The following is a 56,753-nucleotide window of genomic DNA, read 5'->3' as shown; positions in this document are numbered from 1 at the left end:
ATGTTTCAACAAATTGGTTTGATGGTTTAAAAGTTTCTGATTTTTATATTAGCATTGATGAAAATGATAATTTTGATACTCAAATTATTTTGCATGATTATCTCCAAAATGATTATGGTTTTCGGTTAAAAATTGAAAATTTTATTGTTAAACAAATAGAATATGATCCGATTTTATAAAAAAAATATAGATAATGGATAAGTGCGTAAAAGGGAAACACATACTGGCGCGAGCATCTCGCTCGTGTATAACCGTGAAAAATGGATAAACTATCATTATAAATTATATTTTGATTTGACTTTTCAAACCATTAAAATAAATACATTCAAAAATTTATGTCTCAAGATATATCGCTATTAATCTTTAAAGAAAATAATTTAGAAATTCCAGAAGCAATTCCACATTTTGTTAAAGAAGGAGTTATATATCTACCAATCTACAACCCGACAGGATATCTGTTTGGGGAATTAATAACAATGGCTCTTGATAAAAAGAAATATGAAGTACTGGATTATAAAGATGAGTTTAGTTTTGTGAAATTGGCTTACGAGCTTGGTATTGAAAACTATATCGCTTTTCATAGCTCAGATTTCGGAATGATGCCAATTAATCACTATGAGTTTGCTATTGTTGAGAATGTCTTTATAAAGGATTCGGTTTGGAGTACAGATGGTATAATAACTCCTGAAAACATTGATGATTTTGAAGATAATTATGAGAAAAATAGAGGAGATATTTTATTGGATATAAAAATAGATCATAATTACAGAGATTATTTAAGGAGTTATGATGGCTGTAAATCGGTTTATGAAAAATGGGGAAACCGAGTTGATTTTTATGAAGTTCAAAGAAGTTACTATCAGAAAAAAAATGACGATATAAATTCAGGATTTGATGATTCGGGAAACAAATTTTTTACTGGCGAAATTTTCAAGGACGAAATTACAGAAGTTTATTATTCAAAAGAAGAAACAGGCATAATGAAAACATTGTGGAAACTTATAAAACAAAAATTAGGATTTTAAAATACCGATACAAATAAAATTAACTCAAAAATAAGCATAAAAAAAACACGAGTGAGACGCTCGCACCAGCAGGAGTATTTTATTAATGCAAATTCTAATAAACTGGAAATGGTTAAAGAGAATAGAAATCGTTCTATTTCTTGCGGTTTTTGATTCATTTAATAAACATCCGATAGAAAAAAGAAGTTATAAAAACTCCTGTAAGAGTTGGTTTTTTCTATGTTAGCTTAACCAAATACTGATTAATTAGTCCTAATAACACTGAGATAAAATGAAAATTGAGAAAAATAAAAAAATATCAATGAAATTATATATTGAAGATTTTATTGTCTCAAAAGATATTGATAATGGTTACGGTATTAAAATTTCTGAAAAAATTAAAAAAATTATTCTCTTTGATAAAAATTTTCCCAATGAAGATGTATGGGGTAATGATGAAGCCTTTTTTATTTTTTCAGAAAAAGAGCCAGATAAATATTTATTAGAAAAAGTAATAGAATATATTTTATGGCTAGGAGAAGTAAAAGAAGAATTACTTAATTTTTACAATAAGGAAAATTTTAGGCATAAGCTTCCAAATGCTGGAGAAGATTGGTTTGATGGATTAAGTATTTTTGATTTTTCTATATGTATTGATAAAAATGATGATTTTAATACTGAAATCCTTTTGCATGATCATATTCAAAATGATTTTGGTTTTCGATTAGAAATTGAAAATAAACATTTCAAACAAATTAAATACGATCCTAATTTATAGTAATACTGTTTTAATAATTCCAATAAGTTTCCGGCGAAGAAGCTGTTGTCTTCATTTCTCCATTAACTAACAATCTTAAAAGTTTAAATGAATGCTGATACCTATCTTTAACTTTTGATAATTCAAGTGATAATTCCCATCCTGAGCTATTAACTGCTTTTTCAAATTCTTTTGAATCATTAAAGTCCAATTTTCCACTTTCGCAAATTATATTTATAGCTCTTTTTCTCATTTCATATAAATTAGAACCTGTTATATATTTGTCGGTTGATACAATTTTTTCAATTATTATATCAATCAATTCAATTATTTGAGCTTTTCTTTCATCAGTAGTAATGAACTCTTCAAGTTCCATTGACATTCCTCCAAATATAATAGGTAATGATTGTATGGCCAATTCAGTTTTGAATTCATTAATCCATTCTATTGAGTCGAGTTTTTGGGTTTCAATTTCATTTATTAAGCATAATTGCATAGCTTCAATAAATGCATCTTTTGCCCAAAAACCAATTTCTTTAATGTTAACGAAACTGCTTGCCATATTTTATGTATTGCTAATTTGTGTATTTATACGAAGATAGAAAACTATTATTTAAGAACAATTCAAATGATTTTTAATAAATCGATATAAAAGATGTGAAAAAATAAAGACATAAAAAAAACTCCTTAATTTCTTAAGGAGTTTCTTGGTGGGCTGTCAGGGATTACAATCGAACACTTACTGCCAATTTTAATGTTTTTTGAAACTTTAAAATAATATTTCATGACAGTTATATATTTGAATGTAGCAGCTATAAAAGGAATGAAAAATTTTATATACAACAAGAAAGATCGATAATCAAGCTAATAATTATTTGAATAAATTAATTAAATTTTAATTGGTACATTAAAATATATAGATACCATTTTTTTTAATTACGCAATGATTTTTTACTACTTGCAGAATTAATTATTCCAAAAGCAATTTTTGGGAAAAATCTGCTAACAATGTAAAGTATCTTTGTGTCTCCCACACGTATTGTGAATATATCTTTTTTAAGACCTGAAATAAGAGCGTTGACTAACTTTTCAGGAGTCATTTTTTTATCCTCTCTGCTTGCCGTCATTTCTGTTGCCACTACTGGCGGTAATAGTTCAAATACTTTTACGTTGCTATTTAGAACTTGTAGATGTACTCTTAATGTTTCTGTATAAAACCTCAAAGCTACTTTTGATGCCGAATAAGTTGCTTCTAATATTGATGGAACATAACTTAAAATTGAAGTCGTGTTAATGATTGCACCTTCTTTTCTTGATTTCAACATATCTAAAAAAAGATTATTAAGACGAATTACTCCCAAGTAGTTTACATTGATTTCATTTTCTGCGTTCTGAATGTGCTTGTCATTAGTCAACCCAAGGTTAATAGGGGCACTTAAAACCCCTGCATTATTGTATAAAATGTCAATTCCGCCCAACTCTTTCACTTGTTTATAAAGTTGAATCGCATCGTCAGCATTTGATACATCACTTTTAATAGTGGTAATGTTTGGGTATTTCTTTTTTACTTCATCAAGTCTTTCTTGATTTCTACCTGTAATTATTACCTTGGCACCATTAGCCAAGAATTGCTTAACAGATTCTAATCCAATTCCAGCTGTTCCACCAGTAATTAATATTGTTTTTCCTTTTAATTCCATTTTTATTTCTTTTTAATTTATTATTTAACTTTTTCCCAAATAGCTGTTCTTCCTAGTAAAGATATACCTATGTAACCTCTAATATTAAGCTTTCCCTTTTCTAACTTCATTGTACAACTATACGTTTTACCACTGTAAGCATCATAAATTTCGCCGCCATCCCAAACACCATCATTGTACTCAAAATCTTTGAGCATTATCAAGTCTTTTAGATTACGTGATCGAAGTTTTTCATTTTTGTTTTTCACATCTTTTTTAGAGGTTTTCCCATCAGCTTCATACATTGTTTTGCCCCAAATTAATTTTCCGAAATATTTATTCCCAGACTTGTAAATTTCAATTTTTACATCTTTTTCTTCACTTAACCAAACACCTTCTATTTTATCCGAAGGAGTATTTTGAGCAACAACATTTGAAATTGTTAGAATTAATAGGATTAATGCTAAATACATTTTTTTCATAACTTATTTTTTAGTGATTAATATTATTAGTTGGCCTATAATTATAAGAGTAGTTGCCACTTTGAGCTTTTGTTGTCATCATAATTTCATAATTTAAGCGATACTTTACTGTTTAAGTATTGTTTTTTCTAAGAAGCCATAAGCAAAGTGTTGTAGTGTAATTAGCACAGGCAAACCCTTTCTGTGTAGATCATTTGCGATTAGAAGCCCAAACCCCGATGAAGCTCCAGTTACTAAAATATTTTGTTTCATTTTTAGTTGTTTTTAAATTAAGTAATTATCTTTGCTTGCTTTTTGCAAGTGCAAATATATGTAAAACAACTTTCAAAAAGCAAGTTAATTTTTAAATATTTTTAGTTTATTTTATGGAAACAAGTAAAAAAAGGTCTGACTGCCCATTGAGTTGTTCATTGGATGTGTTTGGCGATAAATGGTCTTTGCTTATTATTAGGGATTTGATATTTCACAAAAAACACACCTACAATGACTTTTTAAAATCGGAAGAAGGCATTGCTACCAATATTTTAGCATCGAGACTAAAGGCATTGGAAGAAAACGGCATTATTGAGAAATCAGCACACCCTGACAGCAAGGCAAAAATTTTGTACAGACTGACTGAAAAAGGAATTGATTTATTTCCTATAATTATGGAAGTTTACATTTGGTCGGACAAATATTTAACTGTTCCTGCTGACATAAAAGCGACAATTAAGGAAGCCAAAAAAGACAAAGACAAATTTGTAAAACAGTTAACAAAAGAATTGAAATCAAAATGACGGGAAGAAAGTATTAGCAAACTTACTCTGGTTTTAATGGCTTTTTTTATTTGATATTATGACCGAAGTGATAGTTGAAAAACAGAATTACAACAATTTTTATTTTTTCAATGCTAGTTATTGCTGAAAAATTGAGCGTAAAGTTCAAATTGTTAAAGAGAAGCGAAAAAAATTGAGTTAGAATTTAAAAAAAATGATACTTTATCTAAAGTAATTTAGTGGTCGGATGTATTTTTATTACATCGTTGGAAATTATAAGTACAAATACAATTTTAAAAGCAATTTACAACTGAAGAATAATTCAGTAATGATTAAAAAAAAAACGCCACTGTCTTCCAATGGCGTTATTTGTCTTTAAGTGGGCGATGAGGGGTTCGAACCCCCGACCACTTCCGATGAAAAATCGGAATGCTCTGAACCAGCTGAGCTAATCTTTATTATCAATTAATTTCTGAATTTTAATTCTGCTTTTCCAAGATTTAATTTGTAATTCTCTTTTATGTGCAAGTTCTTTTGTTTCGTAATTTTCAGTATAAACAACTCTCCAATCATTTACATTTCCAGTAAAACCTTTGCTTTTTTGATTATGACGAATAAGCCTTTCTTCTAAATTAGAAGTAAATCCAATATAAAATTTATTCTTGCTTTCGCTAAATAAGATATAAACAATAAAATTCATGAAATGTATATAAAGCAAAAAACTCCAAAATCAAATGACTTTGGAGTTTTTGGAATTTCTGTGGGCGATGAGGGGTTCGAACCCCCGACCCCCTCGGTGTAAACGAGGTGCTCTGAACCAGCTGAGCTAATCGCCCTATTTTACTAGGTTGCTATCGTTTGTGATTGCGAGTGCAAATATACGCTAGTTTTTGAGTTCTGCAAAGAAAATCGAATAAAAAATAAAACTTTTTTAAAAATAAACTATATCTCGCTGTTTATGAATTTGTTATTAAATCGGTTTTTTTAGACTTTTTTCTAAGATTTAAGTTTTGATTGTTATAAAGGTAATTCGGCAACGACAAAAGTGCTTCCGCCAACGTAAATAAAATCATTTTTTGAAGCATTTTGTTTGGCTTTCGCGAAAGCGCTTTCAACAGAATCGTATTTTTCTCCCATTAAATTAAATTTTTCTGCCGCATTTTGCAATGTTTCGGTCGGTAAACCTCTTGCCGAATTTGGACTGCAGAAATAATATTGCGCTTCTTTCGGGAAAAGTGGTAAAATAGAATCCAAATCTTTATCATTTACAACACCCAAAACAATATGCAGTTTTTCGTATTTTTCATTTTGAAGCTGATTCATTACAACAGCTAATCCGTGTTTGTTGTGCGCCGTGTCGCAGATAATTTTTGGGTTTTCGCCAAGCTGTTGCCATCTTCCTTGTAAACCCGTATTTTTTACAACATTCAATAAACCTTCTTTTAATTGTTCTGTTGAAACTTTAAAATCGGTTTGATTGTTCAGAATTGAAATCGTCTGCTGAACCGTCTTTTTATTATGAAACTGATAACCTCCAATTAAATCAGACAAATAAATTTGATCGATCAAATCTGAAGCAAAAGAAATCGGTGCGTTATTTTCTTCGGCTTTAGCCAAAAATACAGGCTGCGTTTCCGGAGTATATTCGCCAATAACAACCGGAACATTTGGTTTAATAATTCCCGCTTTTTCGCCAGCAATGGCTTCAAGCGTATTTCCTAAAAATTGCGTGTGATCTAAACCTATATTTGTTATTACCGAAACCAAAGGTGTAATAATATTCGTTGCGTCAAGTCTTCCGCCCAAACCAACTTCAATAATTGCGATATCTGTTTTTTCAAAAACAAAATAATCAAAAGCCAAACCAACCGACATTTCGAAGAAACTCATATCATTGGCTTCAAAAAAATCTTTGTGTTTGGAGATGAACTCGCAGACAAAATCTTCGGAGATTTCCAGACCGTTTACTTTGATCCTTTCCCTGAAATCTTTTAAGTGCGGCGACGTATATAAACCTACTTTATAACCCGCTTCCTGCAAAACCGAAGCCAGCATATGCGAAGTTGATCCTTTTCCGTTTGTTCCCGCAACGTGAATTGTTTGTAATTTCTTTTCGGGATTACCAAGATGTTCTGCCAGTAACTTGATGTTTGTCAGGTCTTCTTTGTATGCCGAAGCACCCTGAAGCTGATACATTGGTAATTGATTAAACATCCAGTTTGTTGTTTCCTGATAGTTCATTTTGTTTGGATAAAATAGTTGCTGATTGAAATAATTTCCAGTTTTTTTAGTTTAATATAACAATGAAAATTATCTTTATTGCAAAATTGAAATATTTTTTAGAATTAATTATTAAAAACCAGAATTAAAATATGTTTAGCTCCATTCAATTACAAGCTGATACTCTCGCAAACGCCTCAAACGTAGTGATCGAAAAAATTGCTCACCCCGAAACCGAAATTTCTGTTTTAGGATTTATCTTAAAAGGAGGTTTCTTCCTAATACCAATCGCACTTTTATTGTTTTACACGATTTACGTAATTTTTGAACGCTACTTGTATATCCAAAAAGCTTCAAGAATTGATGCCAGATTAATGCAGGATGTTGCCGATAAATTACACGCCGGAAACATTGAATTAGCCAGAACAATTGTAGAAAGAAACGACACAGCTGTTGGAAATATTTTAAAAGAAGGCGTTTTAGTAATTGGAAGACCAATTGCAGAAATCGAATCTAACATGGACCGCGCCGCCGATATCGAAATTGGCGAAATGGAAAGACGTTTAGGTCATTTAGGTCTTATCGCTGGTATCGCGCCAACTCTTGGTTTCATCGGAACTATTTCTGGAGTTATTAAAATTTTCTATAGCATTTCGGTTACAGAAAATATCAGTATCGGAAATATTTCCGGAGGTTTATACGAGAAAATGATCAGTTCTGGTTCTGGGCTTATCGTGGGAATTATTGCCTATAGTGCTTACCACTTATTGAACGGAAAAATTGATGATTTTGCTTTAAAAATTCAGAAACAGATATTAGAATTTGTAAACATAATTCAAAGATCATAAGGTATGTCGATTAAGAGAAAAAGAAGATTTCACGCTGAGGTTGCGACTTCATCTTTAAGTGACATTATGTTTTTCCTGTTGTTGTTTTTCCTAATTATCTCAACACTGGCGAATCCGAATGTTATTAAGATGACGCTTCCAAAAGCGAAATCAAATGAAAAAACGAATAAACAATTAATCAGTTTATCGGTTACAGAAGACAAACAGTTTTATATCGACAAACAGCCTGTTGCTTTTGAGGAACTGGAAACCACTTTAATGAATAAAATGGGCGCCGATAAAACACAGACTGTCGTAGTTCGAATTCCGTTTAATTTGCAGGTTCAGGATTTAGTTGATGTTTTGCAGATAGGAGTGAAGAATAACTTGAAGTTTGTAATTGCTACAAGTCCGAAATAAAAAATGAACACAATCAAAGTCCTTGTGAGGAACGAAGCAATCTCATTTCTATAAGTAAGTGCAAAGATATACTTAGTGAGATTGCTTCGTTCCTCGCAAGGACATACGAGATAAATAAATACAAAAGGCCTTCTGAGAATCAGAAGGCCTTTTGTATAAGAACAGATTTCGTGAAAATCCGTGAAATTCGTGTTTTAATTCAAATTAAAATTATAAATAATCTTTCCAACTTGTTTTGCGGCTGCATTTTCATCGGCTGACCATTTTGTATTTAATGCGGCTATTTTTGCTTGTTCTAATAAACAACTTGCTTTATTTGTAGTTCCTTTTATTCCGGCAGTTGCACTCACGGTTTTTCCATTTTGATCGACCGTAACTTCAACTACAACTGTTCCTTCTTCATTACAAGTATATTTAGGAGCTGGTTTAGATAATGCTTTTCGACCATTTAAAGAATATCCTGATCCACCGCCAGAACCTCCGCCACTTCCAGGTCCGTAACCGCTTCCTGTACCAATTCCATTTCCGGTTCCGTTACCGCCTCCGGTTCCTCCGCCAGAGCCTCCAGATCCGTAATAACCTTTAGAGTTTAAGTCTCCCCCGGGTTTTCCTTTGTTTCCAGACGCTTTATCATCGCCGTCACCGCCTTTTTTCGAACCTTTTAAAATGCTGGATAAAGCATCGTTTGTAGAGTTTGAAACTTTTGGTTTTTCGGGAACAGGTTTTTGGATTGGTTTTTCAACCGGAACAGGTTTTTTAGGTTTTTCTTTTACAGGAATAACAACGTCAGTTTCATCGGCTTTTGTATTTTCCTGAGAAATAATAGCTTCTTCTTCAACTGCTTTTGCCGGAGCTTGTTTTACTTCATTTTTCACCTCCAAAACTTCGCTTTTATAATTGGCTCCCGAACCTAAATCACTGTCGCCAAAATTTACCGTTACGCCGCCACCGCCACCGCCGCCATCTGCAAGAGCAACGTTATTTTCCGGATTGTATGGAGGCCAAAAACGTATAAAAAACAGCAATACAATGATTGCCGCATATATAGCAGTTGTGAGTAGTAATGATTTCTTTTTATCTGAAGAAATAGTGAAACTCATTGTAATTCTGAATTTTGAAATTGTATTAAATAAAAACGTTTAAAAGTACTAAAAATTGTTTAGAACGAAAGTTACTGGGCGAAATTTACCGCAAAGTTCGCTAAGGTTTTACGCAAAGAACGCAAAGTTTTATCTGTTTAGATTTGTGTAAATCTGTGGGCTCAATAGGAGGCAAAGTTCTCAAAGCTGGGTTTTGTTTTTAACCGCAAAGTTCGCTAAGGTTTTACGCAAAGGAACGCAAAGTTTTTTCTGTTTAGATTGTGTAACTCTTTGTTGTGAATTGAAGGCAAAGTTCTCAAAGCTGGATTTTGTTTTAACTGCAAAAGAAACAAAGGTTATCTGTTTAGATTTGTGTAAATCTGTGAGCTAAAAATTCACAAAGTAAGTAATCCAAATAATCCTTTTAATCTGTGGCAAAAAAAAAACGAGCCAGATTCGGCTCGTTTATGTATAAAGTATAAAATAGATTACACTAATTGTTTCAATGCAATTTCGAAAGCTGTTGCGCTGATATTTGTTTTTGATGAATTTAAAGCGTGCGCTTTTACAATTGCATTTTTTATAATTTCAGATGTATCATTAAAAATAGCTTCATCTGTCATTTGAACTTTTTTCTCCATGAAATAAGCAAAAACTCTCGCCATTCCGCAGTTTGAAATAAAATCCGGTATTAAACTCACTTTATGATCTACTTCTTCCATAATCGATCCGAAGAAAATTTCTTTGTCAGCAAAAGGAACATTCGCGCCACAAGAAATAACTTCTAATCCGTTTGCAATTAAGCTGTCGATTTGGTTTTGCGTAACCAGTCTTGAAGCCGCACAAGGTGTGAAAATTTCAGCGCCAATTGTCCAGATTTTAGAATTAATTTCTTCAAACGGAATCATATTATTGGCAACCAATTTATTTCCGTCTTTATTTAAAAACAACGTTCTGATCTCTTCAAAAGAAAAACCATCTTCTTTAATTAATCCGCCATCGCGATCAATAATTCCGATCACTTTTGCGCCCATTTCTGCTAAATAAAAAGCAGCAGCAGAACCAACATTTCCAAAACCTTGTACAATTGCTTTTTTACCTTTTATGTCTCCGCCGTAGGTTGCATAAAAATGACGAACTGCTTCTGCAACCCCATAACCGGTAATCATATCAGCAACAGTATATTTTCTTGTAACGTCTGGTGAGAATTTGGGGTTTTCGATAACCTTAATTACACCCTGACGTAATTGGCCAATTCTATTAATTTTATCAGCTTCTGTAGGTTTAAAATGTCCGTTGAAAACACCTTCCTGCGGATGCCAGACACCACATTCCTCTGTCATTGGGATTACTTCGTGAATTTCATCAACATTTAAATCTCCTCCGGTTCCGTAGTAACTTTTTAATAATGGAGAAACCGCTTTGTACCAACGTTGTAAAACTCCTTTTTTGCGAGGATCATTCGGATCAAAATTTATTCCAGATTTAGCGCCGCCAATAGCCGGGCCTGAAACAGAAAATTTAACTTCCATTGTTTTGGCAAGCGACAAAACTTCGTTCATGTCTAAGCCTTTTCTCATTCTTGTTCCTCCGCCGGCAGCTCCTCCGCGCAGCGAATTAATTACAGTCCATCCTTCAGCTTCTGTTTCAGAATCTTTCCAGTTAAAAACAATTTCAGGTGCTTTATTTTCAAATTGTTGTAATAAATCTTTCATTTTGTTGTGATATGTTTATTTTGTGTAAATGTATAAAATAGAATAATGCGAATAATGTATTTTGTATCAAATTTATTAAACAAAAAAGAAAAGCCGAAAACTATTCCGTTTTCGGCTTTCTGAATATGTAAAATTTTAAGGATTATATTCCTAATAAGTGTTTTTTCAAAGTTTCATCAACTGGTTTATCAGAAAGCCAGATTCCGAATAATGCTTTTTTGAAATCAAATCCCTGAACTTTTCCTTTCAAAACTTCATTTTTAAAAACATTAATAGTTTGATCCAACGGATTGTAAGCTAAAACGAATACATCTTTTTCTGTAATAGCATCGCTTAAGTATGTTTTGAATAGTTCGATTCTTGGTCGTAATTGTTCCAGATTACTTCCTGCAGATTTTTCAAAGCCAACATTCATTGCTTTGGTTAATTTATTTGAAGAAACCATAGACGAAGTAATTTCAATTCGGATCGCCATTTCGGTATCGCTGTCAATAATAAACTTTGGGTCCTGGCTTAATTGCGATAAATACAAGGCTTGCACATAAACTTCTAACCACATTTTAGATCTGCCGCCAGCGCCGTTAAGCTGCAAAGTTTTGTTTTGATATTCTATTTTTCTAGGAACAGTAACGCCGTTTACTTCTAAATGAGTCTGGGCAGAAACTGCTGAAAATTGTAAAGTTAAAAGGAGTGTAAGTACTAGTAAAATCTTTTTCATGCTCTGTCAATTATTTAATTTTAAGGCAAAAATAATGTTAATTTATCAATATAATCATCTTTTTTTAGAAGTTTTTTTTCTGCGTTTTTTGATTTTTTTCAACTCTATCGCTTTAGTAATCAAATTAGTAAGACTAACTTTACGTAGATTTACGCCCTTTAGGAATTGTTTAATCTTTTCTGCGAAGGAAATGTCTTAAATTTTACTTTTTTGAAGTTTTTAAATCGCATTTTTTAATCTTACATTTTAGAAAAAACGCTGCAAAATTATAGCCTGTTTGAAGCAAATGATAAATTATTACGAAAACGTTATCGTTATTCTTGCCGATCCATTAAAATTATATGCATGCATTGTAAAATCCGCATTTAAAAATTATCTTTGGAAGCCTTTTGACCATAAATTGGCTTTTCAAAAAAAACAAATAAAAACCACAAAACTGAATTCTAAATTTGGTTTAGAAAAACAATAAAATAAAAACTATGGATTTTAATCTTACCGAAGAACATTTAATGATTCAGCAAGCTGCAAGAGATTTTGCTCAAAATGAATTATTACCCGGAGTTATTGAACGCGACGAGAAACAAATTTTTCCAACCGAACAGGTTAAAAAAATGGGTGAACTTGGGTTCATGGGAATGATGGTTGATCCAAAATACGGCGGAAGCGGACTTGATGCAATCTCTTATGTTATTGCAATGGAAGAAATTTCTAAAGTTGATGCTTCGGCTTCTGTAGTAATGTCTGTAAATAATTCTTTGGTTTGCTGGGGATTACAAGAGTTTGGAACAGAAGAACAAAAACAAAAATATTTACCGGGATTGGCTTCAGGTCAAATTCACGGCGCTTTTTGTTTAAGTGAGCCAGAAGCAGGAAGTGATGCAACTTCGCAAAAAACGACTGCGATTGATATGGGCGACCATTATCTAGTAAATGGAACAAAAAACTGGATTACAAACGGAAACACAGCTTCTGTATATTTGGTAATTGCTCAAACGCATCCTGAATTAAAACATAAAGGAATCAATGCTTTGATCATGACGAAAGATATGCCAGGTTTTTCTGTTGGTCCAAAAGAACAAAAAATGGGAATTCGCGGTTCTGATACACACTCTTTAATGTTTAGTGATGTAAAAGTTCCGAAAGAAAACAGAATTGGTGAAGACGGTTTCGGATTTAAATTTGCTATGAAAACGCTTGCCGGAGGTAGAATTGGTATCGCATCTCAGGCATTAGGAATTGCTTCTGGAGCTTATGAACTGGCTTTAAAATATTCTAAAGAGCGCAAAGCTTTTGGAACAGAAATCTGCAACCATCAGGCAATTGCTTTTAAACTGGCAGATATGGCTGTAAATATTGAAGCGGCTCGTCATTTATGTATGAAAGCGGCTTGGGATAAAGACCAGCATAAAAATTATGACGTGAGCGGTGCAATGGCAAAACTATTTGCTTCGCAAGTTGCAATGGATACAGCGGTTGAAGCGGTACAGATTCACGGAGGAAATGGTTATGTAAAAGAATACCATGTTGAACGTTTTATGCGTGATGCAAAAATCACTCAGATTTACGAAGGAACTTCGGAGATTCAAAAAATCGTTATTTCAAGATCTGTTATCGCTGGATAATCTTCTATAAAATAATTCATAAAAACCTTTTGAAGTTTAGGCTTTAAAAGGTTTTTTTTGTCCTGCTAACTATAATTTGAACGCTGATGAGGCGGATTCGTTGTCGCGAAAACGCTGATAAAACGGATTTCTATTATTTTTGAAAATAAAAAATCCGCCTCAATCTATGTCTTCGCGGCAGCGAATCTGTATAATCCGCGTGCTTAAAACTTATCAGAAAGATAAATGTAGAACGTTTTATGCGTGATGCAAAAATCACTCAGATTTACAAAGGAACTTCTGAGATTCAAAAAATCGTTATTTCAAGATCTGTTATCGCTGGATAATCTTCTATAAAATAATTCATAAAAACCTTTTGAAGTTTAGGCTTTAAAAGGTTTTTTTTGTCCTGCTAACTATAATTTGAACGCTGATAAAACGGATTTCTATTATTTTTGAAAATAAAAAATCCGCCTCAATCTGTGTCTTCGCTGCAGCGAATCTGTATAATCCGCGTGCTTAAAACTTATCAGAAAGATAACCACACAGAACTGTTAAATGAATTACATTTACACCAAAAGATTTAATTTTTATATACGAAGAGTTAAAATATTGGTACTTGCGGGATCATAAATTGTTTAGAACGCTGAGTTATTCACAAATCAAACAATTGTGTATTATTACCGGTTTTAAAAAGCATCAAAAGGAGAAATCATTTATTTTTCTTCTTTAGATGTGCCTCGTATTTTTTTACTTAAAAAAGGGAATATAAAAATTGTTGCCATTGATGATTATGGCAATGAAACGATAAAGGACATTATTCAAAAAGGAGATTTATTTATTTTACGCTGCTTTTTGCTAAACAACTCATGAACAATAAAAAATTAATGAAGATAATTGATTTTTTTATTGTCTTAATTTTTTACAGCTGCCTTTTTGGGCGAGCTGGAATTTATATTTGCTTAACGGAAAGTACATTACCATCGAAAGAAAGTTAAAATATTATTATATTGCAGGAACTTTGATTGGTGTTTTTTTTGGGATGTTTAGTTTGATTGTAATTTTGCAGACTTTTTTTCAAAAAACAAATCATTTTTCAAAGTACATAATGCCGGTTTTTATTCCAGTATTTTTTATAATTCTGGGAAGTATTCAGGTATTTAAAGTGTATAAAAAATATTTTAAATCAGCAGCTTTAGAAATTTAATCTAAAGAGCATCAAATTTTCGTTTATGAAAAAACTATACTTTCTTCTTCCATTTGTTTTTATTGCCTGTAAAACTAGCACATCCACAGTTAGTCAAAAAGAATCTAAACCAGAATCAACTGAGATCACTTATAAAGTGGAAGAATCTGAAGTTTCAGATTTTTTAAAATACCTTTCTTCGGATGAACTAGAAGGACGTGAAACGGGAACAAAAGGAATAGAAAAAGCGGCAGTTTTTTTAGAAGATTTCTTTAAAAAGAATAATGTAAAACCGTATTTCGCTTCTTATCGAGATACGTTAACTAATTTTAAATCTCCGGCTTTTAATATTGTTGGGGTTTTAGAAGGAACAGATCCGGTTCTTAAAAACGAATATGTTGTTTTAAGTGCACACTACGATCATATCGGAATTGAAAAAAAGAAACAAGCTGACCAAATTTTTAATGGTGCCAATGATGATGCTTCGGGCGTAACCGCTGTGGCGCAATTGGCAAAATATTTCAGTAAAACCCATTCTAATAAAAGAAGTATTCTTTTTGTGTTTTTTGCCGGAGAAGAAAAAGGTCTTTTGGGATCAAAAAGCATGGCTCCGAAACTGAAAGCAAAGAACTTCAATTTATATACTCAATTAAATATCGAAATGATTGGCGTTCCTATGAAACGTGATTATTTGGCATACATAACAGGTTTTGATAAATCGAACATGGCCGAAAAAATAAATGAATATACCGGAAAAAAGACAATTGGGTTTTTACCAAAAGAAGCGGAATATAAATTGTTTTACAGATCTGATAATTATTCGTTTTTTGAAGCTTTCGGGAAACCGTGCCAATCGATAAGTACTTTTGATTTTGAAAATTTTGATTTTTATCACCATGTTTCGGATGAATTTAAAGTAATGGATATTCCGCACATGACGGCTTTTATTCAGGAGTTTTTACCAGCAGTAACTAAAATTGCAACAACTCCAACAGAAGAAATTACAATGAATAAATAACAGTTCATTATTTTGGTTTTGCTTATTTTTGCTGCATGAAAAATATTATTGTTACCGGAACGAGTAGAGGAATTGGATATGAATTAGCATTACAGTTTGCCAATGCCGGAAATCAGGTTTTAGCGATTTCGAGAAAAATTCCAAAAACACTTTTAGAACATCAAAACGTAACCTGCTTGTCAATTGATTTAGCCAATGAAACAGCTTTGCAGGAAGTAGAAAATTTTCTTTCTTCGACATGGAAAAAAGTCGATGCAGTAGTTCATAACGCTGGGGCTTTGTTATTAAAACCTTTTGCAGAAACCACACAAGCTGATTTTGAAAGTATTTATAAAGTAAATGTTTTTGCTGTAGCCAATCTTACCAGAGTTTGTCTGCCCTATTTACAAAAAGGAAGTCACGTTGTAACCATAAGTTCAATAGGCGGAGTAAGAGGAAGTTTAAAATTTGCCGGATTAGCGGCTTACAGCTCAAGTAAAGGTGCCGTAATTACTTTAACCGAATTATTAGCAGAAGAATATAAAGAACGAGGTATTTCTTTTAATGTTTTAGCTTTGGGTTCGGTTCAAACCGAAATGCTGAATGAAGCTTTCCCAGGTTATCAAGCCCCAATTTCTGCTGAAGGAATGGCGACTTACATTTATGATTTTACATTAAATGGAAATAAATATTTTAATGGGAAAGTACTCGAAGTTTCATCTACAAATCCGTAATTAGTTTTGAGTTATGAATTATGAGTGATAATAATATTAAATATAGAACATACAAAACAAGTATAAATATTCTCATTTTTTCTTTTTACACTAATTCAAAAGTATATGAAATACCAAATGGAAGAAGTACAATTTTGCCTGGAATTAAATATTCTATTTTAACTATTTTATTTGGATGGTGGGGATTTGGATGGCCTTGGGAAAAATTCAGGGAAATTAAAAATTCGATAATCGCCTTACATATTAATTTTGATGGAGGAGAAGATTACACAAAAGTGTTTTCTGAAATGGATTATGATGAAAAAACGGTTTGGGTTTTTAATAATCTAAGACGAGAAATTTTTGAAAAAGTAGATATTCAAATCATTGATATAATGATAGATTTGCAAACGGAATTTATCAAATCAGAATCAGCAGGATTACTTGAAAAGAATATAATGTTTATGAATGAAAATTTAAAAAAGCTAAATATTATAAATCTAAGGAATTCAGATTTGGAAGAAATAATAAATAAAATGGAAGCATTTGAATTTAAAAGTAACTAAGAAATTTATAATTCATAACTAATAACTAATAATTAATAATTGACTTGAGCGATACATTAGCAAAATATATTCCGGAACATGCTGTAAAGCCTGTTTTTGATTTGATTGTAGCCAATCAAGTTCATCTTAAAATCGTAAATGAGCGTCAGACGCGTCATGGCGATTATAGGAGAGGACCGAGTGGTAAACATGAAATTACGGTTAATGCGAGTTTAAATAAGTACCGTTTTTTAATTACGCTCATTCATGAAATTTCCCATCTAGTTGCTTTCGAAAAATTTGGAAGAAATATAAAACCGCACGGAAATGAGTGGAAATATTCTTTTCAACGTTTAATGGTTCCATTTATACGACCAGAAATATTTCCAAGTCATTTGCTGCCTTTATTGGCACGTCATTTTAAAAATCCTTCGGCAAGCAGTGATACAGACACCACTTTATCTTTGGCATTAAAACAATACGATAAAGAGAGTGATAAGAACTATGTTTTTGAAATTCCCTACGGAAGTGTCTTCCGAATCAAAAACGGAAAAATATTCAAGAAAATAGCCGTTAGGACCAAACGTTTTGAATGTCTCGAAATAAGTTCAGGAAAAACATATCTTTTTAACCCAAATGCTGAGGTTGAGCTATTACCTGGAAATCACTAAAAAAATAAATTCCAATTAAACAGGAAATCTCAATAAAAAAAATCCAAATTCAATCTTAATAAAATTGGAATTTGGATTTTTTTATTGGAATTTAAAAAAGATTAACCTTTCAAATAAGCTTCTCTTACTTTCTTAAACAAGTTAGAAGAATAAACAAACTTCACAATGTCTTTGTTGTCAGTTCTAAATATTTCTTCTTTATTTCCTTGCCATGCTTTCAAGCCTTTTTTTAGAAAAACGATATTTTCACCAATTTCCATTACAGAGTTCATATCGTGTGTATTGATAACGGTTGTAATGTTATATTCTCTAGTGATTTCCTGAATTAAGTTGTCGATCAAAGTTGAAGTATTTGGATCAAGACCAGAGTTTGGTTCATCACAAAATAAATACTTCGGATTGTTTACAATAGCACGTGCAATGGCAACACGTTTCTGCATACCTCCAGAAATTTCAGAAGGTAATTTTTTATGAGCATCTATCAGATTTACTCTTTCTAAAACAAAATCAACACGTTCTTGAATTTGAGCTTTGTTTTTGTTAGTGAACATTCTTAGCGGGAATGCCACATTTTCTTCAACGGTCATCGAGTCAAATAAGGCACTTCCCTGAAATACCATTCCGATTTCAGTTCTTAACTCACGTTTTTCATCTTTGTCTAAATCAGAATAAACTCTTCCGTCAAATTCAATTGTTCCTGAGTCTGGCGTGTGAATTCCTAATAACGTTTTCAATAAAACTGTTTTTCCAGATCCACTTTGTCCAATAATCAAATTGGTTTTTCCAGTTTCAAATACCGTTGAAACGCCTTTTAAAACTTTGCTGTCACCAAACGATTTTTCTATGTTTTTTACTTCTATCATTATCCTAATAATAATTGGGTTAATATATAATTTAGGAGAATAATAGTAACAGATGTCCATACAAATGATGTCGTACTAGCCTTACCAACTTCTAATGCGCCACCTTTCATATAATATCCATGAAAAGATGGAATTGTTGCCAATAACATAGCAAAAATTAAAGTTTTGATAAATGCATAAGTAATATGAAAGGGTATGAAATCTTTCTGAGCTCCCATAATAAAATCGGCTCCTGTTGAAAATCCTCCGTAAGCACACGCTAGCCATCCTCCAAAAATTCCTAAAAACATACTTATCCCGATTACAAATGGATACATTAATAAAGCTATGATTTTTGGGAAAACAAGATAATTTACCGAGTTAACTCCCATAACTTCTAAAGCATCAATTTGCTCTGTAACGCGCATTGTTCCAATACTGGAAGTAATGTAAGATCCCATTTTTCCGGCCATAATTACCGAAATAAAAGTAGGTGCAAATTCTAAGACTACAGATTGACGTGTAGCGAAACCAATTAGATATTTTGGAATTAAAGGGTTTGTTAAGTTTAGCGCTGTTTGAATTGCAACAACTCCTCCAATGAAAAAAGAGATAAAGCAAACAATTCCAAGTGAGTCAATAATTAAATCGTCGATTTCTTTGAAAATTAATTTTTTCATAACAGACCATTTGGTCTGTTTATTAAAAATTTCTTTCAGCATTAAAAAATATTTTCCTATTTGGGATAAATAACGAATTAGCATCATAAGTTTTACAAATATTGGCTAAGGTAAAAATAAGTTATGAGTTTTGGGTAATGAGTTCCAGTTTTTCGAGTGTTTTAGCAATCAAATTAACTTTTGTTTCATTTTTTCAAAACGATATTTTCTGATAAATTTAGCCTGTTCAGGGGTAACTAATAAAGGAGTTTTAGCTTTTTTGGCTTTCCAAAACCCTTTTATGTAATCTAAAAATAAGAATGGTTTTTTCTTCATCATTGCCAATTTTGCCGAAGCAATTGCAGTAATCCAGAAACCATATCCTAATGTATAAAAAGCTTCGCCTTGTTTATAACGAGCTGTTTTGTTGTAGTTTGCACCTGTTGGTTTTAAATGTTTTACATGTAAAGATTCGTCGGTGACAACTTTCCAATCGTAATATTTACAAAGCAGTTCATCAACAGTGTCCCAACCCATTGCAGGGCGTAATCCACCAATTTGCTGAAAAGTTGCTGCTCTGTAAGCTTTCAAAGCGCCGCGAATGTGATCTTTATCGGTTAGATTTTCCAAAACCCATTCGCCGTTTTTATCGATATAACAGAATCCGCCAACCATTCCAATTTTTGGATCTGACTCGAAATGTTTGATTATAGTTTCAAAATAATTAGAAGGAAAAATTAAATCGCCGTCTATTTTTACAATAATATCGTAATTAGAATCCAGTGTTTCAAAGCCTTTTTGAAAAGCCTGAATTACTTTACTTCCCGGCAAATGAATCGCATCTGAAGTTTTGTTTACAACAGAAATGAAAGGATTATCCTTTGCAAATTCCAAAACAACTTCTTCTGTTTTATCAGTAGAATTGTCATTTACAACCACAACTTTTGATGGCAAAACGGTTTGAGAAACCAATGATTGTAAAGTCAGGCCAATTAAATCTTGCTCGTTGTGCGCGGGAATGACGATGTAATATTTCATTTTAAGAATTTTAGATTTTAGATTTTAGATTTTAGATTGTGTGGAAATCATCTAAAAATCAAAAATCAAAAATCGTTAATCTGCAATCTTAGTTCTTAACTTTTTCAGCAGCAACAATATAATATCTCGGAGTGAAATATCTTAATAAGGGTCTCAATCCAAACTTTTTTACCGGATGTGTAAATTGCAGACGATCTGTTATTTTCCATCCCGTTTTTTCTAAAAGCCAGTCTAACTGCCAATCTTCAAATTCGTGATAATGTCTGTCCCACATATCAGTTTTTGAGCGGTATGCCGGTGAAAACCATAAACGTAACGGAATTGAAATTAGCAATTTATCACATTTTACATTTTCTAAAATCGTGTATGGATTTAGTAAATGTTCGAAAATTTCAAATGCCGTAAAAACAGTATAATCTTCTGTTTGTAAAGCCGTTTGATCGTTGTCTAAATCTTCGCCTTTTGTGTTTTTTACAGTATAACCATTTTCTTCCATTATTTTAGAAAACGGATTTGGAACGCCAAAATCAAAAATGGTTTCTGATGTGCTAACGTGCTTTTGTAAAAACTCTAAGGTAAGTTTGAATCTTTTATTCGGAAATGTTTTTTCGTACATTTTTTATTTTTTATCAGCAAAGGCGCAAATATACTAAAAAAGTCCGCACTATTAAGATGCGGACTTTTTTAGTTTTCAGTATTCAGTCGCAGTTTACAGTGTGTTGAACTAATCTCTGCGACTGAATACTGTGACTGCAAACTAGTATCGATAAACAAAAGCATTAATATTCATTCCCGCTCCAACCGAAGCAAAAATGATAACGTCGCCTTTATTGATTTCATGGTTTTCAATTTTTCCCTGAAGGATTAAATCGTATAAAGTAGGAACGGTTGCAACACTGCTGTTTCCTAAATCATGAATACTCATTGGCATAATATCTTTAGGAGCCGTTTTGTCGTATAATTTGTAGAAACGTTCGATAATCGCTTCGTCCATTTTTTCGTTTGCCTGATGAATCAGGATTTTTTTTACATCGTCGATGGCAATTCCGCTTTGATCTAAACAGCTTTTCATTGCTAATGGAACGTTACTTAAAGCAAATTCGTAGATTTTACGACCGTACATTTTGATGTATTTAATATCCGGATCTAAATCTGGATTGTATGATTTTCCGAAGAAAAGGTAATTTGCTTCATCATTAGCATAAGTGGCACTTTCATAAGATAAAAGACCAGATTCATCGGTTGAAGCTTCTAAGATAGAAACTCCGGCTCCATCAGAATAAATCATCGAATCACGATCATGATCGTCAACAACTCTTGAAAGCGTTTCTGCACCAATTACCATAACTCTTTTTGCCATTCCGGATTTGATAAAAGCATTTGCTTGTAAAACACCTTCAATCCAGCCCGGACATCCAAAAAGAATATCGTAAGCCACACATTTAGGATTCTTAATGCCTAATTTGTTTTTAACACGAGTCGCTAAACTTGGTAAAATATCAGTTTGATGCGTTCCGGTTTTTACATCGCCAAAGTTGTGGGCAAAAATAATGTAGTCTAAAGTTTCGGCATCGATTTTTGCATTTGCAATTGCTTTTTCGGCTGCAAAAAAGGCTAAGTCTGATGCTGTATATTGAGGTTCGGCATAACGGCGATTTTCGATTCCGGTAATACCTTTGAATTTTTTTATTACGACTTCATTCGGGTAACCAAAAGGAGTTCCATCTTCATTCAAAAAAATATGCTTGTCAAAATCTGTGTTTTTTACTTCTAAACTAGGAATATAACTCCCAATGCCAATAATTTTTATTTTCATTTTTTCCCTTAATTATCCGATAAATTTCCTGCTAAAGTATAAATAAAAACATGATAACTATCATAAAAAATACTATGCATGCATATAATTATGGAATAACGATTTTTTGAATGATATAATGGTTATTTTCTAATGATTTTTTAATTTTTCCGAGATTTCAAACGATTGAAGTCAAAGTGGTGCTAAAAGTTTTTTTTGTTTCAGGTTTGTGGTTTCAGGTTTTTGTTGAGACTTGAAACCTGAAACTTGAAACAAAAACAAAACCCGACAAGTTTTTAAAACTTGTCGGGTTTGAATATTAATAAGAAAACTTATTTCTTAGTTTTCCATGTAAGCTTCAATAGGAGTACAGCTGCAAACTAAGTTTCTGTCACCGTATGCATCATCTACACGACGAACTGATGGCCAGAATTTATTTTCAGCAATATACTCTAATGGGTAAGCCGCTTTTTCTCTAGTATAAGGGAAATTCCAAGAATCTGTAGTTAACATTGCCAATGTGTGAGGTGCATTTTTCAATACATTGTTTTTATCATCGGCAGTTGCAGCTTCAATTTCTTTTCTAATTGAAATAAGAGCATCACAAAAACGATCTAATTCTGCTAAATCTTCAGATTCTGTAGGTTCAATCATTAAAGTTCCTGCTACCGGGAAAGAAACCGTAGGAGCGTGGAAACCGTAATCCATTAAACGTTTTGCGATATCACCAACTTCAATTCCGTTTTCTTTAAATGAACGGCAATCTAAAATCATTTCGTGAGCTGCTCTTCCACATTCTCCAGTATAAAGAATTGGATAGTGTCCTTCGAAACGAGATTTCATATAGTTAGCATTCAAAATTGCATGCTCTGTAGCACTTTTTAATCCTTCAGCTCCCATCATTGTAATGTAACCGTAAGAAATTAAACATACTAAAGCAGATCCGTAAGGTGCAGATGAAATAGCTGTAATAGCTTGTTCACCACCTACTTTTAAGATTGGGTTTGTTGGTAAAAATGGAACTAATTTTTCGTTCACACAAATTGGTCCAACTCCAGGTCCACCGCCGCCGTGAGGAATAGCGAATGTTTTGTGTAAGTTTAAGTGACAAACGTCAGCACCAATTGTAGCAGGATTTGTTAATCCAACTTGTGCGTTCATGTTTGCACCATCCATATATACTAATCCGCCATTATCGTGGATTAATTTAGTGATTTCAATAATTGAAGATTCAAAAACTCCGTGAGTAGAAGGATACGTTACCATTAAACAAGATAAATCATCTTTGTGTTCAATAGCTTTTTCTCTTAAATCTTCTACATCAATATTTCCTTCCGGAGTAGTTTTAGTAACGATGATTTTCATTCCGGCCATAGCTGCAGAAGCAGGGTTTGTTCCGTGAGCCGATGAAGGAATTAAACATACATTACGGTGACCTTCGTTTCTTGACATATGGTAAGCACGAATAGCCATTAAACCTGCATATTCTCCTTGAGCTCCTGAATTAGGCTGTAATGTTGTTCCGGCAAATCCGGTAATTACATTTAATTGCTGCTCTAATTTTTTAAGCATTGTGATATAACCTTCCGCTTGTTCTACTGGTGCAAACGGGTGAATGCTGTTCCAGTTTGGCATTGATAAAGGTAACATTTCTGAAGCTGCGTTTAATTTCATCGTACAAGAACCTAATGAAATCATTGAGTGATTCAACGATAAATCTTTACGCTCTAACTTTTTGATATAACGCATTAACTGACTTTCTGAATGATGGTTGTTGAATACATCATGTGTTAAGAAAGGCGACGTTCTTTCTAATGAAGCAGGTAATTGACTAGCAGTTGCTAATTCAGAAACAGTAAAAGTTTCTTTTCCTAAAGCTTCAGCAAAAATGGCAATAATTTGGTTAATGTCGGCAATTGAAGTTGTTTCGTTTAACGAAATAGAAATTGTATCGGCATCAACATAGAAGAAGTTTACTTCGTTTTTCTCAGCAATAGCTTTTACTTTTTGAGTGTCTGCTTTTACCGAAATAGTGTCAAAGAAAGCTGTGTTAGTTTGGAAAACTCCTAATTTATTTAAAGCTTCAGAAGCAGTAACCGCCGATGCGTGAACTTTGTTAGCAATATATCGTAATCCTTTTGGTCCGTGGTAAACCGCATACATTCCGGCCATAACAGCCAATAAAACCTGAGCTGTACAAATATTTGAAGTAGCTTTTTCACGTTTAATGTGCTGCTCACGAGTTCCTAATGCCATACGTAAAGCGCGGTTTCCATTTGTATCGATAGAAACTCCAATGATACGGCCTGGCATAGATCGCTTGTATTCGTCTTTAGTTGCAAAAAACGCAGCATGAGGACCACCATAACCCATTGGCACACCAAAACGTTGTGAAGTTCCAACAACTACTGCTGCTCCCATTTCTCCTGGAGAAGTTAAGACAGCTAATGATAAAATATCAGCAGCAAAGGCAACTTTTATTTCATTTTCTTTTGCTTTAGCAACAAAAGCGCTGTAATCGTTTACCTGACCATATTTTCCTGGATACTGTAAAATAGCTCCAAAAAACTCAGTTGAAAAATCAAAAGTTTCATGGTTTCCAACAACTAATTCAATTCCAATTGGAGTTGAACGTGTTTGCAGTACCGATAAAGTTTGTGGTAAAATTTCTTCAGAAACGAAGAATTTATGTGTATTGTTTTTCTTTTGATCACGAGTACGAACGTCAAATAATAACGCCATAGCTTCTGCAGCAGCAGTTCCTTCATCAAGTAAAGATGCATTTGCAATTTCCATTCCTGTTAACTCGATAACAGTAGTCTGGAAATTTAAAATTGCTTCAAGACGACCTTGAGCAATTTCTGCCTGATAAGGTGTGTAAGCTGTATACCATCCTGGATTTTCGAAAATATTTCTCTGAATTGGCGCAGGAACGATAGTTGGATGATAACCCAAACCAATATATGATTTGAATACTTTATTTTTCTTTCCTAATTCCTGAATATGATTTGCAAATTCGTACTCCGTCATTGCAGGATCCAAATTCAAAGGCGCTTTTAAACGAATATCGTCCGGAAGGGTTTCATAAACAAGTTGTTCGATCGAGTCAACACCAATGGTTTGTAACATGTGTTGAAGATCTGTTTCTCTTGGGCCAATGTGTCTTAAAGCAAAAGCATCTGTTTTCATCTGTAGCAGTCTATTTTTTAAAGATCAAAAGTAATTTGCCGAGTGTTTCTATACGATTTTACAAGGTTTATTACAATTTATAGTAAATGTGTTGTTTTTTTGTGGCGCAAAATTAAGTATTATTAATAATTTAATGGGTATTTTTAACTTCAATTTTTATCAAATTTATAACTAAAGAGTTGATTTGTTACCAATTGATTAGATTTGAGGTATGAAACTTCTAAAACAAATATTAGATTTTTATTTAAATAGCAGTATTCACGTGGCTTTATCGTGTTATGCTTTGGTTCGTATTACTTTTCATTTCTTTCATATTCAGTATGATGAACCTATGGCATTGTTTGTTTTTTTTGGAACAATTGTAGGATATAATTTTGTAAAATATGATGCTTTGGTTCGCGTGAAAAGAAAACCGGTTGGCATTCAATTAAAAATTATCGCTGTTTTAAGTTTCATTTCGGTCATTTTAGTCGGCTATTATTTTTTTCATTTAAAGCGAATTACTCAAATTGTTTCCGTAGTAATTTTTGCCATAACGGCACTTTATACTTTACCGTTTTTTCCAAACAGAAAAAATGCCCGAAACTGGGCAGGAGTAAAAATTTATATCGTAGCACTTTGCTGGGTGGGAGCCACTTTGGTTTTACCCTATATAAATGCTGAAATCCCTTTTACAGCCAACTTTTTTATAAAATGTATTCAGCGTTTTGTATTGGTTTTTGTCCTGATTTTGGTTTTTGAAATAATAGATTTAGCAAATGATGATCCACATTTGCAAACCGTTCCGCAGACCATTGGTGTAAAACGAACTAAGATTTTAGGATTCTCACTTTTAGTTCCGTTTTGGGTTTTAGGAATTTTATCTTTTACGCTTCACGACCTTATTATCAACCTGATAATGGTTGTGACTTTAATGCTTTTTATCTTTTTTGCTAATACAAATCGCTCTCGATATTATACTTCTTTTTGGGTCGAAAGTGTGCCGATATTTTGGTGGCTGATGATTGCGTTTTTGTAAAAAGAAGTCAAAGTTTCTAAATAATTTGTGCGTGTCCCTTCGGGTCGGGCTTTCGGCTATATCTTTTATTCCGCTTCGCTTCATAAAAGGATACCGCCTCAATCCCTCACGCAAACCGTAAAACGAGAAAATTCATTTTCAAAATATATTGAGATAATATAAAATATTAGTAACATAGCCAATGGTTTCAACCATTGGGACGTTTTGTATACATAACGTTTCCCGCGGTTGAAACCGCGGGCTATGTTTGAATTGTAGAGTTTGAAAAATAAATTTGTTTTTAATTGCCTCCAGCTTTAGCTGGAGGTAAAAAATGAGTCTCCCAAGAAGGCTTTAGCCAAAAGATAAAGTTTGGCTAAAGCCAGGAATATTTAATCCTATTAACCTCCAGCTAAAGCTGGAGGCAATTGAAAATATCTTTTTAATCTGCGAAATTTGCGTGAAATAAATGCCCAGTAATTTATTTCGCTTTTTGTTCAGCCAAAGCTTTATTCAAATCAGCTTTAGCCTCATCAAGTTTTTTTCTTTTTTTGTCGATTTTTTCTTTGCTTTCTTTGTCTTTAATAGCTTCATTCAAATCGGCAGTTCTTTCATTTACTTTTTGCTGTTTCTCTTTTACCTTTTTATCAAGATCTTTATTGACTGTTTTTGTAGTACAGTTTTTCTTGGTCTGTGCGATAGCATCTTCAACTCCTTTAATCTGGTTTTGATTTCCGGCTTTTTTCGCGGCAGCTAATTTTGTATTTAACTCACATAATTTTCGTTCACAATCTTTTAGGTTTTTGCAATTGTTCTGCGAAAAACCAATAAAAGAAATAGAAAAAAGAAGTACAGTTAATATCGTTTTTAATTTCATAAGTATGTTTTTGATTAATTTTTCTGAATCATTCAGAAGTGGATTACTTAGAAAAGTAAGAAAATTGTCTTAAAAAAGTTTTTCTGAAACTTCTTTCAAAACCTTATTTCTTTCCAAAAGAAAATTAGTAAGATGCTTTTCTAAAAATAAAATATCGAAAAGTTCTCCAAATATCCCAAACGGAGTTTCGTACTGTAATACATCTTTCATGATCGTTACGCCATTTTGTTCCTCAAAAATATGTTCATGTCTGAAAGATTTGAATTTTCCTTCTTCCATTTCATCTACAAAATAATCATAAAAATCCATTATAGGAATTCGGGTTTTGTGCGTGAGATAAACCCCGAAGTGCTTACCTCGCCAAGTTACCGTTTCATTTAAATTTATTAAACCAGAAGTTACGCCGGCGATTGCTTTTTCTTTTGTAGGACTGGCAGATTGCTGGTGAATATCGATATTTCGTGATGCATCAAAAACGATTTGTTTTGAGGCTTTTATTTTTGTTGTTAGGTGTATTGTTGTCATTATTTGTTAGGTTTAACTTTGTCAAAGTTTATAACTTTGACAAAGTTGTTTAGCGTAATAAATTTTTAAAAGCATTATCAATATCTCCAAACTTAAATTGAAACCCATTTTCCAAAAGCCTTTTCGGAATCACATTTCTACTTTTCAAAACCAATTCAGGTTCTGTTCGAATAAAAAATGCTCCAATTTCAAGAAAGAATTTGTTAAGCGGAATTCCAAAAGGAAAACCAACTTCTTTTCTAAGTTTCTGTATAAAATCGATATTTCGAATTGGTTCTGGAGAAACAATATTGATAACGCCTGTAATTTCTTTTTCAATAACAAGATCAACCGCATTCGCAAAATCTTCCTCATGAATCCAGCTTACAAACTGATTTCCCTTTCCTTGTTTTCCTCCAAAACCAATTTTAGCCAAAGTTTTCAACGGAATTAAGGCGCCTCCATTTTTTCCTAAAACTATAGAAGTTCGCAAAGCTGTTTTTAACGTATTTGGAGTTTCGGTTTTAAAAAATGCTTTTTCCCAGGAAAGTGCCACATTTATAGAAAAATCATTTCCGATTTCACCGTCGACTTCATCCATTTGTTTGTCTAAAGAAAAACGATAAATAGTTGCCGTTGATGAATTAAGCCAATGCTTCGGCGGATTTTTGCAATTCAAAACAGCTTTATTTAAAATCTTGGTGCTTTCAATTCTAGACCAAAGAATTTCTTTTTTATTCTCTTTGGTATAACGACAATCAACAGATTTTCCGGCGAGATTAATTAAAACCGAAGCATTTTCCAATTCCTTTTCCCAGCCTGAAAAAGTTCTGGCATTCCAGTTTGCATATTTAATTCCGTTAGTTGTCTGCGATTTTCCTCGGGTCAGAATTACAATTTCTTCGAATTTATCTTTGATATGATTGACTAAAACTTGTCCTAGAAAACCTGTTCCGGCTGCGATTATGAGTTTTTTCATTGAGGGTAGATTTTTTGCCACGAATTACACGAATTTTTTTGGAAGTATTTTTGCGGAATATTAATTCGTGGAAATTAGTGTAATTCGTGGCAACCTAATATTTTACAATTAAAAAGTGTTCTTTTTTTCAATATCAGGAAATACATTATCAATTCGTCTTGCCAGTTCGGGTAATTTAATTGTTGGAACAGCCGGAAATAAATGATGTTCTAAATGATAAAACATGCTGAACGTAATTTTGTTTTTCCAACCTTCTCGTTGTGTTCTGGCAAATTCAGGAGAATCTTCTGTATCATGATGCACCGTCCAGACCGCAAAAAAAGCCATTAAAAATTCGGCGAAGACCATCATAATGAAATGATAGATCAGAAAATGAATTTGAAAATAGAAAATTATAAAGGTTACTACAGCAATTGAAAAAAGTTCTAAGATTACATTTTTGACATAATTTCTATTCCCTTTCTGCAAAGTCACTTTATGAATCAAAAACATATGAACTGGCCCATAAAGAATAGCTCCGTACCAAGTCATTTTTGCTGATTTTCCTTCGTAATCTTCCTCAGACAAACAATATTTATGATGTCGTATATGATTGAATTTAACAGCATGAATTGAAACCATCAATAAAATACTGTTTGAATAAAGTGTAAACCAAGTCAAGAATTTATTTGTTCCTAATGAATTATGAAAACCATTATGTACTTGTCTTAATCCGGCTAGAAAGAAAAAAGCTGAAAACGGAATCGCTAATAAATAATATCCGAAGTAAGCAAGTGTCATAGAAACTAGAAACCACGGAATTGTCAAGTTGTTTTCAATTAGCATTTCTTTAAAGCTAAGAGTTTTCAAATCTTTCCATTGCACTTTTTTGAGTATTTCCTGATGTGTCATTTTTTATGATTTAAGGTTTTCTTTAAACCCGACAGGTTTTTAAAACCTGTCAGGTTTGTTTAGGAATGGTTATGCTTTAAAGACCAATCTTTCTTCTCTTTGTACTTCTTTGGCTTTTCGTTTTCCTCTAAAAAAGAAATACAAGTTGAAGAATAACATGATACCAAGATAAATAGAAAACCCACCAATTTTATAACTTAAATTTTCAATTAATTCCTGATATGTATCGTTGCTTAATTGCAATTCTAAGATCATTAAGGCAAAACCAATATTTAAAAGATAAAATCCGGTTTCAAAAAGTTTGTTGGTTGCTTCTGCAATTTCTTCTCTGCCTTTAAAGATGTCAAGCATAAAGATTTTTCCGTTTTTAAAAAGCGTTTTAGAAACGTAATAAGTTAGAAATAAAGCGACTGGTAAATAAATACTGTAACCGATTAAGATTTTTGTAGTTTCCATAATATTTAGTTTTTGTTGTTATGAATTAGTTTTTGAATGTATTTAGTTATAATTAAAATGTTGAGGTAATGCAGGATTGAAATAATAAAAATTATGACAGCCGTTTTTATACAGATCGTTTCAATCAATTGTGTTGATGAAATAATTTTCTGCCAGGAGATTAAAGTCATGGCACAATAACCAATATTTAAAAGATAATAAGCTAAAAGCAAAACCTGATTTATTTTTTGGCAGAGGTCAGCATGATTTGGAATTAGATCTGCCACATAAATATTTCCATTTTTGTAACAGATTTTTCCAACTTTTAGAATAATGAAAGTCGTAATGCTGAGATATATTAAATATCCAATGATGTTGAAATTCATAATCAAAGTAGTTTATAGTGGACAATTAAATTATAAATAAACAAGGCTGAATTTACTGTTGCAAACAATACAAAAAGCATATTCATAAAGTAGCTTCCAATTTTGAAAATTATTCTTTGAGGAATTTGATACATTGGATAATAAGCAATTTGGGTTGCAACTTTTCCGACCCAATAAAAAGCAATTAACCCTGTTAATGCAACTGCTAAAGCTGATTGTTCTTTTAGTTCAGTTGTAAATAAGATGGCAATTAATCCAAAACAAAAGTTTAGTCCCTGAATATATCGTCCGTAAGTTTTAGCTATTTCCTGATTTAATGGTTTAAGTTGTTTTACATCATTGTACCAGTCAAAAACGTTGTGGCGAATATAAGGGTAAATAAGTGCTGTAAATATTTGGCCTATTCCACTTAGGATTATCAACCAATTAGGTATTGTTAAGCTCATAATTTCTTTTTTTGATTGTAAATAATAAACGTAAGGAAGAATATTAATGAAATAGGCAATAAGAAAAGCCAGCTAAACTCTCCGTTCCAGATCAGGAAGAAAAGAATTACCAAACCAAAATAAATATAAATCAGTCTGTTTCTTGGAAATAGTATTACAAATAAAAGAGCAGCTAAAACTTGCAATCCACCTGTAACGGCTAAGCCATAACCGCCAAGTAATAAAAACATTAAGGCAGCTATATTTATAATTTCTAAAACTTTGAAAGTTGTTTTCATAACTATTTATTGTTTTTAAACTTTCAGAAAAAAATGAAAGTTTTGATTAAATTTTTTTATTTCATCATTTTTATAACCAATTTCCCTAACCAGTTTTCATTGAATTCAGTCACTTTATCCAGCATATTATCTGCCTTTAAAACGAAATCGTATAATTTGGAAGTTTGGTCAACAAAGTGTTTTTCTTCTGCAGAATCTTTTGCTTCAATTGTCGAAACTTCTTTTAAGATTTTAAGTGCAGGTTTAATTTCTCTTTTGCTTCTTTCTCTGGAGATTTTTGCTGCTAATTCATCTAAATCTTTTTCGGCAGTAAAAAATTCTCTTCTTTCGCCGGCTTTAAATTCTTTATATACAATTCCCCAATCCATTAATCCTCTCAGATTCATGCTTGCATTTCCTCGTGAAATTTGCAATTCTTCCATAATGTCTTCCATAGAAACAGCTTCGTTTGAGATCATTAATAAAGCGTGGATTTGCGCCATCGTTTTATTAATTCCCCATTGAGAACCTAAAGCTCCCCAGGTTTGTACAAACTTATTTTTTGCTTCTTTGAATTCCATAGATCAAAAGTAATTAAAAGTTTTTAAACTTTCAAAAATAATTGAAAGTTTGTTTTTTGAATTGTTTTATTCTTTTTTAGACTAAATAAAAACCTGTTTCATGTATTGATTTTAATTGATTGATAACCAATATTCTTTGTTCTGCGGCAATTTTTTTATTTGGCTAATGCATCTGCAATAATTTTGAAATCAGAAAAAATAAGCTAGCAATCTTTTTTTCAAAGCTTGTTTCAAGTTGAAAAGAATAAATTTTATGACATTCTCCCTGAAACAGCAAATCAAACAAAATCACTAAGTGGAGCTGTCTCGCACAGAAAAAAAGCGGCTGCGTAAACCGAAAAGCAGAAATAGAGTAGGTCATAAAATTTTAAAAATTAATTATCATGGCAATTCAAACAGTAGGAAAATTTAAATTAAATCAACAAGGCGGATACGTTTGCAGAACTGAGTTTGTATACTTAGACTCAAATGGTCAATTACAAAGTTCTTCTCAAACTGGTAATGAACTTTTAGGTCAGTCGTATACGACAGATCCGGGAAGCCTTGGCGTACCGGACGGATCAACGCTTTGGATGAAAATCTGGGTTATGGCCGGACACGATAATCAGGCGCAGCAAGCGTTTATATATCAGTCGGGAAATTCGGCTGTTGCTGATTACACTTGTTCAGGAACTACACTTTCTAATCATTTAGCTTTAGATGGCGTAAGTTCATAGTAACTTAAATAAGTTTTAAAACCACTGATATTGCAATACAATATTGGTGGTTTTTTGTTTAAAGCAGGTGTTTATACGGGTAAAATTTTCTTGTGTCACACTTAACCTGTTTCATGTCAAAGAAACTCCATTTCACATCATTTTTTCTTTTATGTCTACTTATCTGATATAGTTTTGAAGTAGAAATAAACCAAAGTATTCTTATTTAAAACACTCGATATTTAAATAAGAATATAAAAATAAAATATCAAATAGGTGGAGCAGAACCCACTTAAAAAAACGAGGCGGTTCCGAAAAGCCTTATGAGTAGGAAAACCAAAAATACAAAAGTTATGGAAGATTTATTAGCAGGTGCTTATTTAGCAAAAGGCACAATAGGAAATGTAGGAACACCAGGTGCTCCTATCGCATCATTTAGTTTAGTTGTTGTACCATCACAAAATTCTGTTTCTGGTACAGTGGTAGTTACTCAGGCAATAAATGGTCCTGATAGTCATATTGTTGTTCAAGTAACTGGAAAAATATATGCAACTGGATTTGGGCAATTTACACAAGTTGTGAGTTTACAAGGGAAATATGTTCATACTTTCCCTCCACCGGCAATTGGTGCTTTTTTAGCAGATTTTGATGCTCATTTAGCAATCGATGGTGCATGGAACGGAACTGGAGGTTTTTCATACTATGAACATAATATTGAAAACGTACCAGTTAAAGCAGTAAATGTATTACAAACAGAGTTGGCATAATATAACAGACCCCAAATATTAACAACTCGAATCACGAAACATTTTAGGATTTAATTACGCCTGATTTGGTTACAGTTTTGATTGAAAGGGTCGTCTTTTAGACGACCTTTTTTATTACCAAAAATAAATAAATCACAAAAACATGAAAAGAAAACCTATTATTATCATCTTATTAGTTGTCTTTATTGCTGCAGCTGTTTCATTATTTTTCTTGAATAAAGAAAAAATTTTGGGAAAAGCCGGAGTTTCAGGATATGCTAAAACAGAAGCAGCTGCACCTTGCGAATGCGAAGCAAGCTGGTTTCCGCACGAACAGACACCGCCGCCTGCAGAAGGAGACGGAAGCCCGTTTGATACTTCAAGTACAACAAATTGTATTTTCCATCAATGGTCATGGCAAAAATTCCTTTGGGTGACAAAACCTCTTCCATCCGGAAATCCTTTGTTTTTAGATTCTTTGGATGTAGTTAGTCCTGAGATGGCACCGGTTGCTCCGCAATTGGGATTAAAATTAGTTTTAAGCTCAATTAATCAGGCAGGTCCAGAAGGTGTGCTAGTTTCTAACCCAAAATTTGTTTCTGGAAAAACGGCTGGCGATACGGTATATTATTCTATACATGTAAATAAGACATTACATGATAAAGCCATTATTGCGGCTTCTGAAATTAACAGCGGAAAAGTTCCTTATTCTAATTTAGACACATTTCCTGTTGGTTCATTAGAGTTAAAAGTTTCATGGATTAGTACAGATGCAATCCCGAAAGAAAAAATTGCAGAGTATTTTGTTACTAAAGCAGCATTCAAAAATAAGCAAGGGCAATATGTGGCAAAATCTGTTGCTTTGTTAGGAATGCACGTCGTGGGCGTTGTAAAAAACCATCCTGAATTTATCTGGGCAACTTTTGAGCATAAAGAAATGGCTCCGGTTTATGACTGGAAAAACAATTCTGTAACTTCAGCAACTGAAATGCTGCTTTATGAAAGCGGAACAACTTCTGGCTTGAAAGGAATAAAATGGGATAAAAAAAGCAAGAAACCATTAGAGCCGTATAAAGCTTTTGTTCTTTATGAATATGGAGTTCCTAAAGTGATAAGTACAAATGCTTATATGACAACAAGCCAGGCTGAACCTGCTAATTTTGACAACATTGATACGATCAATAAATGTGTAGCTTCAAAATTAACAGATGTTTTCAAGAATTACTTCTATAATGGATCGATTTGGTTAAATACAGACGGATTAACTCCGGCACAGCAAGCACAAACTATTGTAAAAAGTGATATATCAAGTGTTCTTCCAGATTCATTGGCAAGAGGTTCTGCTAATTTAGCAAACATTACAATGGAGACTTACACGCAGACTTTTGAGAATAGCATACATCAAATTAATGTGGGTGATTTAGCAAATTGTTTTAGCTGTCATCAATCTCAAAATTATGATACTACAAGAGGAATTGGAAAATCTCCTTTGTATTTAAGCCATGTGTTTGAGTCTTATTTGTATACTACAAAACCTCAACCAGCAACCACTGCTAAAAATGTTAACTTGAAAGCTAAACGTATCGAAGAAACAAAAGCACTTAAACTTAAACAGTTTGAAGAAGTGTTTGTTCGTCGACATAAATAGTTCATTTTTTGAAAAAAAGTGTCTTATTTTAATTTTGCTCCAAATGAAAAGCCGAAGTATTACTTCGGCTTTTCTATTTTATCTTCTTTTAAATGATTAGAAGGATCATTAATTGGGTTTCCTAGAAGATGAGGTTTCCAATTTCTTAAAACATAACATGATATTCCAATCTTGATAAACGGGGTTTCTTATTATAACAATCTGTTATGATAAGAAACCCCGTTTTGTTTTATATCTCCATTTAGGTCCGCTGTAAATCTCTCTTCGGATTTTATTTATCTCAAAAATGAAAAACTAAATCTCAGGTTTGAAAAAAACTTTAAAGCCTTATAAAAAAATGTAAATAAAAACTTATTTAATGAATTTATATTTTTTAAGAATAATCTTATGTATTGTTTTTTCTGTTTCATGACAAAAAATATTCTTCTTATAACATTTTTGAGGTAAATATCTGTATATCAATATTAATTTTAAAGTATAGAATAAAAGCAGCCGGCAGAATTTATTTTATTAATTATTTCTATTTGATTTTTAAGAACAGCTCTTTTTATGTCATAGGCAAGTATAGTTTCTTAAAATATTCATTGTGAAATTACAGTAGTAGTGGAGCAGAACCCACTTTAAAAAACGAACTGTTTCGCACAGGAAAAAGCGAAGGCGGAGCCGAAAAGCCTTACGAGTAAGACCCAAAAAATTATAATTATGCAACCTATACCTAGAAAAGTTAAAAATGTAAATGTGTATCCTTATATAGACTGGAAAGGCGGAGGCGTTGGCCCTGTTATCCTTCCTGTTATCGAAGGAGCCAGCGGAACGTATGCTGTTGGTACACTTATTACATCTGTATTTTACAATCTTGATCTTACTTCAGTTACCCAAAAAACTAAACTGGTAGTACACCAAAGATATGTAGCAATTGGAGAAACAGAAGACGGAACTTCTTTCACTACTCCATGGATGTACTGTACAAATGCAGGAGATAATCCAGAATTTGGAAGAACTATCAACCTTCTTAAACCAGAGTTAGACGCTATTAACACAGAAATTTTACCAGATTATATCATACTGGGACCACTTACTGATATTACCGTAACGCAGTCATTTCCTCCTCCGGCAATTGGAGAGATTCTCCTAATCGAAAACGGAAAAGGAAATATCATCGCAACAAGAACGGGTACTCCTCATGAAATGGGAATTGAAGTAACCGGCGGTAATCGTGTTGGACAATTAAGAACAGGATTGAAAAACATCATGATTTCTGGAAAAAACAAAGATGGAAAAACGGTTACAATGGGGAATTTAACTTGTTTAAACCCAAATGATCCAGCCATTTTTCTACATCAGTTTGGAGGTTAATAATTTATAAAACAAAATAATTATGGGAATAATGATGCCTTACGGTGTAGCAGTGAGAGAAGCAATAGCTTCTAATGATTTAGCAAAAATGGAAGCTATTGCAGAACAAGTAAAACAGGTGATAAAAGATCAAGGCGACTTAAGTGCCGCTTTGTTAGAATTACTGGAAGCAATAGAAGCTCTAAAGAACAAAAAGTAAAAATAAACACGAAAAGCTGACTTGTTCAGTATAACAAGGGTGAATCCGAAAAACCTCAAGAGTAGGAATAACTAAAAAACAAAAATGTTATGGGAGTAGTAATGCTTTACGCAGCAGGAATCAGAGAAGCGATAGCTTCAAATGATTTAGAAAAAATGAGAGCAGTAGCTGAACAAGCGAAACAAACAGTTAGAGAACAGGGAGACCTGAGCGCTGCTTTGGTAGAATTGCTGGAGGCTATTGAAAACCTTAGAAAGTAATCTAAAAAGAACGGTTTATTAAGCTTTGCTTTTTAAACCGTTCTTTAAATAAATCAATAAAAACCTAAATCAATTAAGATGGATAAGACTTCTATACGATACAGAGTACGAGATGATTATAAAACAGCAACCCCGGTTCATGTTGTTTGGGAAATTACTCTTGCCTGTAATTTGAAATGCTCGCACTGCGGATCCAGAGCCGGAAAGGTGAGACCTGGTGAACTAACTACCGAACAATGTTTTGACGTAATTGATAGTCTTAAACGTCTTGGTACAAGAGAAATAACAATTATTGGCGGCGAAGCTTTTTTAAGAAAAGACTGGCTTGAAATAATTGCAAAAATCCACGAAAGCGGAATTGAATGTTCTATGCAGTCTGGAGCTTATAATTTAAATGAAGAGCGAATTAGTGATGCAAAAAAAGCAGGAATACGAAATATTGGTGTTTCTATTGATGGAATGCTGGAGACTCACAATAAAATAAGAGGAAGAAGAGATTCTTTTGATCATGTAATTCATTGTCTGCAATTACTAAAAAAGTATGATATACCTTCTAGTGTAAATACCGTAATTACAAAATTAAATCAAAATGAGCTAAGTGAACTTCTGGATGTTTTGATCGAAAATGGCGTAAGAAACTGGCAGATACAACTGGCAGTTGCCATGGGAAATGCCGTTGACCATTCTGAAGAATTGATCCTTCAGCCTTATGAACTAATTGGTTTTTATGAAAAACTGATTGTTATATACAGAAAAGCATTGGCAAATAATGTTTTAATACAAGCAGGAAACAACATTGGCTACTTTGGACCTTATGAGCATATCTGGCGACAAGGCAATGAAAAATATTATACAGGATGTTCTGCTGGACATACCGGAATTGGTATTGAAGCCGATGGAAAAATAAAAGGCTGCCCGTCATTACCCACAACTGAATATACAGGAGGTAATGTAAAAGACATGAAACTGGAAGATATTTGGAGATACAGTGAAGAAATGGTTTTTTCCAGATACAGAAATAAAGAAGAATTATGGGGAGGATGTAAAGGCTGTTATTACGAATCTTCTTGTCTGGCTGGCTGCACCTGGACAAGCCATGTGTTATTTGGAAAAAGAGGGAATAACCCTTTTTGTCATTATCGCGCCTTAGAATTAAAAAAGAAAGGACTTCACGAAAGAATAAGAAAAATAAAAGAAGCACCCGGACTCTCTTTTGATATTGGTTTGTTTGAAATCATAGTAGAAAATGAAAAAGGAGAAGTAGTCGAAGTGCAGTCACCTCATAATGCACCTCTGGTTCCGGTAGCAAATACAGACAGAGTTCCAAGAATTCCAAAAGCGCTTAAACTATGCAATGGCTGTGATAATTATGTTTATGAAGAAGAAACTACCTGCACTTTTTGCAGTGCCGACATTCAAAAAGTAAACGATGAATATGCCGATAAAATGGAAATAGCCAAACGTTCATTGGAAAAATTAGAACTATTAATGATGAAATAATATGGAACTGCTAAAAAAGATTCAATCAGAAATTGACCAATATTCAAATACTATTGAAGGAGCTTTAAGCCTTTCTGAAATTACAATTAAATATGGTCTTAATTCGTATCGATACGGTTCCTCCAGTTTTTTATCTGATCTTTTTGATCCTATCGAAATAACAAGCGAAACCGTATTTTACGATTTAGGTTCCGGTTATGGAAACATCATTTTATACGGAGCTGTAAAATACCCCAATGCGCAGTTTAAAGGAATTGAAATTCTGAAAGAACGACATGAAGTTTGTGCCGGTTTAATTGAAAAAGAGCAAATAACAAATGCCGTTGCAATTTGCGGCGATATTTTAAAAACTAATATTTCTGACGGGACTATTTTTTATCTCTACAATCCTCTTTATGATTTTCAATACGCCGAATTATTGAACAAACTGCATCAGATTTCATTACATAAATCGATCATCGTAATTGCAGAATCCAGATGTAATTTTTTTGATGAAGCCGAATGGTTAGAACAATACCATCTTAAAGATATTGATGTGGTTAGAAAAATTAAATACTATCGTTCAGTTAGGATTTTTTAAACCATCCAAACCAAGATTCCTAATTTTTTTTCATTACAGAGATTAACCAACTCATACCTGATATTAATGTGTTTGTGGCATTTTTTAAAATCTGTAAAAACTTAAAGAATAAGTTTACAAAAAGAAATAGAAACAAACCAAAAGCAAATTTAAAACTAATCAAAAATAAACCCTAAAACCCCAAGAATCATGACAAATCTAAGTTCAATTATTCTTCCGGTTCTTCAAGATATGGAAGAATCTTATTTAAAAGATCAACTATTAAAGTTCCTTCCAAATCAGGAAGAATCATTTTCAAAAATCGAAAAAAGCTTCAAACAATTAACTTCAAAAGTTCAGGACAAAGAGCGTTTACAGCTTTTTTTTCACAGTTGGAGCCAAACCAATAACAGTGCCATGACAGTTGCAGGAATCAGCAACCGTATGACAATGCTGGTTCATAAAAACCAACCTATTGCAGACAAAGAAGCACTTTTGCAGTCTATTACAAGTTTAAATAGAATTGTAGACGAAGATTTAGCAGTTGTGGGGAGAGTTTTACACTCTCAGTTATTTTATACCATGGCAACTAATATTTGTACAGACGATGACTGGCTTTCACGTAAATATTTAAACCTGAGTGCTTACGATTTTAAAGCGTGGAAAGACCAAAATTCTTTGCGAAATAAAGATATCATGATCGCTTTATTGACAACTTTGATTCACGAAATTTATACACATGGAGAGGTAGAATATATTCTTCCAAAGTTTGAATCATGGCTTACAAACGATTACGGTTTCTCAGAAGAAGATCGTGACAAAACATTAGCCTGGATAAGTGTTCACTGCGGTCCAACAGAGAAAAATCACTTCTTTTTTGCCGTAAGTTCTATTTTCCATTACGCTAAAGCCATGAATGTTGATCTTGAAACCTACGATCTGGAACCTATCATTAAGGATTATTTAGCTAAAAAATCTGCCGTAATGGAAGATGTTATGGAAATTGAAGAACTTAGTTTATAATTCATATTTCAATACATGATTTATACAAAGAAAGAACCAAAAGCGCAGCTCATTGCCCCTAAAATAAGTCTGCAGCAAAATCAGCCTGAAAAACAGAAAAAATGGAAGGAATTATTTTCTGAATATTTTGAAAAAAATACAGGATTGGGGAGTCATTTTTTTGCTAATTCTTCGGTAAAACTACCTTTAGGATATGAGAACGAAATGAATCGTTTGTGTTCTATTTTAAATTACGCTTGTAAAGCAATTGTCCAGAATTATTTTGAAGACGAAAGGATTCGAAATTATTATCAGCTGGACAAAGACCTTGAAGCTTTATTGAAAAAAAGCTACAGCGCAAGATACAATCAGGGCTTTTACCGCCCTGATTTTTTATATGATACAAACAATCAGGCAAAAATTTGCGAGATAGGTGCCCGTTATCCGCTAAATGGCTGGATGATTAGTTATTATTTGAAATTGATGAACGACGAAATAAGTGAAACCAAAGATGGGCTAACTTTTAAAGATCCCGATTTAAAAAACCTGATCGACGATTTATACTATCAATTTGCTCCAAATAAAAAACTGGCCCTTGTTCACGACGACGAAAAAGGAACCGAGATTTTTTATCTTCAAAAAGAATTAGCAAAACTGGGAGTTGAATTAATTTCAGTAAAACCTCAGGATTTAATCGTTTCAAACAATTCTATTTATGTAAATGGAGAACCAGTTTCGCAGTTTATATTAGAAATGGATCGGGAAGAACTAAAAAAAATAAAACCGGATGTACTTGATAAACTGATTGAGCAAAACTGTTATTTTAATGATATCAGAACCTTAATTTTAATTCATGACAAAAGGGTTTTATCCGTAATGTACGATGCCGAAATAATGTATGATTATCTAAGCGAAGAAGATTACGATTTTTTAAAACAATATCTAATTCCAAGTTATGTAATTGTTGATCCTGCCGACTGCGATGCTTTTATAGATAACGATCAGAACCTGATTTTAAAATTAAATAGTGGCGGAAGAGGAATTGGAGCTTACGTAAAAAGTGATTGTACACCCCAGGAATGGGATACCATTATTAGAGAAAACTGGAGTAAATATCTAATTCAGCATTTTGTAGAACAGAAAGAATTTAGAGATCTAGAAAATGATCGTCAGATTCATTTAGTAGGAATGTTGTTGTGTAAAGACGACAAAAACTATGGCCCCGGTTTGTTTCGCGGTTCAGATGAATCAGTTGTAAACGTGCATCAGGGCAGAGCTTTAATTTATCAATTAGCAGAGTGAAAAATCATGAAACATACAGTTGTAATTCCTCTTTATAATAAAGAAGCGTTCATATACGATACGATTCGGTCGCTGGCTTTTCAGGAAAAAAAAGCCTCACAAATTATTATTGTTGATGATTTTAGTACAGATCAAAGTATGTTTTTGCTAAAAGATGCCTTGTCATTTTTTGCACCACAGTTTTTACTAACAGAAGTTGAGGTTATTGAATTAAAGGAAAATAAAGGCCCGGGTCATGCAAGAAATATAGGGATGGAACTCGCAACAGGAGATCTGATCAGTTTTTTGGATGCCGATGATTGTTATACTTCTTCCTGTTTAAAAGAAGTCGGCTTAATTATGGAACAGGAAAATATAGATGTTTTGTTACTTGGACTTTTATTAATTCCGTCTGATTATTATCTGCCCAACATTTCATCTTTTAAAAAAGAAATGACTTCGCTCTCAAATGAACTCTTTTTGATTCCTAATATATTACACACTATTAGTTCTCCAGATTTTATTATGGGAGTTGGCAGTAATGTTGTAATCAGAAAAAAACATTTAGAAAATATTCGTTATGAAACCAATGTATCCTTAAACGAAGGAATTGATTTTTGGTATCGTGTCCTGAAAAGTTTAAAAGACAAACCGAAAGTGGCATTACTAAACAAAGTCTGCATAGAAGTAAGAGAAGTTGAAGGCAGTTTGTCGAGAATTAAATATTCTAATTGGAAAGAATTAAAAATTCCCGTTAGTATAGAACGATTTCGTAAAAGTACAGATCAATATGACCAACAGCTCATGGGAATGTTATCGCAGCGATGGCTCGAACATGCTATGGAACGATTACCATCATGGCACCAAAAAATGTTATTCTTGGTAAACCACTCTAAAAGCTTGATTAGAAATTGGTATTATTTCAAAAAAAGACCGAATTAAAATAAAAACTATGTCCCCAGATATTCCAAAAACAGAAAAATCAGAATTGCAGGATTATTTTGAATTGGCAAAAAAGAATCCCTTATATATTGATTTCTATAAAGAACATAATTGCGCAGAGAAAGCTCCGGTTCTTAATAAAAAAGAGCTGATGCCCATTTTGAAAAACAATTTTAAACTGCACGAAGAAAAGACAGGAGTATATTTAGTACGCTCCGGCGGAAGTACTCAAAATCCTTTAGTTTTTCCGGTAGACATACAAGAAAATCAAAATCAGCGTTTAGCGATGGCGAGGGAATTAACTAAGAATAATTTTTTTACCTCGAAAACAATCGCTTTAAATATTTTCGGATATTCAGACATGTACCGCACGGCCGCCATAATGGATGATATTTTAGAAAAATGTCAATCAACAACATTAGCACTCAGTGCACACGCCAGTTATAAAGATATGGAACAAGCTGCGGCTTATTTTAAGCCGGACTTTATAATGGGAACATCTTCAAAATTATTGTGTTTTGCACAATTTTTGCAGGAGAATAATCAAAAAATGCAAATCAAAAATTTGTTATATGCAGGAGAGTTTTTAAGACCCGAAGTTCAAAAACTTTTAGAAAAAGTATTTGAACTTCAGCAAATTTATTCCATGTATGGTTCTGCCGAAACCGGAATTTGGGCGTGGTCAAATTTTACTCAAAATCCTTCTTTATTTTCAGTTATAGAAGGCATTATAATCGAAATCATTAATCCAGATAGTGAAGGATATGGCACAATTGCCGTTACGAATACTTTCCGAAAAAGATTTCCCGTTTTTCGATATGCTATTGGCGATTTAGGACGATGGGTTAATGTACACGGAAAAGCTTTTCTGGAATTAAAATCAAGAGAAACTAAATCGTTTATACTCTCTGAACAGCATTATGATTTAGATGAATTTAATTTTCTTACGAGTTCTGCAACAGCTTTTCAGATTCAATTATCTAGTAAAGATTTTAAAGAAGTTGTAAAAATGTTACTTGTACAAAATGTTCCTCAAAACCAAAAAACAGAGTTTATTGCAGAAAAATCAAAAGCATTAAAAAAGCGCTTAGATTACAACGAACGTTTTATGGAAGTTGAGGTTTTACTGGTTGCGGCCGCTGATTTATATACAGACCCTAATACAACCAAAACCCCTCAATTATTAGATTTGAGATAATAAAACAAAAAGTTTGTTATCGTTTATCTTCTTTGGAATAATTAGAAAGACCATTAATGTTAATTGGATTTCCCAGAAAACGAGGCTCACGATCTCTTAAAACATCAAAAAAGGATTTAAAAATGGAACCATATTCTCTAAAACAAACATATTTATATCCGTGATATTCTCCATTGTTTGCAGAGTATCCGGCCGATTTTATTCCAAGTTTTTGCCCGATATAAATGGCTCGGTTCAAATGATATTCCTGAGAAATTAAAGTAGCTTTTTTAATCTTGAAAATATGTTTCGCACGATACATAGTAGAGTAGGTGTCGAACCCGGCATAATCAACAAATATTTTTGTAGTGTCAACTCCGTGATTGTAACAATAATTTTTCATTACAGTAAGCTCATCATATTCATCGCGGCCGTTATCTCCCGAAAGTAAAATTTTATTGATGCGCTTCATCTTATACAATAAAATTCCCGCATCAAGACGATCTTTTAAATATTTACTCGGCTGATCTCCATTAATTCCCGCACCAAAAATAATTCCCACATCATTTTTTGGAAACTTTTTAACCGTATAATAAATCTTGTTTTTGGTCGAAGATCTTACATAATAATTCACAGAAACAATAGCAATCAATCCAATAATTGCAAGATAAAGAGCTATTCTAAAATATTTTTTCACGGCTTGTATTTGTAAGATTAAGATTTAAAAACACGAAGATAGTTAAAGTGAAGTCAAATAAAAAACCGAAGCGTTTCTGCTTCGGTTTAATCTAAAATTTATTAGAGTTTGAGATCAAAAATCTACAATCTAAAATCAAAAATCTGCAATTACAGAAGTCCTGCTCTTTTCAATAAAGCTTCAGGTTTAGGTTCTTGTCCTCTAAAACGTTTGTATAAAGTCATAGGATGTTCTGTTCCTCCTTTAGAAAGAACATTATCTTTAAATTTCTTCGCTATTTCTTCATTGAAAATTCCGTTTTCATGGAAATATTCAAAAGCATCAGCATCTAAAACTTCTGCCCATTTGTAGCTGTAATACCCAGAAGAATATCCGCCTTGAAAAATATGAGAGAATGCTGTACTCATAGCATTTTCTTTTACATCAGGATACAATTGTGTGTTAGCAAATTGCTCTGTTTCGAAAGCTTTTAAATCTGTAATAGAAGTTGGATCTTGTCCGTGCCAAGCCATGTCTAATAATCCAAAACTTAACTGACGTAACGTTGCTAAACCTTCTTGGAAACTCGCGCTTTCTTTGATTTTCTGAACATATTCAATCGGAATAATTTCTCCCGTTTCATAATGATTTGCAAACAAAGCCAAAGCTTCAGGCTCATAACACCAGTTTTCCATAATCTGACTTGGTAATTCTACAAAATCCCAGTAAACAGAAGTTCCAGATAAACTAGGATAAACCGTATCAGCCAGCATTCCGTGTAAACCGTGTCCAAATTCGTGGAATAAAGTTGTCACTTCATTAAATGTCAATAAAGAAGGTTTTGTTTCTGTTGGTTTTGTAAAATTACAAACGTTAGAAATGTGCGGTCTTTCGTTTATGCCATCTTTTATAGATTGTGATTTAAATGAAGTCATCCACGCACCGTTTCTTTTTCCTTTTCTTGGAAAAAAATCAGCGTAGAAAATCGAAACCAAATTGTTTTCGGCATCTCTTACTTCATAAGTCGTAACTTCTTCGTGGTATTTGTCGATATCAAAAACTTCCGTAAAAGTTAAACCGTATAATTTTTTGGCAACCGTAAAGGCACCGTCTAAAACTTTTTCTAATTGAAAATAAGGTTTCAGTTTTTCATCGTCTAAATTAAAAAGCTGCTGTTTTAATTTTTCAGAATAATAAGCACCGTCCCATTTTTCTAACTGTTCGATTCCGTCCAGTTTTTTCGCGAAAGCAGTTAATTCAGCAAATTCTTTTTGAGCTGCTGGTTTTGCTTTTGCCAATAAATCATTCAGGAAAGAAAAAACTTTCTCTGGACTTTCGGCCATTCTTTCTTCCAGAACAAAATGTGCGTGCGTTTTATAACCTAATAAATTAGCTCTTTCAAAACGAAGTTTAGCAATTTTTAAAACATTTTCCTGATTGTCGAATTCATTATTTTGAAATGCTTTCGCTCCAAAAGCAATTGCCATTTTTTTACGTAATTCACGATTGTCAGCATAAGTCAAAAACGGAACATAACTTGGATGATCTAAAGTGAAAACCCAGCCTTCTTTTTCCTGATTTTTAGCTAATAATCTTGCGGCTTCGATTGTGCCTTCAGGCAAACCAGATAAATCCTTTTCATCAGTTAAATGCAATTCGAAGTTGTTGGTTTCTGCCAAAACATTTTCGCCAAACTGCAAACTCAATTTAGACAATTCTTTATCGATTTCTCGTAATTGATTTTTCTTGTCTTCTGGCAAATTCGCTCCGTTTCTTGAAAAGCTTTTGTATTTTTTATCTAATAAAGTAGTTTGTTCAGCATTCAGATTTAAACTTTCTTTTTGATCGTAAACCGCTTTTACTTTTGCAAATAAATCCGCGTTTAAGCGAATATCATTTCCGAATTCTGAAAGTAAAGGCGAAACTTCCTGAGCAATTTTCTGCATTTCGTCATTCGTTTCAGCCGAATTCAAATTGAAGAAAATACTAGAAAGACGATCTAAAATATCGCCCGAAAAATCCATTGCTACAATGGTGTTTTCAAAAGTCGGCGCATCCGGATTATTTACAATTGCATCAATTTCGGCTTTAGCCAAAGCAATTCCTTCGTTGAAAGCAGGAACATAATCTTCAATTTTAATTTGCGAAAAAGGTGCGGTATTATGTTTAGTTATAAATTTTGAAAGTAAAACACTCATTATGATATTATATTTTTTATTAATAGAAGTCGATTTTTTTGAATTTCAAAGATAGCAATTTATAAAAACCTAATCATCTAAACAAGATCGATTCTCGGCATAAAATCCTTTTAAATTGTGTTATAGATATGTTATTTATTTCTGTAGGCGTTTTTAAAAGCGTAAATTGAAAAAATAGATTTAGCATTATAAAATGCTAATCATAACTAAAAATAAAATAGGATGAATTATCAAGTTGTAATAAAGAATATTGATACGGTTAATGAAGTTGAAGGGTATTGGTCAGACGAAGATTTTATTGCGTTATTAGAAAAATTCAATTATCCCGATGGTGCAGCGGCAGAGAAAAGTAGTTTGCCGGAATTATTAGAAATGGCGATTTCTGATTATGAGCCTAACGAAGCTGCCCAAATAGTTTTACAATATAAATTGGGAGATCAATTAAGTGAAGGTCAAATAGAGCAAATAGCGAACAATATGTTAATTGACAAGGTTTGCGAAGAATATCCTGAAATACACATGCAAGGCACTTTGTTTCATGTAAATCAATTGCTTTTTAAAGCGTACAACGGAAAATTTCCAAATGCAAAAGCTTCTATTGTCCATTTTTCATTAACTCCAACAGATGGAGAAGCACAAAAGCTGACAGCCGAAAATGTGTTGAAATTATTGAATAACGGGTTATCTGATAGAAATCTTATAAAGAGATTGTTTGAAAATCAAATATCGCAAAATATCCCGTTTCCAGAAGCAGAAGGTATTGTTTGGGATTTGAAGACTGAAGACAATATAAATTACGATTTGGTGACTTCAGAAAATTGGATAAATAAGGAAGATATAAAAGAATCTGAATTTGAATCTATTTTAGAAGAGGTTGAAGATGTCGCTTAATTCAAAAGAGGTAAAATCTTAATTTAGTTTCACAAAGATTCTCAAAGAAAAAACACAGAGATTCATAAAAATTTTGTGCGTCTCTGTGTTTTTTCTTTGTGTATCTCTGCGAAATTACTTTTTCAAACCTTCAGCAGCTTTATTAACCGCCGCTTTTAATTCTTCTTTATAAGAAATAATAGTATCTAAAACTTTTTTATCGTGACTTCCGATGATTTGTGCTGCTAAAATTCCGGCATTTTTTGCGCCGTTTAAAGCTACAGTCGCAACAGGAACTCCGCCCGGCATTTGCAGAATCGATAATACCGAATCCCAGCCATCGATAGAATTACTTGATTTTACAGGAACTCCAATCACAGGAAGCGGCGACATTGAAGCTACCATTCCAGGTAAATGCGCCGCACCGCCCGCACCGGCAATAATTACCGAAATGCCGCGAGTATGTGCATTTTTACTGAAATCGAATAATTTCTCCGGCGTTCTGTGTGCCGAAACGATATCTACTTCAACTTCTACATTAAATTGTTTTAATATGTCGATTGCATCCTGCATAACTGGCATGTCTGAGATGCTTCCCATTATAATGGCTACTTTGCTCATGTGTGTTTTTGTTTGTTTTGTTTCAAGTTTCAGGTTTCAAGTTGTTGGAAACTGTACACTTTAACTGAAATTATTATTCTATTTCTGGAATCATGTTCCAAATATCAATACCGAATTCTTCTTGAATTGCTCGTAAATATGATATTTGTCTTATATCGTCTTCAAGAAGTATAGAAAAAAAGTCTTCTGGGGAAACTCCAAACTTCTCTATTTCTTTTCTTTTTCTAACGATGAAATTACGTCTCTGTTCAATTTTTTCTGGTATATTTAATTCTAAAAAATCGATGAAGTTTTTAACTTTTATGTTTGAACTTTCTTCAAAGCGATATTCGCCAATTATATATTTTAGTTTTTCTTCAAAATCATTTTCACAAGGATGTAAAATATCATCAAAAGAGATGTTATTTTTTTTAAATTCTAATTCTTTTAATCTTTTTCGAAAATTAACCTTGTTTTTAACTTTAAACCAATTTGAATATGAATCATCATCTGAACATTTTAAATCTGGATTAAAATGTTCGATGTCATTAGCGTCACTAATTGGATCTATAAATTCTTCTGAATAGGCACAGAAACTTTTTTGTTCTTTTAGAAGAATAGAACCTAATACACTATTATTGGCTCCCTTTTTACAATTGTATTGTAAAACATCAGTAATAATTTTAGAATTATTGGAGTCTTTCTTGATTTTTTTCATCTAAAATAAAATTGTACTGATTGCCTAATTTAGAAGCTTCTAAGATATATTTTTTCTTTAACTCTTTATTGTCTTCGGATTTTACTTTATCTAATAACTCTATATATTCTTTAAATTTTCCTTGAACATCTTCGTTATAATAGTTTACACCAAAATCATTAAAAAGTATATCATTTGGGTCATCACCAATTGGAGAAGTTCCTCTACGAACAGCTACTTTTCCCTCTTTATCAAAATATAAAATAAAACGTTCCTCTGGCTCAAATGAAGCCGCAATAAATGGAGAATGAGTCGCAACTATAAATTGTGCTTCTGGCGCAAGGTTTTTATAGTGATCCATTAGTTCCATTTGAATGTCAGGAAATAAGGAGCGTTCGGGTTCGTCAATAAGGATTATTGAGTCTTTAGTATTTAGTTGATATAAAGGAAGAGATGTTAATAATAATTGTTTAGTTCCTGTACTTAAGTTACTTATTTGTATTACCTCGTCTTTTCGAATGTTTTTAATCGGAACGGCAAAACGTGTATCAACTGTGTCAATTTCTAATCCTAGCTTAATTAGAATAGGATTTAATTTTTCAGCAAAATCTAACAACTTTTTTGGATTGTCATTTTCCCATATTTTATATTCTTTCTCCAGTTTTTTTGAATCTGAAAGTAATCCTTGATGAATTAGTTCAGACATTTTTTGTGTGAAATTCTTAAGATAAATTATATACTCATTGAGTACTTTTAGCCAAATCTTTTCATCAATATTATTGTCAAAGACATAACTGCTTTGTTGAGGAAGTAGAGTATTGAGTGAAACTGTATTTAGGGAATCTATATACTCCTTATTTTTTTCATATAAATCGTTTGGGTGTGTGCTTATTGATTTTAAGTTTTCTTCTGATAAAATATTTGCCTTAAAATAATATAACGGCTCAACTTCACTTAAAGGAATAAGCTTATCAACTTTTCCACCATTGCCGTTTTCATATACATAAATATTGTCGTCAATAGATATACTATCATTCTGTAGTTTGATGTTGCTTTTGTTTTTATTGTTTAAAGAGAATTCTAAAATTCCATCAAGATTTTTTGCATTAAAACGAGCGCCTATAAATCTTTTATTAATTCGTTCACAATTGAACGTATAATTAATGTAATCAAAAAAAAGATCAAGCAATCCTGTTTTACCAGTAGCACTTTGTCCAATAAAACATATTTTGTCTAAAGGCTTTCCTCTTTTTTCTTCAATATGGAAATCTTCAGGATATGTAAAATCAAAATCTAGATTTTCTAAATGTCTAAATTGATCGATATGTAATTTTGAAATTTTCATTTATTGAATTTTTACAAATCTAATTAAAATATAGTTGCTATTTAAATTGAAAAACTGCGACTGACCACTAAAAATAACTACGCACTAATCACTTTAATCGTGTTCTTAACTTCTTCAGCAATTCGTCTTGCTTCCTGCATGTTTTCGTTTACAATCGTAACGTGACCCATTTTTCTAAACGGACGTGTTTGTTTTTTTCCGTAAATATGTGGAGTAACGCCATCCCATCCTAAAATAGTTTCGATATTTTCATAAACAACGTCTCCAGAAAATCCTTCGGCACCCACTAAATTTACCATAATTCCGGCAACTTTACTGTCTGTGTTTCCTAACGGAAGATCTAAAATAGCGCGTAAATGATTTTCGAATTGTGAAGTATAACTTGCTTCAATTGAATAATGTCCCGAATTATGTGGGCGAGGAGCAACTTCGTTTACCAAAATTTCATCTTCCTGAGTTTGGAACATTTCAACGGCTAAAAGTCCAACGTGATTAAATTTTTCTGAAACATTCAATGCAATTGCTCTGGCTTTTTTGGCTACTTTTTCATCGATTCTTGCAGGGCAGATTACGTATTCAACTTGATTGGCTTCTGGGTGAAATTCCATTTCTACAACTGGATAAGTTTTTATTTCTCCCGATGGATTTCTTACCACAATTACCGCCAATTCATTTTTGAACGGAACCATAGTTTCTGCAATACATTCTACATTTGGTAAGTCGTCCATGTCAGAAATTTGGCGAATCACTTTTACTCCGTTTCCGTCGTAACCAAACTCGGTGCATTTCCATACAAAAGGTAATTTTAGATCGCTGATTTTAGATTTTAGATTTTCTAAATTTTCAAATCTTTCAAATGGTGCAGTTGGGATATTATTTTTAGCGTAAAATTCTTTTTGAACACCTTTATTCTGAATTCCTTTTAAAGTTTTTGGAGATGGATATATTTTTAGGCCTTCGTTTTCTAGTTGCGTTAAAGCCTCTAGATTTACCAATTCAATTTCAAAAGTCAAAACATCGACTTGTTTTCCAAAGTTGTAAACCGTTTCATAATCCATTAAATCGCCTTGAAAGAATTTGTTGCAGGCAATTTTACTCGGCGCTTCATCACTCGGATCTAAAACATAAGTTTGTATGTCAAATTTTCTGGTGTCGAACAAAAGCATTTTACCCAATTGTCCGCCGCCTAATATTCCTAATTTAAAATCAGAAGAAAAATAATTCATTTTGTGTTGTGTTTTTGCAAAGATACCTTTTAATCTTTTTTTAGCCAAAATTTAGTGGTTTTCTAGTTTTTAGCCACAAATTACACGAATTTCCACGAATTATATTTTTAAAGTTTTTGCCACAGATTAAAAGGATTAAAATGATTTATCTCTGTGCGGATTTGTGTTTGCCACGAATTACACGAATTACCACTAATTTTTAGGTTGAATCTAAAAAAATAATTCGTGAAAATTAGTGTAATTCGTGGCAAACAAAAAATCCTTCTAATCCGTTTAATCTGTGGCAAAAAACTATTCAATTTTCTTCAAAACTTCGCGGGCAACGGCTTTGTAAGCTGCGGAATGATCTCCGTAATCTTTATTTAAAATAACTCGAAGTTCAGGATGAATCCAGTCGTAATAATTTCCTAAGACATATAAAGTTCTTATAGAATACGCTTTTGTCGCCACTTTTACATCATTTATAAGCCAATCGAAACTGGCTTCAATACAATCCTGAAGATTTTCTTCGGATAAAGAAATGCTGTTTTCGTCTTTTTTAAAATGTGATTTTACTAAAAGCTGTACGACTTTTGCAATTGGCCGAAGCGAACTTTCATCTTTCAGAACTTTCAAATTAGAACAGAAAAAATCAAGATGGGGCTGAAGCCAGATTAATTCTTCGTACGATACAAATTCAAGGATCCAGCAGGCTTTATGATTGTTTTTATTTTCGGGCGAAAAGCAAATCGAAACTAATTCTTCAAATAAAGATGGATTTTCGAGAATGTCTTGTGTGCACTTTAATCGGTTTTCCCGATAGGCATTTACATAATCCAGTTTTTCTTGTAATACAGAAAGCATTTTTTTAGGTTTGGGGGTGATTTCAAGCATCTAAAATAAATAATTTAATGAGATAGTTCCGTAATAATTTATAGGAAGTCCGGGATAATAATAGCGGGGTGCCGCGTTTCCAACCGCAACGGCATTTGGCAGTATTAGAGACGCATATTTTGTATTTGTTACATTATTTATTCCGGCAGAAAAATGTGTTGTTAGCTGCGGAAAAATTTCAAATCGATAACCGCTTTTTAAGTTGATGATAGAATAAGAATCAGAAAAAGCAGTATTAGCATCGTTCATCGGAATTTCATCCACGAATTGATAATCGGCATTAAAATAAATTCCAAGATTGGTGTTTAAAGTAATTCCGGCGTTAACTTTGTTTGCCGCAACTCCGGTTAATTTGTTTCCGGAATAATCATTTCCGTTATCAACAAATTCCTTAAATTCATAATTCCCTAAAGATCCGGCTAAATAAGAATTCAGAGAAAAGAAACGATTCATTTGCCAATTGTGATTTAAGGTAATTTCGATTCCTTCATGAAATGTTTTCCCCGCGTTTAAACCTATGTATTGATCATCGCCAACTCTTTTTGCGACCAATAAATCTTTAATTTCCATTCGGTAAACCGCAATTTCTGTGTAAAGTTTTTTATTGAAGAAATAGAACTTTCCGCCCACTTCAAAATTATAACCGTTTTCAGGTTTTATATTCGTATTGATTGTGCCTTCGCTTGTGAGAGTTTCTTCTGTTGCTGGTAATGAAAATCCCCGGCTGACCGAAAAATAAACAGTCTGCTGAGAATTCGGTTTAAATAATAAAGACAATTGCGGCGAAAAAATGCCGTCATAACTATATTCCTGATTCGTGTTTGTATTATAATTGTCGAGGCTGAATTTAGTTTTGTTATAATTTAAACCAGCCTGAATTTCAAATTGATCTGAAAGTAAAGTTCGTAATTGAGAAAAGATATTATAGAAATGTCTTTTTTGCCCAGTTTCATTAAGCTGATCGCCTTGCAGACTTCCTAAACCATTATTTTGCTGATACAGATTTTCGAAAGTATTACCTTTATAAGTATCCGTAAAATATTCAATTCCGGTAATGAAGTTATTTTTTATTTTTCCTATTTTAAAATTCCCGGAGAATTGCGTTCTCGCACCCGTTGCAAAAGTATATTGACGTAAAATGTCAAAAGGTCTCGGTTCGTTGCTGTCTTTATAATTAATAAAAACAGAAGTGGAGTTTTTTAGATTTTCATTAATCGAAAAATCATAAGCCAATCCGCCCAAAGTCGATTTGTATTCTTTATAACCTTTTGATGCAACCCAGGTTGGCGCACCAGATTTTGGATTGTTCTCAAAAGAATTTTTATTGATCGAACTCGGAATAAAAGCTTTTAAAAAAGTATAGTTTGAAAAGTAAGTCAGTTTGCTGTTTTTCTTTCTAAATAATTCTCCTGCAAGCGTAATTCCTTCACGTTTGTATGCGCTGTTTTCACGCCAGCCATCGGTTTTTAAATTGTGATAACTAAGGTTTAAACTTCCACCTTTTTCATCTAAGCCAAAATTCAAACTATTTTTTAGTAATCCAAAAGAACCAAAAACAGAACTTATTCCCGCACTTTGCTTTCCGTTTTTAGAAAGCTGAGGTGAAATTAAAATCGCACCGCCCAATCCTGCGCCATAAACACTCGAAAGCGGCCCTTTTATAATTTCGATTTGATTGAGATTTTCAAGATCAATATCATCAATAACCGTTTCGCTGTTTCCAGAAGTCAGCGGAATACTGCCATAAAAAGCCCTGATTTTATTGGTTCCGTAAGTGGTTCGCGCACCAATGCCACGAATCGAAATTCGGGTTGTGGTAAAATTAGACGATTGCATAAAAACACCCGGAATTGTATTGATTACCGTTGTAATATCTGTGGTATTATTTTGCAGTAAATCTTTTTTAGAAAGAATACCAATCGAAGCAGGAGTGTTTAATAAATTATTATCAATATGAAGCGAACTGATCACAACTTCTTTCAGTTTTTCGGTTTTTAGAGAGTCAATATTTTTGCCTTCTCTTTTCTGCGCTTCAATGTTTTGGAAAACAAAAAACACAAAAAGAAAAAGACAATATTTTTTTAAGGTCATAAATGATTCGAATTAAAAATGTAGTTTTTTAAAACACATAGAAACATAGGATTCATGGAGGCAAAAAAGGTGTTTCGCTTTTAACAAAAAAATAAAATCTATGTTTCTATATGTTTAAATTATCTGTACGGAATTGGATTTTATTTATTCGCTGTAACCTTCCAAACCGTATTACTACTATCATCATTTACTAAAAGCGATCCGTCGTTCATAACGGTTACTGCAACCGGACGTCCGTAAACTTCAGCTTTATTTTCATTTGAAACAAAACCAGTTAAAAAATCTTCTGGTTTTCCCGATGGTTTTCCATCTTTAAAAGGAACAAACAGTACTTTATAACCTGAAATTTTAGAACGGTTCCATGAACCATGCTGCCCAACAAAAGCACCGTTTTTATATCTCGCCGGGAAAGCATCTTTAGTATAAAATGCCAATCCAAGCGAAGCAGTATGTGCGCCAACCGAAACATCAGGGACGATTGCTTTTTCGACCAAATCTTTTCTTTCACCTTTCATTCTCGGATCAGGAATACTTCCAAAATAAGAATAAGGCCATCCGTAAAAACCATCTTTTTTTACACTTGTAATATAATCAGGAACCAAATCGTCGCCCAAATCATCACGTTCATTTACAGCAGTCCAAAGCTCTTTATTGACAGGATTCCAATCCATTCCAACAGGATTTCTAAGACCCGAAGCATAGATTTTTTCGCCAGTTCCGTCAGGATTAATTTCAAGGATTCCGGCACGACGTACTTCTTTGTCAACACCATGTTCGGCATTGTTACTTCCTGAACCTACAGAAACATAAATTTTGCTTCCGTCAGGGCTTCCTAATAAATTTCGTGTCCAGTGATTGTTGTAACCTCCGGCAGGAAGTTCAAGAATTTTTTCACCTTTTGTTTCCAGTTTAAGCGGATTGTTTTTATAAGGATAACGGTATAATCCGTCAGTATTTGCAATGTAGAAAAAGTCCTTTAAAACCAGCATTCCAAAAGGTCTGTTTAAGCTGGTAATAAAAACTTGGCGGGTTTCAAATTTCCCGTCTTTGTCTTTGTCTCGAAAAACTGTGATTTGATTTTTGCTCGATCTAGTTCCGCTTTCTACCACAAAAATATCTTGGTTTGGTGCGATATAAGTCCAGCGCGGGTTTTCAAAACCGTCGGCAAATTTGGTAACCGTAAAACCTTCAGGAGCTTTTGGTGTAACTCCGTTTGGCCAGCCAATAACTTTGCTGTTATTCGTTTTAGATTCAGTAGCATATGGCGGAGGAAGCGTAATGTCGCCAACAGCAGTTTTTACAACATTTCCGGGTTGTTTTGCTAACGCTTCTTTTTCTTCTTTTTTAACTTGTCCGTTGCAGGAAGTCATTAAAATTAATAATGATATAGAAAATAGTGGTAAGGAATTCTTCATTGATATTTGGAGTTAAATGATTATTCAACAACAATTTAGTAAATTAAAAAGTAGCTGCAAGAACGATTTTGTAATTATTAACTGATATTTAACATTCACAAAAAAGTCATCTTTCGATTCTATTTTCATGTGGGCAGATTGGTTGTAATTCTGTATCTTTGTCCATTATTTTAAATTTAAAAATAATGATACAACTTCACGATAAACAATTTGTTCCGTTTATTTCGGCTAAGGAAATTGATTTTGCTTTAACCAAATTAGTTGCACAGGTAGAAGATGATTTTGGAGATGATACTCCAATTTTTATTGGAGTTTTGAATGGCGCCTTTATGGTGGCTGCCGATTTCCTGAAAAAATATAAAAGTCCCTGCGAGGTTTCGTTTATCAAAATGGCCTCTTATGAAGGAACTGAAACAACAAATTCAGTTAAAGAATTGATTGGAATCAATCAGGATTTATCTGGAAGAAGCGTAGTGATAATTGAAGATATTATCGATACAGGAAATACGCTTGAAGAATTAAAACATTTATTTAAAGCACAAAATGTAAAACACTTTAAAGTGGCTACTTTGTTCTTTAAACCAGAAGCTTATAAAAAAGACATTAAGATAGATTATATCGGAATCAGAATCCCGAATAAATTTATCGTTGGTTACGGATTAGACTATGATGGTTTAGGCAGAAACCTGACCGAAGTATATAAATTAGCAGAATAATATTAAACAAAACACAACTATATATTCATTTTAAACTTCTTCAAAAAATAAGAAGTCACACAACTCAAACGTACTATGATTAACATTGTTTTATTTGGAAAGCCTGGAGCAGGAAAAGGAACTCAGGCAGAATTTTTAAAAGAAAAATACAATTTAACACATCTTTCTACAGGAGATATTTTTCGTTTTAATTTAAAAAATGATACTGAACTAGGTAAAAAAGCAAGAGTTTTTATGGACAACGGAGAATTAGTTCCTTGTGAAGTAACAACTGCAATGTTAATTGACGAAGTAAATAAACACCCAGATAGTGCAGGATTTTTGTTCGACGGATATCCAAGAACTTTAGATCAGGCTGAGGCATTAGATAAATTTTTACCAACAATTGGTTCAAGCGTAACAGCAACAATTGCATTAGAGGCCGATGACGAAATTTTAGTAGCACGTTTACTGGAAAGAGGAAAAACAAGCGGAAGACCAGATGATCAGGACGAAGAAAAAATTCGTGTAAGATACCAGGAATACAACGAAAAAACAGCTCCATTAATTGGATATTATAAAGAGCAGAATAAGTTTCACGCCGTAAACGGAATTGGAACTATCGAAGAAATTACAGAGCGCTTAACGTCAGTTATAGATAATTTGTAACAAAATCTGTTTGAAGTTAAAAGTTAAATGTTTAGAAGAAAATTTGAAATAAGTTCTGAAAAACATTTAACTTTTGGCTTTTAACTTTAAACTTAAAAATGGAAATACTAATAATATTTTTTCTAATACTATTAAACGGAGTTTTCTCAATGTCTGAAATTGCATTGATTTCGGCACGAAAAAATAGACTGGAAACAGCAGCAAAAAAAGGGAACAAAAGTGCCAAAACAGCGCTGGATCTGGCTAATTCTCCAAACAAATTTTTATCAACGGTACAAATCGGAATTACCCTAATCGGAATTTTGACAGGTATTTATTCTGGGGATAAAATCACATTAGATGTAGAAACATTTGTGAGCGGTTTTGCAATTTTAAAACCATACGCTCATTCCGTTGCGGTTGGAATTGTGGTTGTGGTTTTAACATTCTTCTCTTTGGTTTTAGGAGAATTACTTCCAAAACGTATCGGATTAAATTATCCGGAATCGATTGCCAAAATGGTGGCGATGCCAATGAAAGTAATTTCGATTATCACGGCGCCGTTCATTTGGTTACTAACCTCTTCAACAGATTTTTTATTGAATGTTTTGCAGATAAAACCAACTGCTGATGGAAAAGTAACTGAGGAAGAAATTAAAGCCATCATTAAAGAAGGGACTGAAGTTGGAGAAGTTCAGGAAATTGAACAAGATATTGTGGAGCGTGTTTTCCATATTGGGGACAGAAAAGTAAGTTCGTTAATGACGCACCGAAAATCAGTAGATATGCTTCCGCTAAATGCTGATAAA

At 32.9% G+C, this 56,753-nt stretch carries 62 protein-coding genes and 2 tRNA genes (2 of these 64 running past the window's edge); 29 read left to right on the top strand and 35 right to left on the bottom strand.

The window, feature by feature from the left end; genetic code table 11:
• The 3 genes from BUE10_RS16620 to BUE10_RS16610 all read left to right on the top strand — a co-directional run.
• On the top strand, positions 1–179 hold the final stretch of the coding sequence (locus tag BUE10_RS16620; RefSeq protein WP_073486830.1) for a hypothetical protein. It extends 613 nt beyond the left edge of the window; 179 of the gene's 792 nt are visible here — the last part of the coding sequence; its start codon lies beyond the left edge, outside the window; the stop codon is at positions 177–179.
• A 156-nt stretch (positions 180–335) separates the two neighbouring features.
• Positions 336–1,025, top strand: a complete 690-nt coding sequence (locus BUE10_RS16615; RefSeq protein WP_073486829.1) for a hypothetical protein — start codon at positions 336–338, stop codon at positions 1,023–1,025.
• A 271-nt stretch (positions 1,026–1,296) separates the two neighbouring features.
• On the top strand, positions 1,297–1,782 hold the full coding sequence (locus BUE10_RS16610) for a hypothetical protein (protein WP_073486828.1): 486 nt from the start codon (positions 1,297–1,299) through the stop codon (positions 1,780–1,782).
• A 10-nt stretch (positions 1,783–1,792) separates the two neighbouring features.
• Here BUE10_RS16610 and BUE10_RS16605 read toward each other — a convergent pair whose 3' ends face one another.
• The 4 genes from BUE10_RS16605 to BUE10_RS24025 all read right to left on the bottom strand — a co-directional run bounded on the left by BUE10_RS16605 (position 1,793) and on the right by BUE10_RS24025 (position 4,174).
• A complete protein-coding gene (locus BUE10_RS16605) occupies positions 1,793–2,323 on the bottom strand; it encodes a hypothetical protein (RefSeq protein WP_073486827.1) in 531 nt (176 codons plus the stop codon).
• 370 nt (positions 2,324–2,693) lie between these two features.
• Positions 2,694–3,461 (bottom strand): SDR family oxidoreductase, encoded by a 768-nt coding sequence (locus tag BUE10_RS16600; RefSeq protein WP_073486826.1) that lies wholly within the window; start codon positions 3,459–3,461, stop codon positions 2,694–2,696.
• A gap of 20 nt (positions 3,462–3,481) precedes the next feature.
• Positions 3,482–3,922 (bottom strand): DUF2147 domain-containing protein, encoded by a 441-nt coding sequence (locus BUE10_RS16595; protein ID WP_073486825.1) that lies wholly within the window; start codon positions 3,920–3,922, stop codon positions 3,482–3,484.
• Positions 3,923–4,027: 105 nt separating this feature from the next.
• Complete coding sequence (locus tag BUE10_RS24025; protein WP_159439064.1) at positions 4,028–4,174, bottom strand: hypothetical protein; 147 nt, start codon at positions 4,172–4,174, stop codon at positions 4,028–4,030.
• Between the two features lie 113 nt (positions 4,175–4,287).
• Between BUE10_RS24025 and BUE10_RS16590 the strand changes: the two genes are divergently transcribed.
• Positions 4,288–4,698: a winged helix-turn-helix transcriptional regulator gene (locus BUE10_RS16590; protein ID WP_073486824.1), complete on the top strand. Its 411-nt coding sequence runs from the start codon at positions 4,288–4,290 to the stop codon at positions 4,696–4,698.
• Between the two features lie 359 nt (positions 4,699–5,057).
• Here the strand turns inward: BUE10_RS16590 and BUE10_RS16585 are convergent.
• The 4 genes from BUE10_RS16585 to BUE10_RS16570 form a co-directional block, all read right to left on the bottom strand.
• A tRNA-Lys gene (locus BUE10_RS16585) sits at positions 5,058–5,131 on the bottom strand.
• A complete protein-coding gene (locus tag BUE10_RS16580; RefSeq protein WP_073486822.1) occupies positions 5,126–5,377 on the bottom strand; it encodes a GIY-YIG nuclease family protein in 252 nt (83 codons plus the stop codon). Before BUE10_RS16580 ends, BUE10_RS16585 begins: the two co-directional genes overlap by 6 nt.
• 61 nt (positions 5,378–5,438) lie before the next feature.
• Positions 5,439–5,513: transfer RNA gene (locus tag BUE10_RS16575), tRNA-Val, on the bottom strand.
• Between the two features lie 181 nt (positions 5,514–5,694).
• A complete protein-coding gene (locus tag BUE10_RS16570) occupies positions 5,695–6,918 on the bottom strand; it encodes a bifunctional folylpolyglutamate synthase/dihydrofolate synthase (protein WP_073486820.1) in 1,224 nt (407 codons plus the stop codon).
• A gap of 131 nt (positions 6,919–7,049) precedes the next feature.
• Between BUE10_RS16570 and BUE10_RS16565 the strand changes: the two genes are divergently transcribed.
• Together BUE10_RS16565 and BUE10_RS16560 are read left to right on the top strand one after the other, a co-directional pair.
• A complete protein-coding gene (locus tag BUE10_RS16565; RefSeq protein WP_073486818.1) occupies positions 7,050–7,745 on the top strand; it encodes a MotA/TolQ/ExbB proton channel family protein in 696 nt (231 codons plus the stop codon).
• Positions 7,746–7,748: 3 nt separating this feature from the next.
• Positions 7,749–8,144, top strand: a complete 396-nt coding sequence (locus BUE10_RS16560) for an ExbD/TolR family protein (protein ID WP_073486816.1) — start codon at positions 7,749–7,751, stop codon at positions 8,142–8,144.
• 194 nt (positions 8,145–8,338) lie between these two features.
• Here the strand turns inward: BUE10_RS16560 and BUE10_RS16555 are convergent, their stop codons facing one another.
• The 3 genes from BUE10_RS16555 to BUE10_RS16545 all read right to left on the bottom strand — a co-directional run bounded on the left by BUE10_RS16555 (position 8,339) and on the right by BUE10_RS16545 (position 11,656).
• Positions 8,339–9,244: a hypothetical protein gene (locus tag BUE10_RS16555; protein WP_073486815.1), complete on the bottom strand. Its 906-nt coding sequence runs from the start codon at positions 9,242–9,244 to the stop codon at positions 8,339–8,341.
• 467 nt (positions 9,245–9,711) lie between these two features.
• On the bottom strand, positions 9,712–10,938 hold the full coding sequence (locus BUE10_RS16550; protein ID WP_073486813.1) for a Glu/Leu/Phe/Val dehydrogenase dimerization domain-containing protein: 1,227 nt from the start codon (positions 10,936–10,938) through the stop codon (positions 9,712–9,714).
• Positions 10,939–11,080: 142 nt separating this feature from the next.
• A complete protein-coding gene (locus BUE10_RS16545; RefSeq protein WP_073486811.1) occupies positions 11,081–11,656 on the bottom strand; it encodes a chalcone isomerase family protein in 576 nt (191 codons plus the stop codon).
• Positions 11,657–12,135: 479 nt separating this feature from the next.
• Here BUE10_RS16545 and BUE10_RS16535 point away from each other — a divergent pair, with 479 nt between their 5' ends.
• From BUE10_RS16535 to BUE10_RS16500, 6 genes are all read left to right on the top strand, one after another.
• Positions 12,136–13,278 carry an acyl-CoA dehydrogenase gene (locus tag BUE10_RS16535; protein WP_053470769.1) on the top strand — a complete coding sequence of 381 codons (1,143 nt, stop codon included), beginning with the start codon at positions 12,136–12,138 and terminating at the stop codon, positions 13,276–13,278.
• 212 nt (positions 13,279–13,490) lie between these two features.
• Positions 13,491–13,604, top strand: coding sequence for an acyl-CoA dehydrogenase family protein (locus tag BUE10_RS16530; RefSeq protein WP_410503645.1), 114 nt, complete (start codon positions 13,491–13,493; stop codon positions 13,602–13,604).
• An 885-nt stretch (positions 13,605–14,489) separates the two neighbouring features.
• Complete coding sequence (locus BUE10_RS16515) at positions 14,490–15,461, top strand: M20/M25/M40 family metallo-hydrolase (protein ID WP_073486804.1); 972 nt, start codon at positions 14,490–14,492, stop codon at positions 15,459–15,461.
• Between the two features lie 35 nt (positions 15,462–15,496).
• Entirely contained in the window at positions 15,497–16,174 is a 678-nt protein-coding gene (locus BUE10_RS16510) for an SDR family NAD(P)-dependent oxidoreductase (protein ID WP_073486803.1), read from the top strand.
• 20 nt (positions 16,175–16,194) lie between these two features.
• Positions 16,195–16,719, top strand: a complete 525-nt coding sequence (locus BUE10_RS16505; RefSeq protein WP_073486801.1) for a hypothetical protein — start codon at positions 16,195–16,197, stop codon at positions 16,717–16,719.
• Between the two features lie 44 nt (positions 16,720–16,763).
• A complete protein-coding gene (locus BUE10_RS16500; protein WP_073486799.1) occupies positions 16,764–17,369 on the top strand; it encodes a SprT-like domain-containing protein in 606 nt (201 codons plus the stop codon).
• A 101-nt stretch (positions 17,370–17,470) separates the two neighbouring features.
• Here BUE10_RS16500 and BUE10_RS16495 read toward each other — a convergent pair whose 3' ends face one another.
• The 6 genes from BUE10_RS16495 to gcvP form a co-directional block, all read right to left on the bottom strand.
• The gene (locus tag BUE10_RS16495) at positions 17,471–18,232 is read right to left on the bottom strand and encodes an ABC transporter ATP-binding protein (RefSeq protein ID WP_035650552.1); all 762 of its coding nucleotides are present in this window, start codon (positions 18,230–18,232) and stop codon (positions 17,471–17,473) included.
• The gene (locus tag BUE10_RS16490) at positions 18,232–18,978 is read right to left on the bottom strand and encodes an MlaE family ABC transporter permease (RefSeq protein ID WP_026727919.1); all 747 of its coding nucleotides are present in this window, start codon (positions 18,976–18,978) and stop codon (positions 18,232–18,234) included. Before BUE10_RS16490 ends, BUE10_RS16495 begins: the two co-directional genes overlap by 1 nt.
• Before the next feature lie 81 nt (positions 18,979–19,059).
• Positions 19,060–19,908: a glycosyltransferase family 2 protein gene (locus BUE10_RS16485; protein WP_073486797.1), complete on the bottom strand. Its 849-nt coding sequence runs from the start codon at positions 19,906–19,908 to the stop codon at positions 19,060–19,062.
• An 88-nt stretch (positions 19,909–19,996) separates the two neighbouring features.
• Positions 19,997–20,524 carry a methyltransferase gene (locus tag BUE10_RS16480; protein WP_073486795.1) on the bottom strand — a complete coding sequence of 176 codons (528 nt, stop codon included), beginning with the start codon at positions 20,522–20,524 and terminating at the stop codon, positions 19,997–19,999.
• 141 nt (positions 20,525–20,665) lie between these two features.
• A complete protein-coding gene (locus tag BUE10_RS16475) occupies positions 20,666–21,724 on the bottom strand; it encodes a 3-oxoacyl-ACP synthase III family protein (protein ID WP_073486793.1) in 1,059 nt (352 codons plus the stop codon).
• A gap of 318 nt (positions 21,725–22,042) precedes the next feature.
• Complete coding sequence (gcvP, locus tag BUE10_RS16470) at positions 22,043–24,892, bottom strand: aminomethyl-transferring glycine dehydrogenase (RefSeq protein ID WP_073486791.1); 2,850 nt, start codon at positions 24,890–24,892, stop codon at positions 22,043–22,045.
• Positions 24,893–25,103: 211 nt separating this feature from the next.
• Here gcvP and BUE10_RS16465 point away from each other — a divergent pair, with 211 nt between their 5' ends.
• Positions 25,104–25,910: a UbiA prenyltransferase family protein gene (locus tag BUE10_RS16465; protein WP_073486789.1), complete on the top strand. Its 807-nt coding sequence runs from the start codon at positions 25,104–25,106 to the stop codon at positions 25,908–25,910.
• A 460-nt stretch (positions 25,911–26,370) separates the two neighbouring features.
• Here the strand turns inward: BUE10_RS16465 and BUE10_RS16460 are convergent, their stop codons facing one another.
• From BUE10_RS16460 to BUE10_RS16420, 9 genes are all read right to left on the bottom strand, one after another.
• Positions 26,371–26,766 carry a DUF1090 family protein gene (locus BUE10_RS16460; protein ID WP_083598123.1) on the bottom strand — a complete coding sequence of 132 codons (396 nt, stop codon included), beginning with the start codon at positions 26,764–26,766 and terminating at the stop codon, positions 26,371–26,373.
• 69 nt (positions 26,767–26,835) lie between these two features.
• Positions 26,836–27,291 carry an SRPBCC family protein gene (locus BUE10_RS16455; protein WP_073486787.1) on the bottom strand — a complete coding sequence of 152 codons (456 nt, stop codon included), beginning with the start codon at positions 27,289–27,291 and terminating at the stop codon, positions 26,836–26,838.
• A gap of 49 nt (positions 27,292–27,340) precedes the next feature.
• Positions 27,341–28,249 (bottom strand): TIGR01777 family oxidoreductase, encoded by a 909-nt coding sequence (locus tag BUE10_RS16450; protein WP_073486786.1) that lies wholly within the window; start codon positions 28,247–28,249, stop codon positions 27,341–27,343.
• 108 nt (positions 28,250–28,357) lie between these two features.
• A complete protein-coding gene (locus BUE10_RS16445) occupies positions 28,358–29,140 on the bottom strand; it encodes a fatty acid desaturase family protein (RefSeq protein ID WP_073486784.1) in 783 nt (260 codons plus the stop codon).
• A 69-nt stretch (positions 29,141–29,209) separates the two neighbouring features.
• The gene (locus tag BUE10_RS16440; protein WP_073486783.1) at positions 29,210–29,596 is read right to left on the bottom strand and encodes a hypothetical protein; all 387 of its coding nucleotides are present in this window, start codon (positions 29,594–29,596) and stop codon (positions 29,210–29,212) included.
• 5 nt (positions 29,597–29,601) lie between these two features.
• Positions 29,602–29,961, bottom strand: coding sequence for a hypothetical protein (locus BUE10_RS16435; RefSeq protein WP_073486781.1), 360 nt, complete (start codon positions 29,959–29,961; stop codon positions 29,602–29,604).
• A 2-nt stretch (positions 29,962–29,963) separates the two neighbouring features.
• Positions 29,964–30,407: a hypothetical protein gene (locus BUE10_RS16430; protein WP_073486779.1), complete on the bottom strand. Its 444-nt coding sequence runs from the start codon at positions 30,405–30,407 to the stop codon at positions 29,964–29,966.
• On the bottom strand, positions 30,404–30,685 hold the full coding sequence (locus BUE10_RS16425; protein ID WP_073486777.1) for a hypothetical protein: 282 nt from the start codon (positions 30,683–30,685) through the stop codon (positions 30,404–30,406). Before BUE10_RS16425 ends, BUE10_RS16430 begins: the two co-directional genes overlap by 4 nt.
• Before the next feature lie 56 nt (positions 30,686–30,741).
• Positions 30,742–31,245, bottom strand: coding sequence for a GbsR/MarR family transcriptional regulator (locus BUE10_RS16420; protein WP_073486775.1), 504 nt, complete (start codon positions 31,243–31,245; stop codon positions 30,742–30,744).
• Between the two features lie 383 nt (positions 31,246–31,628).
• On the opposite strand from BUE10_RS16420, the gene BUE10_RS16410 reads away from it, so the two are divergent.
• The 12 genes from BUE10_RS16410 to BUE10_RS16355 all read left to right on the top strand — a co-directional run bounded on the left by BUE10_RS16410 (position 31,629) and on the right by BUE10_RS16355 (position 42,631).
• The gene (locus tag BUE10_RS16410) at positions 31,629–31,961 is read left to right on the top strand and encodes a hypothetical protein (protein WP_053470797.1); all 333 of its coding nucleotides are present in this window, start codon (positions 31,629–31,631) and stop codon (positions 31,959–31,961) included.
• A 302-nt stretch (positions 31,962–32,263) separates the two neighbouring features.
• On the top strand, positions 32,264–32,707 hold the full coding sequence (locus BUE10_RS16405; protein WP_234984755.1) for a DUF1842 domain-containing protein: 444 nt from the start codon (positions 32,264–32,266) through the stop codon (positions 32,705–32,707).
• Positions 32,708–32,849: 142 nt separating this feature from the next.
• Positions 32,850–34,334, top strand: a complete 1,485-nt coding sequence (locus BUE10_RS16400; protein ID WP_073486771.1) for a hypothetical protein — start codon at positions 32,850–32,852, stop codon at positions 34,332–34,334.
• Positions 34,335–35,036: 702 nt separating this feature from the next.
• Entirely contained in the window at positions 35,037–35,690 is a 654-nt protein-coding gene (locus BUE10_RS16395) for a hypothetical protein (RefSeq protein WP_073486769.1), read from the top strand.
• Positions 35,691–35,712: 22 nt separating this feature from the next.
• Positions 35,713–35,889, top strand: coding sequence for a DUF1843 domain-containing protein (locus tag BUE10_RS16390; RefSeq protein ID WP_073486767.1), 177 nt, complete (start codon positions 35,713–35,715; stop codon positions 35,887–35,889).
• Between the two features lie 89 nt (positions 35,890–35,978).
• Positions 35,979–36,149 (top strand): DUF1843 domain-containing protein, encoded by a 171-nt coding sequence (locus BUE10_RS16385; RefSeq protein WP_073486765.1) that lies wholly within the window; start codon positions 35,979–35,981, stop codon positions 36,147–36,149.
• Between the two features lie 78 nt (positions 36,150–36,227).
• Positions 36,228–37,649: a radical SAM/SPASM domain-containing protein gene (locus BUE10_RS16380; protein WP_073486763.1), complete on the top strand. Its 1,422-nt coding sequence runs from the start codon at positions 36,228–36,230 to the stop codon at positions 37,647–37,649.
• 1 nt (position 37,650) lies between these two features.
• Entirely contained in the window at positions 37,651–38,229 is a 579-nt protein-coding gene (locus tag BUE10_RS16375; protein ID WP_073486761.1) for a class I SAM-dependent methyltransferase, read from the top strand.
• A gap of 189 nt (positions 38,230–38,418) precedes the next feature.
• Entirely contained in the window at positions 38,419–39,231 is an 813-nt protein-coding gene (locus tag BUE10_RS16370) for a hypothetical protein (RefSeq protein ID WP_073486759.1), read from the top strand.
• A gap of 15 nt (positions 39,232–39,246) precedes the next feature.
• Positions 39,247–40,512 (top strand): ATP-grasp domain-containing protein, encoded by a 1,266-nt coding sequence (locus tag BUE10_RS16365; protein WP_073486757.1) that lies wholly within the window; start codon positions 39,247–39,249, stop codon positions 40,510–40,512.
• 6 nt (positions 40,513–40,518) lie between these two features.
• On the top strand, positions 40,519–41,433 hold the full coding sequence (locus BUE10_RS16360; RefSeq protein WP_073486756.1) for a glycosyltransferase family 2 protein: 915 nt from the start codon (positions 40,519–40,521) through the stop codon (positions 41,431–41,433).
• Positions 41,434–41,443: 10 nt separating this feature from the next.
• Entirely contained in the window at positions 41,444–42,631 is a 1,188-nt protein-coding gene (locus BUE10_RS16355) for a phenylacetate--CoA ligase family protein (RefSeq protein ID WP_073486754.1), read from the top strand.
• Between the two features lie 16 nt (positions 42,632–42,647).
• Here the strand turns inward: BUE10_RS16355 and BUE10_RS16350 are convergent, their stop codons facing one another.
• Both BUE10_RS16350 and BUE10_RS16345 read right to left on the bottom strand, forming a co-directional pair.
• A complete protein-coding gene (locus tag BUE10_RS16350) occupies positions 42,648–43,307 on the bottom strand; it encodes a SanA/YdcF family protein (RefSeq protein ID WP_073486752.1) in 660 nt (219 codons plus the stop codon).
• 149 nt (positions 43,308–43,456) lie between these two features.
• Positions 43,457–45,484 carry a M3 family metallopeptidase gene (locus BUE10_RS16345; protein ID WP_073486750.1) on the bottom strand — a complete coding sequence of 676 codons (2,028 nt, stop codon included), beginning with the start codon at positions 45,482–45,484 and terminating at the stop codon, positions 43,457–43,459.
• A gap of 222 nt (positions 45,485–45,706) precedes the next feature.
• On the opposite strand from BUE10_RS16345, the gene BUE10_RS16340 reads away from it, so the two are divergent.
• On the top strand, positions 45,707–46,375 hold the full coding sequence (locus BUE10_RS16340; protein ID WP_073486748.1) for a hypothetical protein: 669 nt from the start codon (positions 45,707–45,709) through the stop codon (positions 46,373–46,375).
• 114 nt (positions 46,376–46,489) lie between these two features.
• Here the strand turns inward: BUE10_RS16340 and purE are convergent, their stop codons facing one another.
• From purE to BUE10_RS16305, 7 genes are all read right to left on the bottom strand, one after another.
• A complete protein-coding gene (purE, locus tag BUE10_RS16335) occupies positions 46,490–46,975 on the bottom strand; it encodes a 5-(carboxyamino)imidazole ribonucleotide mutase (RefSeq protein ID WP_012022518.1) in 486 nt (161 codons plus the stop codon).
• A gap of 73 nt (positions 46,976–47,048) precedes the next feature.
• Positions 47,049–47,672, bottom strand: a complete 624-nt coding sequence (locus tag BUE10_RS16330; RefSeq protein WP_073486747.1) for an HNH endonuclease family protein — start codon at positions 47,670–47,672, stop codon at positions 47,049–47,051.
• The gene (locus BUE10_RS16325) at positions 47,644–48,996 is read right to left on the bottom strand and encodes an AAA family ATPase (RefSeq protein WP_073486745.1); all 1,353 of its coding nucleotides are present in this window, start codon (positions 48,994–48,996) and stop codon (positions 47,644–47,646) included. Before BUE10_RS16325 ends, BUE10_RS16330 begins: the two co-directional genes overlap by 29 nt.
• Positions 48,997–49,073: 77 nt before the next feature.
• On the bottom strand, positions 49,074–50,222 hold the full coding sequence (locus BUE10_RS16320) for a 5-(carboxyamino)imidazole ribonucleotide synthase (RefSeq protein WP_073486903.1): 1,149 nt from the start codon (positions 50,220–50,222) through the stop codon (positions 49,074–49,076).
• 291 nt (positions 50,223–50,513) lie between these two features.
• Positions 50,514–51,065 (bottom strand): hypothetical protein, encoded by a 552-nt coding sequence (locus BUE10_RS16315; RefSeq protein WP_073486901.1) that lies wholly within the window; start codon positions 51,063–51,065, stop codon positions 50,514–50,516.
• 30 nt (positions 51,066–51,095) lie between these two features.
• Positions 51,096–53,186, bottom strand: coding sequence for a TonB-dependent receptor (locus tag BUE10_RS16310; RefSeq protein ID WP_073486743.1), 2,091 nt, complete (start codon positions 53,184–53,186; stop codon positions 51,096–51,098).
• A 140-nt stretch (positions 53,187–53,326) separates the two neighbouring features.
• On the bottom strand, positions 53,327–54,601 hold the full coding sequence (locus BUE10_RS16305; RefSeq protein WP_073486741.1) for a PQQ-dependent sugar dehydrogenase: 1,275 nt from the start codon (positions 54,599–54,601) through the stop codon (positions 53,327–53,329).
• Between the two features lie 185 nt (positions 54,602–54,786).
• Here BUE10_RS16305 and hpt point away from each other — a divergent pair, with 185 nt between their 5' ends.
• From hpt to BUE10_RS16295, 3 genes are all read left to right on the top strand, one after another.
• Positions 54,787–55,317: a hypoxanthine phosphoribosyltransferase gene (gene hpt / locus BUE10_RS24275; RefSeq protein ID WP_180861085.1), complete on the top strand. Its 531-nt coding sequence runs from the start codon at positions 54,787–54,789 to the stop codon at positions 55,315–55,317.
• Positions 55,318–55,392: 75 nt separating this feature from the next.
• Positions 55,393–55,965, top strand: coding sequence for an adenylate kinase (locus BUE10_RS24270; RefSeq protein WP_232680664.1), 573 nt, complete (start codon positions 55,393–55,395; stop codon positions 55,963–55,965).
• A 98-nt stretch (positions 55,966–56,063) separates the two neighbouring features.
• On the top strand, positions 56,064–56,753 hold the 5' portion of the coding sequence (locus tag BUE10_RS16295) for a hemolysin family protein (protein ID WP_073486739.1). It continues 585 nt past the right edge of the window; only the first 690 of its 1,275 coding nucleotides appear in the window; its start codon is at positions 56,064–56,066; its stop codon lies off the right edge, out of view.

It is taken from the genome of Flavobacterium sp. CF108 (assembly GCF_900129795.1).
GTDB lineage: Bacteria > Bacteroidota > Bacteroidia > Flavobacteriales > Flavobacteriaceae > Flavobacterium.
This window is presented reverse-complemented; position numbering and strand designations above follow the sequence as displayed.

What these genes read in the sequence shown, in the direction of transcription:
- BUE10_RS16615 (WP_073486829.1), top strand. Translation starts at nt 336, where the DNA reads ATGTCTCAAGATATATCGCTATTAATCTTTAAAGAAAATAATTTAGAA.
- BUE10_RS16610 (WP_073486828.1), top strand. Translation starts at nt 1,297, where the DNA reads ATGAAAATTGAGAAAAATAAAAAAATATCAATGAAATTATATATTGAA.
- BUE10_RS16605 (WP_073486827.1), bottom strand. Translation starts at nt 2,323, where the DNA reads ATGGCAAGCAGTTTCGTTAACATTAAAGAAATTGGTTTTTGGGCAAAA.
- BUE10_RS16600 (WP_073486826.1), bottom strand. Translation starts at nt 3,461, where the DNA reads ATGGAATTAAAAGGAAAAACAATATTAATTACTGGTGGAACAGCTGGA.
- BUE10_RS16595 (WP_073486825.1), bottom strand. Translation starts at nt 3,922, where the DNA reads ATGAAAAAAATGTATTTAGCATTAATCCTATTAATTCTAACAATTTCA.
- BUE10_RS24025 (WP_159439064.1), bottom strand. Translation starts at nt 4,174, where the DNA reads ATGAAACAAAATATTTTAGTAACTGGAGCTTCATCGGGGTTTGGGCTT.
- BUE10_RS16590 (WP_073486824.1), top strand. Translation starts at nt 4,288, where the DNA reads ATGGAAACAAGTAAAAAAAGGTCTGACTGCCCATTGAGTTGTTCATTG.
- BUE10_RS16580 (WP_073486822.1), bottom strand. Translation starts at nt 5,377, where the DNA reads ATGAATTTTATTGTTTATATCTTATTTAGCGAAAGCAAGAATAAATTT.
- BUE10_RS16570 (WP_073486820.1), bottom strand. Translation starts at nt 6,918, where the DNA reads ATGAACTATCAGGAAACAACAAACTGGATGTTTAATCAATTACCAATG.
- BUE10_RS16565 (WP_073486818.1), top strand. Translation starts at nt 7,050, where the DNA reads ATGTTTAGCTCCATTCAATTACAAGCTGATACTCTCGCAAACGCCTCA.
- BUE10_RS16560 (WP_073486816.1), top strand. Translation starts at nt 7,749, where the DNA reads ATGTCGATTAAGAGAAAAAGAAGATTTCACGCTGAGGTTGCGACTTCA.
- BUE10_RS16555 (WP_073486815.1), bottom strand. Translation starts at nt 9,244, where the DNA reads ATGAGTTTCACTATTTCTTCAGATAAAAAGAAATCATTACTACTCACA.
- BUE10_RS16550 (WP_073486813.1), bottom strand. Translation starts at nt 10,938, where the DNA reads ATGAAAGATTTATTACAACAATTTGAAAATAAAGCACCTGAAATTGTT.
- BUE10_RS16545 (WP_073486811.1), bottom strand. Translation starts at nt 11,656, where the DNA reads ATGAAAAAGATTTTACTAGTACTTACACTCCTTTTAACTTTACAATTT.
- BUE10_RS16535 (WP_053470769.1), top strand. Translation starts at nt 12,136, where the DNA reads ATGGATTTTAATCTTACCGAAGAACATTTAATGATTCAGCAAGCTGCA.
- BUE10_RS16515 (WP_073486804.1), top strand. Translation starts at nt 14,490, where the DNA reads ATGAAAAAACTATACTTTCTTCTTCCATTTGTTTTTATTGCCTGTAAA.
- BUE10_RS16510 (WP_073486803.1), top strand. Translation starts at nt 15,497, where the DNA reads ATGAAAAATATTATTGTTACCGGAACGAGTAGAGGAATTGGATATGAA.
- BUE10_RS16505 (WP_073486801.1), top strand. Translation starts at nt 16,195, where the DNA reads ATGAGTGATAATAATATTAAATATAGAACATACAAAACAAGTATAAAT.
- BUE10_RS16495 (WP_035650552.1), bottom strand. Translation starts at nt 18,232, where the DNA reads ATGATAGAAGTAAAAAACATAGAAAAATCGTTTGGTGACAGCAAAGTT.
- BUE10_RS16490 (WP_026727919.1), bottom strand. Translation starts at nt 18,978, where the DNA reads ATGATGCTAATTCGTTATTTATCCCAAATAGGAAAATATTTTTTAATG.
- BUE10_RS16485 (WP_073486797.1), bottom strand. Translation starts at nt 19,908, where the DNA reads ATGAAATATTACATCGTCATTCCCGCGCACAACGAGCAAGATTTAATT.
- BUE10_RS16480 (WP_073486795.1), bottom strand. Translation starts at nt 20,524, where the DNA reads ATGTACGAAAAAACATTTCCGAATAAAAGATTCAAACTTACCTTAGAG.
- BUE10_RS16475 (WP_073486793.1), bottom strand. Translation starts at nt 21,724, where the DNA reads ATGAAAATAAAAATTATTGGCATTGGGAGTTATATTCCTAGTTTAGAA.
- gcvP (WP_073486791.1), bottom strand. Translation starts at nt 24,892, where the DNA reads ATGAAAACAGATGCTTTTGCTTTAAGACACATTGGCCCAAGAGAAACA.
- BUE10_RS16465 (WP_073486789.1), top strand. Translation starts at nt 25,104, where the DNA reads ATGAAACTTCTAAAACAAATATTAGATTTTTATTTAAATAGCAGTATT.
- BUE10_RS16460 (WP_083598123.1), bottom strand. Translation starts at nt 26,766, where the DNA reads ATGAAATTAAAAACGATATTAACTGTACTTCTTTTTTCTATTTCTTTT.
- BUE10_RS16455 (WP_073486787.1), bottom strand. Translation starts at nt 27,291, where the DNA reads ATGACAACAATACACCTAACAACAAAAATAAAAGCCTCAAAACAAATC.
- BUE10_RS16450 (WP_073486786.1), bottom strand. Translation starts at nt 28,249, where the DNA reads ATGAAAAAACTCATAATCGCAGCCGGAACAGGTTTTCTAGGACAAGTT.
- BUE10_RS16445 (WP_073486784.1), bottom strand. Translation starts at nt 29,140, where the DNA reads ATGACACATCAGGAAATACTCAAAAAAGTGCAATGGAAAGATTTGAAA.
- BUE10_RS16440 (WP_073486783.1), bottom strand. Translation starts at nt 29,596, where the DNA reads ATGGAAACTACAAAAATCTTAATCGGTTACAGTATTTATTTACCAGTC.
- BUE10_RS16435 (WP_073486781.1), bottom strand. Translation starts at nt 29,961, where the DNA reads ATGAATTTCAACATCATTGGATATTTAATATATCTCAGCATTACGACT.
- BUE10_RS16430 (WP_073486779.1), bottom strand. Translation starts at nt 30,407, where the DNA reads ATGAGCTTAACAATACCTAATTGGTTGATAATCCTAAGTGGAATAGGC.
- BUE10_RS16425 (WP_073486777.1), bottom strand. Translation starts at nt 30,685, where the DNA reads ATGAAAACAACTTTCAAAGTTTTAGAAATTATAAATATAGCTGCCTTA.
- BUE10_RS16420 (WP_073486775.1), bottom strand. Translation starts at nt 31,245, where the DNA reads ATGGAATTCAAAGAAGCAAAAAATAAGTTTGTACAAACCTGGGGAGCT.
- BUE10_RS16410 (WP_053470797.1), top strand. Translation starts at nt 31,629, where the DNA reads ATGGCAATTCAAACAGTAGGAAAATTTAAATTAAATCAACAAGGCGGA.
- BUE10_RS16405 (WP_234984755.1), top strand. Translation starts at nt 32,264, where the DNA reads ATGAGTAGGAAAACCAAAAATACAAAAGTTATGGAAGATTTATTAGCA.
- BUE10_RS16400 (WP_073486771.1), top strand. Translation starts at nt 32,850, where the DNA reads ATGAAAAGAAAACCTATTATTATCATCTTATTAGTTGTCTTTATTGCT.
- BUE10_RS16395 (WP_073486769.1), top strand. Translation starts at nt 35,037, where the DNA reads ATGCAACCTATACCTAGAAAAGTTAAAAATGTAAATGTGTATCCTTAT.
- BUE10_RS16390 (WP_073486767.1), top strand. Translation starts at nt 35,713, where the DNA reads ATGGGAATAATGATGCCTTACGGTGTAGCAGTGAGAGAAGCAATAGCT.
- BUE10_RS16385 (WP_073486765.1), top strand. Translation starts at nt 35,979, where the DNA reads ATGGGAGTAGTAATGCTTTACGCAGCAGGAATCAGAGAAGCGATAGCT.
- BUE10_RS16380 (WP_073486763.1), top strand. Translation starts at nt 36,228, where the DNA reads ATGGATAAGACTTCTATACGATACAGAGTACGAGATGATTATAAAACA.
- BUE10_RS16375 (WP_073486761.1), top strand. Translation starts at nt 37,651, where the DNA reads ATGGAACTGCTAAAAAAGATTCAATCAGAAATTGACCAATATTCAAAT.
- BUE10_RS16370 (WP_073486759.1), top strand. Translation starts at nt 38,419, where the DNA reads ATGACAAATCTAAGTTCAATTATTCTTCCGGTTCTTCAAGATATGGAA.
- BUE10_RS16365 (WP_073486757.1), top strand. Translation starts at nt 39,247, where the DNA reads ATGATTTATACAAAGAAAGAACCAAAAGCGCAGCTCATTGCCCCTAAA.
- BUE10_RS16360 (WP_073486756.1), top strand. Translation starts at nt 40,519, where the DNA reads ATGAAACATACAGTTGTAATTCCTCTTTATAATAAAGAAGCGTTCATA.
- BUE10_RS16355 (WP_073486754.1), top strand. Translation starts at nt 41,444, where the DNA reads ATGTCCCCAGATATTCCAAAAACAGAAAAATCAGAATTGCAGGATTAT.
- BUE10_RS16345 (WP_073486750.1), bottom strand. Translation starts at nt 45,484, where the DNA reads ATGAGTGTTTTACTTTCAAAATTTATAACTAAACATAATACCGCACCT.
- BUE10_RS16340 (WP_073486748.1), top strand. Translation starts at nt 45,707, where the DNA reads ATGAATTATCAAGTTGTAATAAAGAATATTGATACGGTTAATGAAGTT.
- purE (WP_012022518.1), bottom strand. Translation starts at nt 46,975, where the DNA reads ATGAGCAAAGTAGCCATTATAATGGGAAGCATCTCAGACATGCCAGTT.
- BUE10_RS16330 (WP_073486747.1), bottom strand. Translation starts at nt 47,672, where the DNA reads ATGAAAAAAATCAAGAAAGACTCCAATAATTCTAAAATTATTACTGAT.
- BUE10_RS16325 (WP_073486745.1), bottom strand. Translation starts at nt 48,996, where the DNA reads ATGAAAATTTCAAAATTACATATCGATCAATTTAGACATTTAGAAAAT.
- BUE10_RS16320 (WP_073486903.1), bottom strand. Translation starts at nt 50,222, where the DNA reads ATGAATTATTTTTCTTCTGATTTTAAATTAGGAATATTAGGCGGCGGA.
- BUE10_RS16315 (WP_073486901.1), bottom strand. Translation starts at nt 51,065, where the DNA reads ATGCTTTCTGTATTACAAGAAAAACTGGATTATGTAAATGCCTATCGG.
- BUE10_RS16310 (WP_073486743.1), bottom strand. Translation starts at nt 53,186, where the DNA reads ATGACCTTAAAAAAATATTGTCTTTTTCTTTTTGTGTTTTTTGTTTTC.
- BUE10_RS16305 (WP_073486741.1), bottom strand. Translation starts at nt 54,601, where the DNA reads ATGAAGAATTCCTTACCACTATTTTCTATATCATTATTAATTTTAATG.
- hpt (WP_180861085.1), top strand. Translation starts at nt 54,787, where the DNA reads ATGATACAACTTCACGATAAACAATTTGTTCCGTTTATTTCGGCTAAG.
- BUE10_RS24270 (WP_232680664.1), top strand. Translation starts at nt 55,393, where the DNA reads ATGATTAACATTGTTTTATTTGGAAAGCCTGGAGCAGGAAAAGGAACT.